62 protein-coding genes and 1 tRNA gene are annotated in these 57,220 nt (G+C 42.7%); 46 read left to right on the top strand and 17 right to left on the bottom strand.

The window, feature by feature from the left end; translation table 11 throughout:
* Positions 1 to 35 precede the first annotated feature (35 nt).
* Entirely contained in the window at positions 36 to 1,016 is a 981-nt protein-coding gene (locus AB9H30_RS15315; protein ID WP_371195574.1) for an integron integrase, read from the bottom strand.
* Between the two features lie 221 nt (positions 1,017 to 1,237).
* Here AB9H30_RS15315 and AB9H30_RS15320 point away from each other — a divergent pair, with 221 nt between their 5' ends.
* From AB9H30_RS15320 to AB9H30_RS15440, 25 genes are all read left to right on the top strand, one after another.
* Positions 1,238 to 1,645 (top strand): PH domain-containing protein, encoded by a 408-nt coding sequence (locus AB9H30_RS15320; RefSeq protein WP_371195575.1) that lies wholly within the window; start codon positions 1,238 to 1,240, stop codon positions 1,643 to 1,645.
* A gap of 81 nt (positions 1,646 to 1,726) precedes the next feature.
* Positions 1,727 to 2,620: an acyl-CoA desaturase gene (locus tag AB9H30_RS15325; protein ID WP_371195576.1), complete on the top strand. Its 894-nt coding sequence runs from the start codon at positions 1,727 to 1,729 to the stop codon at positions 2,618 to 2,620.
* Positions 2,621 to 3,064: 444 nt separating this feature from the next.
* On the top strand, positions 3,065 to 3,544 hold the full coding sequence (locus AB9H30_RS15330; RefSeq protein WP_371195577.1) for a hypothetical protein: 480 nt from the start codon (positions 3,065 to 3,067) through the stop codon (positions 3,542 to 3,544).
* 541 nt (positions 3,545 to 4,085) lie between these two features.
* Entirely contained in the window at positions 4,086 to 4,400 is a 315-nt protein-coding gene (locus AB9H30_RS15335; protein WP_371195578.1) for a DUF6693 family protein, read from the top strand.
* 115 nt (positions 4,401 to 4,515) lie between these two features.
* A complete protein-coding gene (locus AB9H30_RS15340; RefSeq protein WP_371195579.1) occupies positions 4,516 to 4,794 on the top strand; it encodes a type II toxin-antitoxin system RelE/ParE family toxin in 279 nt (92 codons plus the stop codon).
* Positions 4,794 to 5,090, top strand: a complete 297-nt coding sequence (locus tag AB9H30_RS15345) for a HigA family addiction module antitoxin (RefSeq protein WP_195734298.1) — start codon at positions 4,794 to 4,796, stop codon at positions 5,088 to 5,090. Before AB9H30_RS15340 ends, AB9H30_RS15345 begins: the two co-directional genes overlap by 1 nt.
* Before the next feature lie 76 nt (positions 5,091 to 5,166).
* Entirely contained in the window at positions 5,167 to 5,505 is a 339-nt protein-coding gene (locus AB9H30_RS15350; protein ID WP_371195580.1) for a hypothetical protein, read from the top strand.
* Positions 5,506 to 5,602: 97 nt separating this feature from the next.
* Positions 5,603 to 6,043 carry a hypothetical protein gene (locus AB9H30_RS15355; RefSeq protein ID WP_371195581.1) on the top strand — a complete coding sequence of 147 codons (441 nt, stop codon included), beginning with the start codon at positions 5,603 to 5,605 and terminating at the stop codon, positions 6,041 to 6,043.
* Positions 6,044 to 6,134: 91 nt separating this feature from the next.
* Positions 6,135 to 6,467, top strand: coding sequence for a hypothetical protein (locus AB9H30_RS15360; protein ID WP_371195582.1), 333 nt, complete (start codon positions 6,135 to 6,137; stop codon positions 6,465 to 6,467).
* Positions 6,468 to 6,778: 311 nt separating this feature from the next.
* Complete coding sequence (locus AB9H30_RS15365; RefSeq protein ID WP_371195583.1) at positions 6,779 to 7,282, top strand: hypothetical protein; 504 nt, start codon at positions 6,779 to 6,781, stop codon at positions 7,280 to 7,282.
* Between the two features lie 654 nt (positions 7,283 to 7,936).
* Positions 7,937 to 8,518, top strand: a complete 582-nt coding sequence (locus AB9H30_RS15370) for a hypothetical protein (RefSeq protein WP_371195584.1) — start codon at positions 7,937 to 7,939, stop codon at positions 8,516 to 8,518.
* 233 nt (positions 8,519 to 8,751) lie between these two features.
* Positions 8,752 to 9,183, top strand: coding sequence for a hypothetical protein (locus tag AB9H30_RS15375; RefSeq protein WP_371195585.1), 432 nt, complete (start codon positions 8,752 to 8,754; stop codon positions 9,181 to 9,183).
* A gap of 319 nt (positions 9,184 to 9,502) precedes the next feature.
* Positions 9,503 to 9,766 (top strand): hypothetical protein, encoded by a 264-nt coding sequence (locus tag AB9H30_RS15380; protein ID WP_371195586.1) that lies wholly within the window; start codon positions 9,503 to 9,505, stop codon positions 9,764 to 9,766.
* 175 nt (positions 9,767 to 9,941) lie between these two features.
* A complete protein-coding gene (locus AB9H30_RS15385; RefSeq protein WP_371195587.1) occupies positions 9,942 to 10,133 on the top strand; it encodes a hypothetical protein in 192 nt (63 codons plus the stop codon).
* 84 nt (positions 10,134 to 10,217) lie between these two features.
* Complete coding sequence (locus AB9H30_RS15390) at positions 10,218 to 10,445, top strand: BrnT family toxin (RefSeq protein ID WP_371195663.1); 228 nt, start codon at positions 10,218 to 10,220, stop codon at positions 10,443 to 10,445.
* Positions 10,446 to 10,494: 49 nt separating this feature from the next.
* Positions 10,495 to 10,728, top strand: coding sequence for a CopG family antitoxin (locus AB9H30_RS15395; protein ID WP_371195588.1), 234 nt, complete (start codon positions 10,495 to 10,497; stop codon positions 10,726 to 10,728).
* Between the two features lie 65 nt (positions 10,729 to 10,793).
* Positions 10,794 to 11,471, top strand: coding sequence for a hypothetical protein (locus tag AB9H30_RS15400; protein WP_371195589.1), 678 nt, complete (start codon positions 10,794 to 10,796; stop codon positions 11,469 to 11,471).
* A 23-nt stretch (positions 11,472 to 11,494) separates the two neighbouring features.
* On the top strand, positions 11,495 to 11,839 hold the full coding sequence (locus AB9H30_RS15405) for a hypothetical protein (protein WP_371195590.1): 345 nt from the start codon (positions 11,495 to 11,497) through the stop codon (positions 11,837 to 11,839).
* 86 nt (positions 11,840 to 11,925) lie between these two features.
* Positions 11,926 to 12,249 carry a hypothetical protein gene (locus AB9H30_RS15410; protein WP_371195591.1) on the top strand — a complete coding sequence of 108 codons (324 nt, stop codon included), beginning with the start codon at positions 11,926 to 11,928 and terminating at the stop codon, positions 12,247 to 12,249.
* A gap of 59 nt (positions 12,250 to 12,308) precedes the next feature.
* Positions 12,309 to 12,785 (top strand): shikimate kinase, encoded by a 477-nt coding sequence (locus tag AB9H30_RS15415; protein ID WP_371195592.1) that lies wholly within the window; start codon positions 12,309 to 12,311, stop codon positions 12,783 to 12,785.
* Between the two features lie 43 nt (positions 12,786 to 12,828).
* Complete coding sequence (locus tag AB9H30_RS15420; RefSeq protein ID WP_371195593.1) at positions 12,829 to 13,335, top strand: GNAT family N-acetyltransferase; 507 nt, start codon at positions 12,829 to 12,831, stop codon at positions 13,333 to 13,335.
* Positions 13,332 to 14,246, top strand: coding sequence for a DMT family transporter (locus tag AB9H30_RS15425; RefSeq protein ID WP_371195594.1), 915 nt, complete (start codon positions 13,332 to 13,334; stop codon positions 14,244 to 14,246). The genes AB9H30_RS15420 and AB9H30_RS15425 overlap by 4 nt, the downstream gene beginning before the upstream one ends.
* Positions 14,247 to 14,264: 18 nt before the next feature.
* Positions 14,265 to 14,573 carry a hypothetical protein gene (locus AB9H30_RS15430; protein WP_371195595.1) on the top strand — a complete coding sequence of 103 codons (309 nt, stop codon included), beginning with the start codon at positions 14,265 to 14,267 and terminating at the stop codon, positions 14,571 to 14,573.
* A gap of 490 nt (positions 14,574 to 15,063) precedes the next feature.
* Positions 15,064 to 16,143, top strand: coding sequence for a CNNM domain-containing protein (locus AB9H30_RS15435; protein ID WP_371195596.1), 1,080 nt, complete (start codon positions 15,064 to 15,066; stop codon positions 16,141 to 16,143).
* A 104-nt stretch (positions 16,144 to 16,247) separates the two neighbouring features.
* Entirely contained in the window at positions 16,248 to 16,724 is a 477-nt protein-coding gene (locus AB9H30_RS15440; protein ID WP_371195597.1) for a DoxX family protein, read from the top strand.
* A gap of 68 nt (positions 16,725 to 16,792) precedes the next feature.
* Here the strand turns inward: AB9H30_RS15440 and AB9H30_RS15445 are convergent, their stop codons facing one another.
* Positions 16,793 to 17,239 carry a hypothetical protein gene (locus AB9H30_RS15445; RefSeq protein WP_371195598.1) on the bottom strand — a complete coding sequence of 149 codons (447 nt, stop codon included), beginning with the start codon at positions 17,237 to 17,239 and terminating at the stop codon, positions 16,793 to 16,795.
* A gap of 287 nt (positions 17,240 to 17,526) precedes the next feature.
* Here AB9H30_RS15445 and AB9H30_RS15450 point away from each other — a divergent pair, with 287 nt between their 5' ends.
* The 4 genes from AB9H30_RS15450 (at position 17,527) to AB9H30_RS15465 (ending at position 20,597) form a co-directional block, all read left to right on the top strand.
* Positions 17,527 to 17,982, top strand: coding sequence for a hypothetical protein (locus AB9H30_RS15450; protein ID WP_371195599.1), 456 nt, complete (start codon positions 17,527 to 17,529; stop codon positions 17,980 to 17,982).
* Between the two features lie 108 nt (positions 17,983 to 18,090).
* Complete coding sequence (locus tag AB9H30_RS15455) at positions 18,091 to 19,026, top strand: ABC transporter ATP-binding protein (RefSeq protein ID WP_371195600.1); 936 nt, start codon at positions 18,091 to 18,093, stop codon at positions 19,024 to 19,026.
* The gene (locus AB9H30_RS15460) at positions 19,023 to 19,793 is read left to right on the top strand and encodes an ABC transporter permease (RefSeq protein ID WP_371195601.1); all 771 of its coding nucleotides are present in this window, start codon (positions 19,023 to 19,025) and stop codon (positions 19,791 to 19,793) included. Before AB9H30_RS15455 ends, AB9H30_RS15460 begins: the two co-directional genes overlap by 4 nt.
* Positions 19,794 to 20,597: an SAM-dependent methyltransferase gene (locus AB9H30_RS15465; protein WP_371195602.1), complete on the top strand. Its 804-nt coding sequence runs from the start codon at positions 19,794 to 19,796 to the stop codon at positions 20,595 to 20,597.
* On the opposite strand, the gene AB9H30_RS15470 is transcribed toward AB9H30_RS15465, so the two are convergent.
* On the bottom strand, positions 20,549 to 21,268 hold the full coding sequence (locus AB9H30_RS15470) for an EAL domain-containing protein (protein WP_371195603.1): 720 nt from the start codon (positions 21,266 to 21,268) through the stop codon (positions 20,549 to 20,551). The two genes, AB9H30_RS15465 and AB9H30_RS15470, sit on opposite strands and share 49 nt — an antisense overlap.
* A gap of 181 nt (positions 21,269 to 21,449) precedes the next feature.
* On the opposite strand from AB9H30_RS15470, the gene panP reads away from it, so the two are divergent.
* The 3 genes from panP to AB9H30_RS15485 all read left to right on the top strand — a co-directional run bounded on the left by panP (position 21,450) and on the right by AB9H30_RS15485 (position 25,469).
* Positions 21,450 to 23,081, top strand: a complete 1,632-nt coding sequence (gene panP / locus AB9H30_RS15475) for a pyridoxal-dependent aspartate 1-decarboxylase PanP (protein WP_371195604.1) — start codon at positions 21,450 to 21,452, stop codon at positions 23,079 to 23,081.
* Positions 23,082 to 23,243: 162 nt separating this feature from the next.
* Positions 23,244 to 23,957: a winged helix-turn-helix domain-containing protein gene (locus AB9H30_RS15480; protein ID WP_371195605.1), complete on the top strand. Its 714-nt coding sequence runs from the start codon at positions 23,244 to 23,246 to the stop codon at positions 23,955 to 23,957.
* A gap of 3 nt (positions 23,958 to 23,960) precedes the next feature.
* Complete coding sequence (locus tag AB9H30_RS15485; protein ID WP_371195606.1) at positions 23,961 to 25,469, top strand: sensor histidine kinase; 1,509 nt, start codon at positions 23,961 to 23,963, stop codon at positions 25,467 to 25,469.
* Positions 25,470 to 25,487: 18 nt separating this feature from the next.
* Here the strand turns inward: AB9H30_RS15485 and glnG are convergent, their stop codons facing one another.
* From glnG to glnA, 4 genes are all read right to left on the bottom strand, one after another.
* On the bottom strand, positions 25,488 to 26,897 hold the full coding sequence (gene glnG / locus AB9H30_RS15490) for a nitrogen regulation protein NR(I) (RefSeq protein ID WP_371195607.1): 1,410 nt from the start codon (positions 26,895 to 26,897) through the stop codon (positions 25,488 to 25,490).
* On the bottom strand, positions 26,890 to 27,981 hold the full coding sequence (gene glnL, locus AB9H30_RS15495) for a nitrogen regulation protein NR(II) (RefSeq protein ID WP_371195608.1): 1,092 nt from the start codon (positions 27,979 to 27,981) through the stop codon (positions 26,890 to 26,892). Before glnL ends, glnG begins: the two co-directional genes overlap by 8 nt.
* Before the next feature lie 118 nt (positions 27,982 to 28,099).
* Positions 28,100 to 28,612, bottom strand: a complete 513-nt coding sequence (locus AB9H30_RS15500) for a DUF4124 domain-containing protein (RefSeq protein ID WP_371195609.1) — start codon at positions 28,610 to 28,612, stop codon at positions 28,100 to 28,102.
* Between the two features lie 124 nt (positions 28,613 to 28,736).
* Positions 28,737 to 30,146, bottom strand: a complete 1,410-nt coding sequence (gene glnA / locus AB9H30_RS15505) for a glutamate--ammonia ligase (RefSeq protein WP_371195610.1) — start codon at positions 30,144 to 30,146, stop codon at positions 28,737 to 28,739.
* A gap of 511 nt (positions 30,147 to 30,657) precedes the next feature.
* On the opposite strand from glnA, the gene typA reads away from it, so the two are divergent.
* Positions 30,658 to 32,493: a translational GTPase TypA gene (typA, locus tag AB9H30_RS15510; protein WP_371195664.1), complete on the top strand. Its 1,836-nt coding sequence runs from the start codon at positions 30,658 to 30,660 to the stop codon at positions 32,491 to 32,493.
* 117 nt (positions 32,494 to 32,610) lie between these two features.
* Here typA and AB9H30_RS15515 read toward each other — a convergent pair whose 3' ends face one another.
* Positions 32,611 to 33,444, bottom strand: a complete 834-nt coding sequence (locus tag AB9H30_RS15515; protein ID WP_371195611.1) for an SDR family NAD(P)-dependent oxidoreductase — start codon at positions 33,442 to 33,444, stop codon at positions 32,611 to 32,613.
* Positions 33,445 to 33,669: 225 nt separating this feature from the next.
* On the opposite strand from AB9H30_RS15515, the gene AB9H30_RS15520 reads away from it, so the two are divergent.
* From AB9H30_RS15520 to AB9H30_RS15535, 4 genes are all read left to right on the top strand, one after another.
* On the top strand, positions 33,670 to 34,794 hold the full coding sequence (locus tag AB9H30_RS15520; RefSeq protein WP_371195612.1) for a MalY/PatB family protein: 1,125 nt from the start codon (positions 33,670 to 33,672) through the stop codon (positions 34,792 to 34,794).
* A 30-nt stretch (positions 34,795 to 34,824) separates the two neighbouring features.
* Positions 34,825 to 35,562, top strand: coding sequence for an SOS response-associated peptidase family protein (locus tag AB9H30_RS15525; RefSeq protein WP_371195613.1), 738 nt, complete (start codon positions 34,825 to 34,827; stop codon positions 35,560 to 35,562).
* Positions 35,563 to 35,710: 148 nt separating this feature from the next.
* The gene (locus tag AB9H30_RS15530; RefSeq protein ID WP_371195614.1) at positions 35,711 to 36,520 is read left to right on the top strand and encodes a divergent polysaccharide deacetylase family protein; all 810 of its coding nucleotides are present in this window, start codon (positions 35,711 to 35,713) and stop codon (positions 36,518 to 36,520) included.
* Positions 36,521 to 36,742: 222 nt separating this feature from the next.
* Positions 36,743 to 37,132 carry a MerC domain-containing protein gene (locus tag AB9H30_RS15535; RefSeq protein ID WP_371195666.1) on the top strand — a complete coding sequence of 130 codons (390 nt, stop codon included), beginning with the start codon at positions 36,743 to 36,745 and terminating at the stop codon, positions 37,130 to 37,132.
* A gap of 27 nt (positions 37,133 to 37,159) precedes the next feature.
* On the opposite strand, the gene AB9H30_RS15540 is transcribed toward AB9H30_RS15535, so the two are convergent.
* The 4 genes from AB9H30_RS15540 to rsgA all read right to left on the bottom strand — a co-directional run bounded on the left by AB9H30_RS15540 (position 37,160) and on the right by rsgA (position 40,768).
* Positions 37,160 to 37,897: a glycerophosphodiester phosphodiesterase gene (locus AB9H30_RS15540; RefSeq protein WP_371195615.1), complete on the bottom strand. Its 738-nt coding sequence runs from the start codon at positions 37,895 to 37,897 to the stop codon at positions 37,160 to 37,162.
* A complete protein-coding gene (locus AB9H30_RS15545) occupies positions 37,885 to 38,781 on the bottom strand; it encodes a DMT family transporter (RefSeq protein WP_371195616.1) in 897 nt (298 codons plus the stop codon). Before AB9H30_RS15545 ends, AB9H30_RS15540 begins: the two co-directional genes overlap by 13 nt.
* 34 nt (positions 38,782 to 38,815) lie before the next feature.
* On the bottom strand, positions 38,816 to 39,664 hold the full coding sequence (gene asd / locus AB9H30_RS15550; protein ID WP_371195617.1) for an archaetidylserine decarboxylase: 849 nt from the start codon (positions 39,662 to 39,664) through the stop codon (positions 38,816 to 38,818).
* Positions 39,665 to 39,742: 78 nt separating this feature from the next.
* Positions 39,743 to 40,768, bottom strand: a complete 1,026-nt coding sequence (gene rsgA / locus AB9H30_RS15555) for a small ribosomal subunit biogenesis GTPase RsgA (RefSeq protein WP_371195618.1) — start codon at positions 40,766 to 40,768, stop codon at positions 39,743 to 39,745.
* A gap of 344 nt (positions 40,769 to 41,112) precedes the next feature.
* Here rsgA and orn point away from each other — a divergent pair, with 344 nt between their 5' ends.
* Positions 41,113 to 41,658 carry an oligoribonuclease gene (gene orn, locus AB9H30_RS15560; protein ID WP_371195619.1) on the top strand — a complete coding sequence of 182 codons (546 nt, stop codon included), beginning with the start codon at positions 41,113 to 41,115 and terminating at the stop codon, positions 41,656 to 41,658.
* A 37-nt stretch (positions 41,659 to 41,695) separates the two neighbouring features.
* Here orn and AB9H30_RS15565 read toward each other — a convergent pair whose 3' ends face one another.
* The gene (locus tag AB9H30_RS15565) at positions 41,696 to 42,976 is read right to left on the bottom strand and encodes a diguanylate cyclase (RefSeq protein ID WP_371195620.1); all 1,281 of its coding nucleotides are present in this window, start codon (positions 42,974 to 42,976) and stop codon (positions 41,696 to 41,698) included.
* 161 nt (positions 42,977 to 43,137) lie between these two features.
* Between AB9H30_RS15565 and AB9H30_RS15570 the strand changes: the two genes are divergently transcribed.
* Both AB9H30_RS15570 and maoP read left to right on the top strand, forming a co-directional pair.
* A tRNA-Gly gene (locus AB9H30_RS15570) sits at positions 43,138 to 43,213 on the top strand.
* A 288-nt stretch (positions 43,214 to 43,501) separates the two neighbouring features.
* Positions 43,502 to 43,879 carry a DUF413 domain-containing protein gene (maoP, locus tag AB9H30_RS15575; RefSeq protein WP_371195621.1) on the top strand — a complete coding sequence of 126 codons (378 nt, stop codon included), beginning with the start codon at positions 43,502 to 43,504 and terminating at the stop codon, positions 43,877 to 43,879.
* 88 nt (positions 43,880 to 43,967) lie between these two features.
* Here the strand turns inward: maoP and AB9H30_RS15580 are convergent, their stop codons facing one another.
* The 3 genes from AB9H30_RS15580 to AB9H30_RS15590 are packed head-to-tail and all read right to left on the bottom strand — an operon-like array spanning position 43,968 to position 48,318.
* A complete protein-coding gene (locus AB9H30_RS15580; RefSeq protein WP_371195622.1) occupies positions 43,968 to 45,128 on the bottom strand; it encodes a lipocalin-like domain-containing protein in 1,161 nt (386 codons plus the stop codon).
* On the bottom strand, positions 45,116 to 47,650 hold the full coding sequence (locus tag AB9H30_RS15585) for an FtsX-like permease family protein (protein WP_371195623.1): 2,535 nt from the start codon (positions 47,648 to 47,650) through the stop codon (positions 45,116 to 45,118). Before AB9H30_RS15585 ends, AB9H30_RS15580 begins: the two co-directional genes overlap by 13 nt.
* Positions 47,647 to 48,318: an ABC transporter ATP-binding protein gene (locus AB9H30_RS15590; RefSeq protein WP_371195624.1), complete on the bottom strand. Its 672-nt coding sequence runs from the start codon at positions 48,316 to 48,318 to the stop codon at positions 47,647 to 47,649. Before AB9H30_RS15590 ends, AB9H30_RS15585 begins: the two co-directional genes overlap by 4 nt.
* A gap of 316 nt (positions 48,319 to 48,634) precedes the next feature.
* On the opposite strand from AB9H30_RS15590, the gene AB9H30_RS15595 reads away from it, so the two are divergent.
* The 3 genes from AB9H30_RS15595 (at position 48,635) to AB9H30_RS15605 (ending at position 51,333) form a co-directional block, all read left to right on the top strand.
* Positions 48,635 to 50,353, top strand: coding sequence for an acetolactate synthase 3 large subunit (locus tag AB9H30_RS15595; protein ID WP_371195625.1), 1,719 nt, complete (start codon positions 48,635 to 48,637; stop codon positions 50,351 to 50,353).
* Positions 50,353 to 50,850, top strand: coding sequence for an acetolactate synthase small subunit (gene ilvN / locus AB9H30_RS15600; RefSeq protein ID WP_371195626.1), 498 nt, complete (start codon positions 50,353 to 50,355; stop codon positions 50,848 to 50,850). Before AB9H30_RS15595 ends, ilvN begins: the two co-directional genes overlap by 1 nt.
* 273 nt (positions 50,851 to 51,123) lie before the next feature.
* Positions 51,124 to 51,333: a cold-shock protein gene (locus AB9H30_RS15605; protein ID WP_371195627.1), complete on the top strand. Its 210-nt coding sequence runs from the start codon at positions 51,124 to 51,126 to the stop codon at positions 51,331 to 51,333.
* Between the two features lie 138 nt (positions 51,334 to 51,471).
* Here the strand turns inward: AB9H30_RS15605 and AB9H30_RS15610 are convergent, their stop codons facing one another.
* Positions 51,472 to 52,791: an amidohydrolase family protein gene (locus AB9H30_RS15610; RefSeq protein WP_371195628.1), complete on the bottom strand. Its 1,320-nt coding sequence runs from the start codon at positions 52,789 to 52,791 to the stop codon at positions 51,472 to 51,474.
* Between the two features lie 147 nt (positions 52,792 to 52,938).
* Between AB9H30_RS15610 and AB9H30_RS15615 the strand changes: the two genes are divergently transcribed.
* The 3 genes from AB9H30_RS15615 to AB9H30_RS15625 all read left to right on the top strand — a co-directional run bounded on the left by AB9H30_RS15615 (position 52,939) and on the right by AB9H30_RS15625 (position 57,203).
* Complete coding sequence (locus AB9H30_RS15615; RefSeq protein ID WP_371195629.1) at positions 52,939 to 54,762, top strand: amidohydrolase; 1,824 nt, start codon at positions 52,939 to 52,941, stop codon at positions 54,760 to 54,762.
* Between the two features lie 36 nt (positions 54,763 to 54,798).
* Positions 54,799 to 55,398 carry a hypothetical protein gene (locus AB9H30_RS15620; RefSeq protein ID WP_371195630.1) on the top strand — a complete coding sequence of 200 codons (600 nt, stop codon included), beginning with the start codon at positions 54,799 to 54,801 and terminating at the stop codon, positions 55,396 to 55,398.
* A gap of 206 nt (positions 55,399 to 55,604) precedes the next feature.
* Positions 55,605 to 57,203: an amidohydrolase family protein gene (locus AB9H30_RS15625; RefSeq protein WP_371195631.1), complete on the top strand. Its 1,599-nt coding sequence runs from the start codon at positions 55,605 to 55,607 to the stop codon at positions 57,201 to 57,203.
* Positions 57,204 to 57,220 lie beyond the last annotated feature (17 nt).

Below are 57,220 nucleotides of genomic sequence, written 5' to 3' on the forward strand. Positions count from 1 at the left end.
GGTCGCTGTTTAGCGGCCTTTTTTATTGGGAAAATTTAGCCATTAGTTTTAAGCTCAATGTTGTCGAATGGACTCACTACGGCATTTCCGCCGCGTTGCAATACATGCACGTAAATTTGTGTCGTTCGCAAATCGGAATGACCTAATTGGTCTTGAACCGTGCGTATGTCGGAGCCATTTAATAATAGATGCGTAGCAAATGAGTGTCGAAGCGTATGACATGTTACATTCTTTTCAATATGCGCCTTTTGCGCCGCCTTTTGAACTGTTTTTTGTATACCTCTTTCGTCTAAATGATGTCTTCGAAGCTTTTTACTTTCGGGGTCTACAGACAAACGGCTGGCAGGAAATAAATAATGCCAGTTAAGATCATAAGCGGCATTTGGATACTTCTGCCGCAAAGCGTGAGGAAGATATACACCTGCATATTTAGCGTTCAGTTTATCCTTATCTAATATTGATTTGACCAGCTTGCTCTGCGTAATGAGTGGTTGAATAAGTTTGTCTGACATTGTAACAACACGATGTTTCCCGCCTTTACCATTGAATACACGTATGTTCTTAAAGTCATAGTCGATGTCTTTGATGCGAAGCCTCATACATTCCATCAAACGCAGCCCACTGCCATAGAGCAATGATATTTGTAAGAAATGTAAGGGCGGCACGCATTCAAAAAATCGAGTTGTTTCTGCCGGCGTTAGCACTACAGGGAGCTTGGCTTGCTTTGTGCTGTGTATAAAATTTAAGTCAAGAGATAAGGGAGAGCCTAAGTAGTCTTTGTATAAGAAAACCAGTGCATTTAAGGCAACGGTTTGTGTACTTACAGACACTTTTTTCACCGTTACTAAATATGTTAAAAATGACTCAACTTCAACATCACCTAAGATGTTTGGATGCTGAAAGTTATGAAAACGAATATACTGAGCTATATATTTCAAATAGGTATCAACCGTTTTTTTTGCATAACGCTTTAAAAACATACGTTCCGAGACAGCCGAAAGAAACTGAGATTGCATGACTTGTTATCCTTAACAATGAGGTTCCATACTGTAAGAGTCGGCTAAGTGCAAAACATCGCATATGATCGTCTTTCAAAACGCGGTGAAACTAGATTGTTGACCTTACAGGACCAGCCTAATATATTAGTAACACTACAAAAAAGAAACACGACTCAAGTACAGTTTTATTGGGAAGTTGTGTTCGGATAATAAGTTGTTATATTTCATGGAAGGTTTGAATGAAGGTTTTTAAATCAAAACAAGATACCTGGTTGGTTGCCATACTTTATGTCAGTAGCTTAATTTGTTTTTTAGCAAGTGTTTATGTTTTAGCTGAAGACTTTTCTGCTGTTAATATCATAGTTGCGGTTTTTACATCTGTCATCGGTGGAGTCTTTCCGATCTGGCTAATTATGTCACTTCAATATCAAGTCGATGAGAAAAAGTTGAATATTACTTGTGGACCATTCAGGTGGGAAATTGAGCTTTCTACAATTAAATCAGTTGAGCCCTCGACTGATATGATTTCAAGTCCGGCTCTCTCGTTAGATAGACTGCTGATCGTTCACGGAAATGGCAAGGTTGTATTAGTTTCACCAAAAGACAAGGAAGGCTTTATCAGCGCCTTAGGTATAAATGAAATATAACAAAACGATGAAGACGGATATCTGGGAAAAGCGCCCAGCTACCGCTTATCGTAAGTGTTAGTTGACGGGATATATTGAGCTATGATGGAGCCTGTAAAAAGAATCATAGAGGATTCAGACTCCCCACTTGATGGAGAGGTCAAATATGATTTCCCTAAATTGATTTGGAATTTAGGCTTCATAATTGTTGCTTTTATATTTGCTCCATCAACATTTTCGTTATCTGCATTTTTAGTATTTATTCTTCTTACATACTTTTCTTTGCTTATTGGCCATAGTGTTGGCATGCATAGAATGATGATCCACCGGACTTTTCGAAGCCACCTTATGACTAAGCGAGTATTAATCTATATAGGTGTTTTAGTTGGTATGTCAGGGCCGTTCGGTATTATTAAAATTCATGATTTAAGAGATTGGGCGCAAAGAAAGAGGAAATGCCATGATTTCTTCTCGCATAAGGCTAGTTACTTTCAAGATATTTGGTGGCAATTAACATCTAAATTTGAGTTTAATAGCGCTCCAAAAATTGAAATTGAATCTGAAATTAAAGACGATGTATTTCTTCGTTTTTGTGAACGAACATGGAGATGGCATCAACTAGGGCTAGGGATTGTGCTATTTTATTTAGGTGATTGGCCATTTGTAGTTTGGGGTGTTTTTGTAAGAGTAGCAGTGAGCGTTGTTGGTCATTGGACAATCACTTATTTTTGCCATAATCCAGGGCCTGGAACCTGGAAAGTAAAGAACGCCGCAGTGCAAGCATCTAACATCAGAGGTTTGGGGTTAATTACTTATGGTGAATGTTGGCACAATAACCATCATGCTTTTCCTGAGTCAGCTAAAATTGGACTAGAAAAAGGCCAATCAGATCCATCATGGTGGTTTATAATTTTAATGAAGAAATTAGGTCTTGTTTACGACGTGCGGCTTCCAAGATCTAAAACTCTCAGGGATGATTTAGACTATGTCAACTAACAAAACTATGAACCGGATGTTGGCAAGAGCGGCCACCACCGGTTATAGAAAGTGTTAACTTCACGTGTTAGTTGAAATTCAAGGATGTTTTAGTTGTGAGCTATAAGCACAAAGGAACAAATGGGCCCAACGTACCTAAAACGAATATTAAAAGTGGCATAGAGTTATTTTTCCTGCAAGTATTCGCAAGCTTTATATGTCTCAGTTTTGCAACTTATTGCTGGGGAGTAGACGCAATAGTTGGATTTGTTTCTTCTTTGCTATTTGGATTAGCGTTCGCGTTTGTAGTTCTATGGGACATTAAGAACTATGTCTATGACTTAATTACGAAAAATCATATAACAAAGGATTGAGTCAGTGCCAGAAGTTAACAAAAAAATTAAAGCGGACATCGCCAAAAGCGGGCAACGCCGCTTAATTTGGTGTTATAAGGCAGATTAGCATATGAGGTCGATAGCAAAAGACGTCGCCAAACTCAATTTTATAGTTGCTTTGCTATCTGTTTTGCTTTTCATCTATCTCATGCCAACTGATTTGTTGGGAGCAACGGTGATTTTCGGGGCATTTTTGCCATATGTAATATTAAGCTATTTTTTGGGTTTAAGGTTTGGGTTCTGGTACTTGGCTGACGGCGAGAGACCGGGTTTGTTTGAGTTTTTGAGTGTTCCTATTGTCTTAGTATTATTTAATACAATAGCTTCATCTTTTGTATATGGAACGTTCGGATTTTTAAATGCGCTCTTTTTCGAAGATAGATTTTTTACGCTCTCACCATCAATCTCTGGTTATTTTGAATTTCTGGTTTCAGGTATATATTCGGGGTTCATATTTGTAGCGGTAACATCATTAGTTCAAGTCAGTTTACTTTTACTTGGTAGTGCATTCTTCATTGCCAAAGTTAGGAGGGGAGCTTATGCCTTATAACAAAACGTTAAAGCGGATAAAAATAAAAAGCAATTTTTACCGCTTAACGAAGTGTTATACACACTCAGTGAGAATGAATTTTTGATAAATGCGATTCGAAGTCAAAAGAACCTTAAACCATACTTTTATAGAAAAGCTGCGAAAGTTGGTACGTATGGTTCGATTGTTGGCTTCTTCTTAGCATATATCATGTTCTTTAGAGTTTTATCGTTCTTTGATATCGATATTAACCAACCGATCAGAGGAGATGACTTATCGAGCAATCTACAATTCTTGGTATTCGGTGCTATATTAGTTGTCGTGTCTCTTTACATGTCATGTGCATTTTTTGCTGCAATTTATTTTATGCGTTCGCGCAACAAAGGACATATTAGTCGAGACGAGTATCTCGCTATAATATTTAAAAGTACGTATCCAAGTCACTGGCAAAAGGGCAGAAAAACGCGTGTATAACAAAACGTTGAAGCGGACAAAAATAAAGAGCAATTTTCGCCGCTTAACGTGGTGTTAGCTATCTAAAGGGATTAAATAAGGAGATATTTTGAACATAAAGGCAAACGTAGGGACTTTTGACATATTAGGCCATCTGATTTTGTGGTTTATAATAATTATTATTACGCTTGGGATCGGAGCTTTCTTTTTTGCTTACTCGTTCTCTAAATTTATAATCAACAGAACAGAGTTGATTGACCAGCATGGTGTTTCTCATAAACTAAAATGCGATGTCGATTTATTTGGGAGCATCGGACATATTATTTTGTGGATAATAATAACAATTCTAACGCTAGGTTTAGGCTACATTTTCTACTTTTATAAAGTATGGAATTATTGTTTAAATAACAGTTCTGTAGGGTAAACCGATAGCTAACAAAACCATTAACCGGATTTTGGCAAGAACGGCCAAAACCGGTTATGTAAAGTGTTATACCTCGATCAATTGACACTTGTAACCACTTGGGTTACATTTGCGCATGATAAAAAGTTTCCTACATAAAGGTCTTCAAAAGTTCTATCAAAAAGGTAGCACTGCTGGTATTCAGAAGAAGCATGAAAAAAAGCTTAGATTAATTCTGTCAAATTTAGACCAAACTGAAAGTCCTGATGATATGGATTTGCCGGGCCTTTTTATGCATAAATTGAAAGGTGATAAGAAGGATATATGGTCAGTCAGAGTAAGTGGAAACTGGCGTATAACTTATCGTTTTATTGGTAAGGATGTCGAACTCGTCAACTATGAGGATTATCATTAATGACTATTTATAATCCGGCGCATCCAGGTGAAATATTAAAAGAACTTGTGATAGAGCCTCTTGAACTAACAATTACCGACGTTGCAGCGCACTTAGACGTCAGCCGAAAAACACTGTCAAAAGTCTTGAATAGCCGTGCTTCTATTTCGCCAGAAATGGCAGTTCGTCTTGAATTGGTATTTGGTAAGCCTTCGGCCGATCACTGGTTGAAATTGCAAAATGCTCACGATTTATGGATAGCGCGCCAGAATCAATCAGCACTAAATGTAGAACCATACAAGGCTTTGGTGGCGTAATTGCGGTATAACAAAAGATTGAAGCGGATAAAAATAAAGAGCGATTTTTACCGCTTAATCAGGTGTTAGGCATTCAGTGAACAAGGAAGATATTTTAAGACTACTAAAGGGTGTTTTCATTGGCGGTCTTAGTGCGGTAGGTGCACTATTTGCTGGGATACATTCCTTTGTTCTGCTTGGTCAAGATAATGTGCAATATTTGAATTTAATCATTTCATTAGTGGCATTCCTTTTCTTCTGTCTTTTATCTTTGTGGGCAACAGGCTTTTGGGGGCGTTGGGGTATGGTTTTGTTCTTTGTTATTTCTCCAGTTGTTTTAATTATTGATTATGAAATTAACCCTTTCTTTCCAATTGGAGTTATTCTATTTGCATCGGTTTGTTACGCTTTAAGGTCTAATCAAAAAAATGCCTAACAAGCCATTCAACCGGACCCATACTCGCTGGCTGGCGCTCATTCTTCGCGATTTTAGCCAGCAAGTCTGGGCCGTTTAATAGGGGCGTTAGGTACTAATGGAATATATTAAACGTCTAGGTATATTCGGGTTGTTCGTATTGTCGTTTTCTAGCAATGCCATTGATTCTGAATATGGGGCTTTTCGAATTGGAGTGGACACATTCAACTCGTCAACTGGCGTATTTGAAAGGCTGAGTTGTGATGAAAAAACTAATGCAGTGAGTAAGACTGTCGTGTCTATAACTCCAGGTCAAACTGAGCTAATGTTAAATGCAGCGCGAAAAGATATAGCTCGTGGCAATATTGATAGTCCAAATGATTTGGAGAAGATATGTGTAAGTAGTTTTCCGTTCGAAATTTCACTACATTTAAATGACGAAATAAAATCGACTACATGTTTCAATCCTCTTGAAGAAAGACAATCAGAATTTGCTGAGATTGTTTATAATTTTGAAGCAGTTAAAAATTTGAAAGAGTCGAAATGTTCCCTTTATTAAAAACCGTACCTAACAAATGCATTAAGACGGATTTGTCACAAGAGCGGTGCCAAACCGCTTATGCAAAGTGTTATGTTGCTCTCGAGGAATCATGGATAATTTCGAAACTGTAATTATATGGATCGTATTCATCTGGATAGTTGTAAGCTCATTTCTGTTTTCAGCACTCGAAGACAGAATTGTAAAAGGGCTCAAATTACAACTTGGAAATAATGCTCATGCAATTGGTAAAAACACTTTCTCCAATCCATTGCAGAACTTTAAAAACGTAATTTTCTTTTTTAAATACAAGGCCGATGATAATGATTCAGATGAGGTTAAAGCGCTTCTTCGGAAAGGGAGAATTCTCAATATCTTGTATTATGTTCAGATCGCTATTATTGGGATATTTATGATTAACTTCTTTGAAAGTCTAGGGCTTTAGGTGAGGCATTGTTATTCTTCGAACTAATACCGCAACATAACGAAGTGTTGAGGCTGCAGATTTACTCGATTTTTCAAATTTCGGGTCGAAATAAGGGATCGCAAATGCATTGATTGAGTAGAGTTCGTCCTTGACAGAGCTNGAGGCTGTAGAATTACTCGATTTCTCAAATTTCGGGTCGAAATAAGGGATAGCAAATGCATTGCTTGAGTAGAGTTCGTCCTTGACAGAGCTATACAGGAGGTCGAAAAAATGATGGTTTTGACAAAAATAGAAATTCTACAGCCTCGTTATGTGCCATGAGGTTTTAGATGGAAGTTAATTTCCCCAAACATAGGAAGGTAGGCAATACATTTGTTCTGTTTTTCGCCGTTGGCTTTTTAGTTTTAGCTATTTCATTGGCATTGGGCCAAAAAATTTGGTTATCAGCTCTACTTAGTATTTTCTCTATGGTTGTGTTCTTTTATTTGAAAGTAATAAGGCACAGAGGAAAACACGCGAAATTTTTAGATAGTTTTGGTACCAGCATATCCAACTCTACCTTTTATCAAAAAGAATATGCTATTGGCGCAGTTCCTTTCTCAAATAGGTTTATGTCATGCTGCTCAAGAATAGAGGGCAATCAGCTTTTCTTTGGCCGACCTAAGCATTATCGAGCATTAGATTTAGAGAAGATTCATCGCATAGAAATATTAAAGTGTTTAGGCCATGATATTGCTAAACTTGAGGTTCAAAGTTACAAGCACGAGCATACTCTATACATCCCATGGTCGCCTTTATTAGCTGATAAAGTGGATTTTGAAATTGGCACATAACAAGTCAATCAAAACAATCACTGCGTTCGTTGGGACGAATACACGCGGACCGGCTTCGCCATTATGCTCCGCGTGCCTGCGCCCGTTATTGAAAAGTTGAGGCAGCAGAATAACTAACATTTGATTTAGCACCTGAGAAAGTGTGCAGAGATCACACTTAAAACGAGCGAATAAGTTGATTTGAGATAGGAATTTCCATTGCACAGAAAGAGCAATCAACAGAGGAACACGTTTTGGAATAGCCAATTAGTTGTTCTACAGCCTCGTTATGTCACAGGGGTATAATTTATGAACTATTCGATTTTATTTGCATCATTACTAATTGGATGCCTCATTTGTCTTCCGCTATTCAGATATCTGTTTAATGCTGTTTTTCAAAATGCGCCTGAGTTTGACAAAGGTTACAGCAAAGTGAAAAATCGCGATGCAACCGAAGATTTTTTTACTGCTCATGGAAGCCGAGATACAACCGTGAATTCATTTGCGTTTTATAATTTAATCGTACTTCTTTTGCCATTAATTCCCGCGTGTTTCGCCGCTGTCCCTATTTATTTTTTGATCGAATGGATGTTTTAGTATGCAAAATAACAAACGATTTAACTCGCTACGCTGGGACAGTGCTGCGCTCCGCCCATTAATCGGGTGTTAGCCTAAATGGATATGAGGTCTCTTCTGAAAACTTATGTTTTATTAATTCTAATTATCGCAGCGAACCATGCCTTGGCCGATAGTTGGAGCGCACCCACCGAGATGGGTTTCGCTAGCCCTAACTCGAAATACGTCTTGAAAGTGCAGCCTGCTAAATTAAACCTTGAAACACCGCCAGTTGCTTCTATATATGAGTACACTGACGACAAATACACTAGACATGTTAGTTTTGATTTAACCAATGAGTGGTCACCAGTGTTTGCAGTAATATTGGACTCAGGAGTGGTTGTTACTTTTGATAATTGGGCTAGTTTGGGATACGGAGATAATGTAGTTGTTTTTTATTCTTCAGGAGGCGAGCTTCTAAAGTCGTACAGCCTAGAGCAATTATACGCGCCTGCATTATTTGAAAAAGTAAATGAGAATCAAACTGTTTCATCTACTTGGTGGCGGTGTTCAAGCTCTCGGCCATGGGCACATGACAATACCGTTATCGTAAGAGACACTATCGGTGGAACATTTCATTTTAGATCTGACGGCACATTTGATTATTTCGAAACGGGTGGTTGTATTGGCATTGCAGGCTAACAAAAACATTAACCGGACACTGGCCAGAGCAGCCAGCGCCGGTTATGTTAAGTGTTGAGGATGTAGAAAAAACTAAGTAACAAAATGGGTTTAGAAAGTTCTACAATTAACGCACAAAAAATGCGCATGTACGTGAATTTCAGATAGGAAAAAGCATTGAACTTTAAAAATAATCAACACAGAACGCAGTCCTATTTTTACGTTTTGTTTTTTCTACAGCCTCGTTATGTGTTATGAAAATTCAAATTAAAGTTGTATTTTTGACAATTTACTTCGTGTCATTTTCTGCGTTTTCGCATGTTGATACCATCTTAAAGCTAGAAGGTGGATCGTTAATTGGTTTGCCTGAAGAATTTTCACCTGCTTCAATGGATATTGCGCAAGGCATTTTGGAAATCGCAGGAAAACGATTGAAATTTCCAGATTGTATTAGCAACTTCTTCGACTTTCGTAGTGAAGATTTGTTGATTACCGCTTCTTGGTATCACGAGACTTTAGATGGGTCTTTACCAGCCTATATCACTCTCGGTACAACAGAACAGTATCCTGATAATAGTCTGGTAATTGATATTGAGAATTTAGTACCAATTCCTTCGGAGTGGGGTTTTGGAAAATCAGAAGACGAAAAAATATGTGTAGAGAAGTTTGTAAATGACGGCACATAACAAGAAATTTAAGTCAGTCACTGTCGTTCCTTCGGACAATTTGTATTGGCTAAAACCTGCATTTCACTGCGTTCAATTTTTGCAGATTTTAGCCAATACAAATCGCCGTTTAATTAAGTGTTGAGGCTGTAGAATAACTAGTTTTTGATTTAGCACCTGAAAAGTTGTATAAATATTTTACTGAAATCGCGCAGCTACGTTGATTTCAGACACGGATTACCATTGTATAGAAAGAATAATCAACGTAGGAACGCTGCTTGAAATAGCGATTTAGTTATTCTACAGCCTCGTTAGCTATTCAAAATAGTAAAGCAGTGATATGGCAAAACTAAAGAAAAAGATGACGACTGCACAGAAAGTTGCAAAGCGAAAAGCCAAGCGCGAGCGGCAAAAGAAATATATGACGGCTTTTGTGAATGGAAAACAAGTAAGAATAAAAAGACCTACTTTAATCGAGGGTTTGCCAATTGATGAATTTATTGAGCAAAATGGTGACCCAATACTGTTTCACGAAAATGAAATGTGGGAGTCCATTGATGAGCGTCCTAAAATTTCAGAGGATATGGCTCAGCACGATAGCTAAAAGGATTAAGACGGATTTCCACGAAGAACGTTGTCAAACCGTTTATCCAAAGTCTAAATCTACTCATTCTGATCTCCTTCTTAGTTTGTTCAACACAACTATTGTAGCTCTGGCTTAGCTAATCCGCGAATAATTGCAGATCAGCATCTTTGAAAGTGGCTCGTGGGGAGTCATTATGTCTGTGTATCAAGGGATATTAATGAATATCGAATTCGAAGCAACAATCGTGGATTATGGCGAGGCTATTGGTGGTGATATTATTCAGGTATTATTTGCTGAAGGTGAAGATGAAGATTTATTTAATCCCACGAACCGCTATCTCTGCTTTGCCTCCAATTATGAACTTGATGCCGGTACTCCTTGTTAATTTGCACCGCTATGGAGCCATNGTTATTGAAAAGTTATCTCTCTATTTGACGGAGAGGCTTTTTGTACATACAATGTATTCACGATTAAATTCGAGTGGAATGAAGTTAAAGCTGCTTCAAATCAAGTAAAACATGGAATCTCATTCAAAGAAGCAAAGTCTGCATTTTTTGATGAGAGAGCTTTGCAGTTTTTTGATAACACAAACTCAATACTTGACGAAGACCGCTTTCTTTTATTAGGAATGAGTAACGCTTCAAAACTACTTCTTATTTGCCATTGTGAACGAAAGGCGGGGAAGTCATTCGTATAATTTCAGCAAGGAAGGCTACAAAATCTGAATCAAAACTTTATGGTGATTTATGAAAGCCGAATATGACCTAAGTAAACTTCAATCCCGCAAAAATCCTTATGCGAACAAGCTGAAAAAGTCAGTCACGATTAGATTAGGAGAAGACATAATTGGATATTTCAAGGGCATGTCTGAGGAGACTGGTGTTCCATATCAAAGTCTAATCAACTTATATCTTAAAGATTGTGTTCAGCAGCATCGCAAGGTTGACATAAGTTGGCAATCAGAGATAACAAAAACATAAACCGGACACTGGCAAGAGCCGCCAGCGCCGGTAATGTAAGTTGTTAGCGACATACGGAGCTTATTATGAGAATAATATTAATCGTTTGGATGATAATAGTACTTTCATCTTGTCAAAGCACCTCTAACACACGTGATATCGTGGGTAAAAAAATTGGAGTGGATTACAAACTCTATGAATCATTAAGTCTGTGTCATTCGCATCTTGGTTTTACTGTTTTTCAGAATACAAAAGAAATCTATGATATCGAAACAGACATAAATGAATTAGTGACAGCTGGATACATGAAGGGAATAAAACAAGCTAACAATTTACCCATAGAGGTGGATTCTGGCATTCGATGGAGCAACTTTCTAAGCTATTCGTCTTGGGATTCTAGTGCAACACTCAATAATAGTGGCTTAGAGAAACTCGATAATGTATCAAAAAAATATGATTTAGATTACCTTCTGATCGCTAGGGACTATGAGGTGTTTTTTAAAGGAGAAGCATGCAATGGCGCTTGGTTCAATACCCAAAATGGATCGGTTCGCAGTTTTGTGCCTATTTACGTCGCGTTAATTTTTGACGCAAAATCAGGTGAATACGTTGGGACTACCTTTATTACAAATGACAATCATAAGAGCGCTTACGATGCTGTGCAGGATGTTTCAAAGTTAAATGAAGCTGAAGTAAGAATGCTCACTGACTACTCAAGAGATGCAGCGACTATGGCAATTACTTCTTTTTTCGAAGTGAAATGAGCTGATAAGGCACTGAGAATTGAATGGGTGATTCGACTAATTTAGCAAAAGCAAGTATTCGTTTTCTTAGCTTGAATAAGCTACAAGCATTGACTCTTGAGAGGGAAGTTATAGGGGCGTCTCAAAGCAAGCATTTTAAAAACGACTGTTATGTCGGATGTGTCACTCTAATGGACGATAACTTAGAAGATATTGTGCATTTTTTTATACGTCAACAGTTAAAAATCGACGACTGTGATTTGTTTATTTCTGTATTTTCGGATTTGGATTCAAATATCGTTGATGTTCCAAATCTGGTCAATCGAATGCTTAAGTACATTGACTGTAGATTAACCTTTTCTTATACGGTCGCAGAAGATGATATATAGCAAATCACTGATTGCCGGCGTTTTTGCGGATATCGCAGCGATTTGCGGCTTATCCAAATGCTTGATAACAAAGAGAGCCCACTAATATGGAAGTTTCAGAAACCTTCGGTGATGAAGCACGAATTCAGCTTAATTTCTTCTCATTTATGACAATTGCAATTTGGGTTTGTTTTGGCGCAGCAATTACTTTTGCTATTACTTTTCACTTTGTAGTTTCATTCGCTGCCTATGAGGGTAACGGAAACCCCAATGCGATGTTTTGGTTTGCTAGTTTAATGTATGGGTTTATGGGTTTCATATTTTCACTGATAGGTGCTGCCGTGGTGTATCATCCTTATAAATACTGGTGTGAAAAAATGCGAGGGCAACGTGTTAGAGGTAAAATTGCGCTCATCAACAGAGGCGAGTAACTTACTCATTCGTGATTTGTTAACATGGCATTGGTGTTGTTGCAAGGCCCAGGGGTAGTATGAGAAAAGTCATCATTTTTGGAAATTCAGGCTCTGGCAAATCTACTCTGGCCAAAAAACTAAAAGCTGAAGGTCTGGCGCACTTAGATTTAGATACGATTGCCTGGCAGCCAAGCATGCCGCCTGAAAGAAAAGCGCTAGATGAATCACAAAAGGCACTTGCCGAATTTGATGCTAGCAACGACTCATGGGTGATTGAAGGCTGCTATACCGACCTCCTTGAGATGGCAGCGAATCTTGCTTCAGAAGCAATATTCATGAACCTCGAAGTAGATTTATGCATCCAAAATGCAAAGAGCAGACCCTGGGAGAGACATAAATATCCCTCAAAACAAGCGCAAGACCAAAACTTGAGTATGTTAATTGAATGGATTGCTCAATATCCTAAAAGAACAGATACTTTTTCAAAGTCGGCTCACGAAGCCTTATTCTCAAATTTTAATGGAGTAAAGGTTATGCTTACCGAGAACTTGTAGTAAGCATGCTTTATTTTATTTTTATGTTGTTGAGCGCCGTATTATGAATATTGTATGCGAAACCGAGCGGCTAGTTGTGCGAGAGTTTAAAGTAGCGGATGCGGCGTTTATTATTTGCTTGCTAAACGATTCGTCTTTTATTCAAAACATAGGCGATAAAAATGTGCGCTCGCATATTGACGCCATTGCATATCTAAAAGAGGGTCCAATGGCCAGTTATCAGGGCTTTGGTTTTGGTTTGAATTTAGTTAGTTTAAAACACGGTATGGTTCCTATCGGTATGTGCGGTTTGCTGAAACGAAACGAGCTTGAGCACCCTGATTTAGGCTATGCATTCTTGCCCGAGTTTTGTGCAAAAGGCTATGCTTTTGAAGCAAGCAAATCTGTCCTCAATACGACAATTGAGCAAAACTCTCTAAGCGCGGTTTTGGCCATAACCTTGCCAAATAATAATCGTTCTAACCACCTTTTAGATAAATTAGGCTTTGAATTTAAAAGAACTATCGAACTTTATGGGGCTAGCAATAACCTTTATGAATATTTACTGTGACAAATAAAATCGGGCTCAGTCGATTGACTGATACCGGGGTGTATTTTTATTTAATACTGGCTCTGGTCGCCTTTGCTGCTAATTCGGTGCTATGCCGTTTAGCCTTGGCATCTGGAGAAATTGATCCAAGTGGGTTTACCATTGTGCGATTGGTTTCGGGGGCAGTAACGCTGGTACTCATTTTATTGATTAGAGAAAAGCACGAGGGGCGCTCTGCAATAAAGTTGCTGGCAAAAGGCTCCTGGTTAGGCGCATTTGCGTTATTTATTTACGCCCTCGGTTTTTCGTACGCGTATGTGCAGCTCGATACTGGCAGTGGTGCACTTGTTCTATTTGGCAGCGTGCAGCTTTCGATGATTGCCTTTGGTTTATACAAAGGGGAGCGTTTTAATGAGTACCAATGGAGTGGATTGCTCCTAGCCCTAGTTGGCTTGGTGTATTTACTTTGGCCCAGCATTTCAACACCGTCTATGCTGGGCGCTGCGCTTATGATGCTGGCTGGCCTGGCTTGGGGTGTGTACTCAATTTTAGGCAAAAGCAGCACCGATGCGCTCGCCGATACTGCTTGTAATTTTTTACGCAGCACGGTGTTTGTGGCTTTATTGCTAGCGCTGAGCTTCTCGCAGATTGCATTTAGCCTACACGGTCTCGCGTTGGCAGTTGCATCAGGGGCCTTTGCTTCGGGGGTTGGGTATGCGGTTTGGTATTCGGTTTTACCTAAGTTAACGTCGATGCATGCGGCGGTAGCTCAGCTAAGTGTGCCAATCATTGCCGGTTTAGGAGGAGTTGTGCTGGTAAATGAAGCGCTCACCCTGCATTTATCGTTGGCTTCGGTAATGGTGCTAGGCGGCGTGCTTATCGTGATTAAGCTCAAATCACCAGTATCTCAATCTATAAGCTCTGAAAACTGACAGGTTGGCGAGTAATTTATGACGACAAACAAACTCCTTCTAAGGTTTATAAGCGGACTGTTTATCTTGACGAGTATCGTTGCTTGCGGCATCACGGTGAATGAAGCACGTAAAGAAATTATTGCTCTATGTGGAAATTTTCATGCAGGCGTTTTAAAGAAAGACGTCATTCGACAGCTAAATACGGGCACATTTTTAGAGTTCGAGGAGCTCAACATAAATAATCTAACGCAGATATACGTGAGCAGCAAATTCACCCTCAATTTAGTAACTTGCGACATAGAGTTTGATGACAATCACGTGGTTATCAACGTTATTCGTGGCTAGATAGATGCAACAAATAAGTAATTTCACTATTTTTATAAAAGCGCTTGAAATTTTAATGAACTTAACGCACACTCCGGTCGTCAAAAAATTGACGCACAAACCTCGCACAATTATAACAATCCAAGAAGCGTCATCTTGGACCATAAATATAGGTAGTAAAGTGCAACTTTCTCGTCTTTTGTTTAGAGTCTTTTTTATTGCTCTGGCTTGCGTGTACGCGCTAGTAATGTTCGAATTTATTGATCCCAACTATTTTAAAATAGAGCTCAATGTGAGTGCCGATGTGTTGATTATGACCTTGGCTGCAAGCGTTTTTGTGTATTTATTTATGAGAAAGCCGCGGCCGTAAAATATTGAAAGGCTAGTCTAGCGTAGTCTAATAGCCCTTCGATTTGAGCTGTCGTAAAAAATTATTGATTGAGTGAATTCACCCTTGGTGTGCCTGTGATATAATGACAGCCTATTAGTGTTTCTAAGGTAAACAAACCACATGGGTTTGCTGTTAATATACGTATCGATCGCGTTAATCTTTTCGTTCTTATGCTCTATTGCCGAAGCCGTTATTTTAAGTGTATCGCAAGCTTATATTTCACTCCTTGAAAAAGAAGGCCGTCCGTCGGGTAAGCTTTTATCTCAGCTAACCACCGATATTCATAAGCCTTTAGCCGCTATCCTTACTTTAAATACTATTGCACACACTATGGGTGCAGCGGGTGCAGGTGCGCAAGCCGCCAGTGTTTTTGGTGATGCTTATTTAGGCTTGATTTCGGCGGTGCTGACATTACTTATTCTGGTGTTCTCTGAAATTATTCCAAAGACCTTAGGCGCAACCTTTTGGCGCTCTCTTGCACCGGTTACTGCCTATTTCTTAAAGTACCTGATATACGCTCTCTATCCGTTTGTGAAAATGTCGCAAATGCTAACCAGTGGTTTCACCGAAGAAAGTCCGTTAAAGGGCTTGAGTAGAAGTGAATTATTAGCCATGGCTGAGTTATCGGGCAAAGAAGGTCAGTTAGCGCAACAGGAGGCTACCTTTTTACAAAACCTGCTGAGCCTCCATGACCTAAAAATTAAAGATGCGATGACGCACAGAACGGTCGTGTTTTCTCTATCAGACCAGACCACCGTAAACGATTTCGTTGAGAAACACCCCAATAATCCGTTTTCGCGGATCCCTATCTTTGAAAATTCAGACAGTGAACACATTACTGGTTATGTGCTAAAAGCAGATATCTTGATCGCTGCCGCAAAAGGTGAGGGCGATTTGAAACTGGCTGAATTCAATAAAGCCATGGTTACTCTACTAGGCGACATGCCCTTAGCATCAACATTTGATCATTTCCTAAATTCGCGAGTGCATGTGCTTCTAGTGGTAGATGAATATGGCGGGCTTGAGGGGATCCTGACCCTTGAAGACTTGTTAGAAAGCTTATTGGGAGTTGAAATTGTTGATGAACAAGACACGACCGTCAGTATGAAAAAGCTCGCTAAGGTCATGTGGCGCAGACGTGAAAAACGATTGCTGACACAGCATAACGTTCCGCAAAAAGGCAAAGATTCTAAAAAATAGAAAGGAAAGCGCGATTTAATGCCATTTTTATTTCAATTTCTGGGTGTATAGTAATCTCATCGCTTAGCAATAAGCTTATTCACCCACACATTGAGGATATTAAAATGAACACATTACTTTCACAGGCTTTTGTCAAAAACTCATCTTTTGCCCCATTGGCCTTGCGTGTCGCCGCAGGTGTTATATTTGCTGCTTACGGCGCTCAAAAACTATTTGGCTGGTTCGGTGGCTATGGTCTAGAAGGGACTGGTCAGTGGATGGCGTCCATTGGTTTAGCACCTGGTTATTTAATGGCACTAATGGCTGGCAGTGCAGAATTCTTTGGTGGCCTGCTATTAATTGTGGGTTTATTGACCCGCCCCGCTGCAATCGCCTTGGCCTTTGCAATGCTTGTAGCTATTGTAACGGTGCATCTACCTAATGGCTTGTTTATGGCCAATAATGGTTACGCATTTGGCTTGTCTTTGATGGCTATTTCAGTCTCAATTGCAGTGTCTGGTGCCGGTCGTTTATCTATCGATAACATTATTCACAAAGTTGATGTGCGCTCGAATAACGCAGGTGCCGCTGCCACTAGGTAATTAATAATCACTAAAAGAGCCTCTACTTTTATCTCAAAGTAGAGGCTCTTTGCTATGATCGCCAAGAGCTATAGAAGGTCTTTTAGAATATATTCCCAAGTGTTCATATGATGTTGAAATTTTTCTTTGAGCGCTTTAGTAACCTGTTCTTTCTCTCGCAAATCGACGGGGATTTCAGATAATATCCGCCAGTGATTAAGTGCACTGCTTGCCGCCGCGCAGAGCTGGGCTAAGTTAGCATTTGCGATGCTTTTTGATTTGACCAATTGGTCGGTCTGCTCGCATAGTGCTTCCAAATGAGATTCGCTAATTTGTGACAAATTCTTAGTAACTTCATAGTCTCTAAGTAATTGTAAAAGATCGGTATTGTCAGCTTCGATGTCGCATCCTGATTCTTCAACCAGTTGCTGTATAGCACGAGCATACCCCATGGTTTCAAAGGTGCTTAGGTGTAGTTGTTGAAACATCGCTTCGCGCGCCTGTAGCCGCGGGTCCACAAATCTATCTTCTTGCATGGCACTCCAGTTTGTCGATAATGGTGTCTGTATGACCGTGGGTAATGTTATCAATATTTTTTTAAAACCTCACCAACTAGCGACCAAAAATTTTTCAGCTAGTGTTACTCAAACTGCACGATATCGAGCTGAATTTGTATTAGGTAAGCTTAGTGATCGTGTCGCGTCGCTGGTAAGTTGCTTAAACCACGCTACACTATGTAGATGCTTAAAACAAAACAGTAGTTAGAATTATTCCAGTCAAACCTCTTCCTGCCATAGTTGATGTCGAAGCCAGTGGCTTTGGTGTGGATAGCTACCCCATCGAAATTGGTGTTGTTCTGCCGGATGGGCGACGTTTTTGTAAACTAATTAAACCCTTTTCCCAGTGGCAGTTTTGGGATACCGATGCTCAGAAAATCCACGGTATTAGTTATCAAGAGTTAACAGAGAACGGTGAGGAACCCATCGCGGTTTGTTTGGCGCTGAACGAGTTTGCTAGAGACATGACCTTATATTCAGACGCTTGGGTGGTTGACCATCCGTGGTTAGTAAAGCTTTATGCACAGTCGGCTGTGCCGATGGCCTTTAGTATTTCGGCGATTGAAATGGTGTTAACTGAATCTCAAATGTCGATATGGGATGCAGAGAAACTGGCGATAGTTGAAACCTCCGGTCTTGTTCGTCATCGCGCGAGTGCCGATGCATATATTATTCAGCAAACATTTTTGCGAACCCAGTCACGTATGCATCATAGCCAATAGTTATATGCGCATGTTTTAAGACAATGTTATACTTACACACTTAGCGAGCCAAGCTAACGTTTATCTTCAAAATCAATAATCCGTTGTACATTCAAATAAGAGAAATACATGAAAGCACTCGACATTAAAGGGCTTGAAAAAACCTATGCCGGTGGAGTCTCTGCGTTAAAAGGAATTGACCTTAGCGTGGAGCAAGGAGACTTCTTTGCATTACTAGGGCCGAATGGCGCGGGTAAATCTACCACCATTGGTATTATTTGCTCCTTAGTCAACAAGTCTGCAGGCAGTGTAAGTGTGTTTGGTTTTGATTCTGTTGCCGACGAAGTAGAGGCAAAGTCGTGTATTGGTTTGGTACCTCAAGAGTTTAATTTTAATCAATTTGAAACCTTAATGCAGATTGTTGTCAATCAAGCCGGGTACTATGGCGTGCCTCGAGATATTGCGAAAACTCGGGCCGAAAAGTATCTAAAACAACTTGAGCTTTGGGATAAACGAAATGCGAGTGCTCGGGAGCTATCAGGGGGCATGAAGCGCCGTTTGATGATTGCACGAGCGCTTATGCATGAGCCTAAAATGTTGATTTTGGATGAGCCCACCGCAGGAGTTGATATTGAAGTGCGCCGCTCAATGTGGCTCTTTCTGAAAGAGATAAATCAACAGGGTATTACTATTATTTTGACCACTCACTACTTAGAAGAAGCCGAAATGCTGTGTCGCAATATTGCCATTATCGATAAAGGCATTATTGTTGAAAATACTAGTATGAAAGCTTTACTAGCTACATTGAATGTCGAAACTTTCATATTTGATTTGGCTGGTGGAGCATCATCGGTAAACATTCCTGAGTTTGTTTCTCGCGCCACCGACGAACAAACCCTTGAGGTTGACGTGCCAAAGGCATCTGGTTTAAACCCAGTGTTTGAAGAACTCTCAAAGCAAAATGTAAACGTGATGAGTATGCGTAATAAGTCGAATCGGCTTGAAGAGTTGTTTGTGCGCTTAATGGAGTCGGGCAAATCTAAGGCGAAAGAGGCAGCCCTATGAGTTCACGAAATTTCGTTGCCTTAAAAACAATTTGGATAAAAGAGTGCACGCGGTTTTTACGGATTTGGGTTCAAACCCTAGTGCCACCGGCGATTACGATGTCGCTTTATTTTGTCATTTTTGGCAACTTGATTGGTAAACGCATTGGTGACATGGGTGGCTTTAGCTACATGGAATTTATTGTGCCTGGTTTGATCATGATGTCTATCATTACCAACTCCTATTCGAATGTATCGTCTTCGTTTTTTAGCGCTAAATTTCAGCGTAATGTTGAAGAGCTCTTAGTCGCGCCAGTGCCAACATGGGTGATTATTATGGGCTTTGTGGGCGGCGGTGTTGCCCGGGCTATGCTTATTGGTATTATCGTCACGATTGTTTCGACTTTTTTTGTCGATGTTAAAATACACAATTTTCTCGTCATTGTAATCACCTTGATACTGACCTCGACTCTTTTTTCGACCGCTGGCTTGATCAACGGTATTTATGCAAAATCCTTTGATGACATAAGTGTCATTCCTACTTTTGTGTTAACTCCGTTGACCTATTTAGGCGGCGTATTTTATTCTCTCACGCTATTGCCGGAGTTTTGGCAAACTGTCAGTCAGGCTAATCCTATTGTCTATATGGTGAATGGTTTCAGGTATGGGTTTTTAGGTGTGTCAGACGTAAACTACATGGTCTCTTTGGCACTGTTGATCGCATTTAATGTGGTGTTATTTTCTGTTGCCTATCGATTGCTGAAGAAAGGCGTTGGGATACGCTCTTAGATGTCGCAGCAAGCGAGAGCCGTCGAAAGTACGCAAACAGGTCCTCATGAGGACCTGTTGAAAGTAGTTAACAAGCATCGAGTCAGTGTTTTTAAGCGTCCAATTGCGATGCATACACAAGCAGCATTCGATGAGGCTATTGTTTGGCTAAGTGACTGGAAAGGGGATGTAATTCTTGATGCGTGCTGTGGTGTTGGCGAAAGTACACTGAATATCGCCCAAGAATATCCTCAGGCCCGTGTTATTGGTGTTGATAAGTCGATAGCAAGATTACAAAAGCATGCACATTATTCTCATAAATTAAGAGCTGATAAGTTAAGCTCTGAAGAGCCGTCCCTTCAAAATATCGATGCAAAAAGCAATTGCTCTGGCGACAGTGGCGTTGCTAACTCTGCACTCATCTGCAACTATTTAGTTCTGCAAGCAGATTTAAACGACTTTTGGCGCTTACTTGATAACTACTTAAATCATTCAGCAAGAACCATTCAGTGGCGTTTGTGCAAACAATATATCTTGTACCCTAATCCGTACCCAAAAAAGGCACAACTGGGTAAGCGATGGCATGGCAGCGCGGTATTTTCAAATATTATAGCGTGCTGCGCAAATATAGAGCTACGTTCAAATTGGAAACTATATTTAGAAGAATTTGTCTTGGCAGCTAAAGTCTTTGATATTGATATGAAAATTGAAGGCCTTTCGCCCAGTCGTGAACAACCGCCAATAACCCCTTTCGAACGTAAATATGCACAGTCCAATCAATTGCTATGGACGGCTACAACTTTAGGCACTGGATGCGATAGATAGAAACCTTGCCCATATAGTATTTCCATCTCTTTGACTGCCGCTAGGCTCTCTGCATCTTCAATGTGTTCGGCAATTAGCTTGCAGTTATGGGTTTGGCAATAGAGTTTGAACTTGGTAATCAATTCTCTGCCGTTTTTCGTTTTGGCGTGTTGCTTAATCAAACTGGATTTTATTTTAATCGCGTCTACGCCGCTTGCAATCACCGAGTAGAGTGAATCACCCCATTCATCAATTTCGTCGACTGTAATGTGTAAATTAGGGATGCGCTTGCTGAGTGTGCTCAGCACTAATAAATTGTCTTTAATGCAGTCAAAGTGTAGATCAATTCCGCAGAGGCCTTTGGAACTGTCTTTACACAAAGCCTCAATATTGGCCAGCAAGGGCTTGTCGTCTAAATCCTCAGCAAACAGATTTATCGACCAGCTCATTTGTCGCGGACAACAATAGGCTCTAGACAACTCTAGGATGCGTGAGGTCATGTCGGCGGTGTCGTGATTACTCTCAATGATATATAAAAACTCATTTGGTAAAACAATTTGCTGGTTGCTATCTAGCAGCCTGGCTAAACACTCATAGCGATCAACTCGTTTATTCGCCAGCGCAAAAATAGGCTGATAAAAAGGCACGATATTTTCTAGCGGTACACCGCGGTTTGCTGCTTGGGCTTGCAAAACTGATCCTGATTAAGTAGTCATATATATTAGGTTATCAGTCGAATTCTTTATCCCTTTAATAAAAACATCATATTGAGGGTGTTTTTTGCGATTATGGTCGCAAAAACAATTTCAGGATTTGGTAAATTCAATAAAACTAGGTTAAAGTGCCGAACTCGGCATTAGGCGGATTAATTCATTGGCAAAAGCAGAAGTCAGTTTAGAGCATCTATTTAGGGTCTTTACCAAACCTGAGCATGATGACTCTACACTAGCAAAAATAGAGCGTCATCTCTCAGATAACGTGTCCGACTTTTTGTCTCAACATGTTGTTACTAAAAAGACATCCTTAGAAGAAATCGAAAAAGATTTTTCGAGTGCTATCGTGCCAGATTCACCTGAATTTGTATCGAGTCATGCAGAGTCTTTACTCGATAAGCTTGTAGCCCACTCCGTAAACACCTACTCGCCTACTTTTATAGGGCATATGACATCTGCCTTGCCTTACTTTCATTTGCCTTTGTCTAAGTTGATGGTTGGCCTTAATCAGAATTTAGTTAAGATTGAGACGTCAAAAGCGTTTACTCCCCTGGAGCGTCAGACCTTAGGGATGCTGCATAATCTCATATATAAACAAAATGATGAATTTTACGCAGAGTATTTACATAGCGCAGAACATTCTTTAGGAGCGTTTTGCTCTGGCGGCACAATTGCTAATATCACTGCACTGTGGGTAGCTCGTAATTTAGCACTTGGTCCACAGCGAGGGTTTTCAGGTGTAAATAAGGCCGGCTTAGCTGCCGCCTACAGACACTATGATATTCAGAATATGGGTTTAATGTCGTCACGCAGGGGACATTATTCATTAGGTAAAACCGTAGATGTGCTGGGGATTGGCCGCGATAACATGCTTTGCATTGATAGCCCTCGCCAAATTTTGGAGCCTGAAAAAGCGCTTGCGTATGGCAAAGCGTATCAGCAAGATGGCAATAAACTACTTGCCATAGTCGGCATCGCAGGGACAACCGAAACCGGTCATGTAGATCCCCTCTGTGAACTAGCAGACGTGGCCAAAGAGTTAGGCTGTTGGTTTCATGTTGATGCGGCCTGGGGTGGTGCCACCTTATTTTCTGACCGCTATCGTCACAAACTTAAGGGTATCGAAAAAGCCGACTCGGTGACCATAGATGCGCATAAACAGATGTACGTGCCGATGGGAGCTGGAATGGCTATTTTCAAAGATCCAAAGGCAAGCAATGCTGTGCGCCACCATGCACAATATATATTGCGTGAAGGCTCAAAAGACCTTGGCGCAACTACCTTAGAGGGTTCTCGAAACGGTATGGCGATGATGGTGTATTCATCATTTCATATCTTTGGCCGTCGCGGCTATGAATTACTTGTCGACCGCGCTATTGAGCATGCCCAAACATTTGCCCAAATGATTACACAGCATCCTGATTTTGAGCTGATGACCTCGCCTGTTTTGTCACTATTGACATACCGCTTAAGACCCTCTGCACTGAAGGCTCTCAGTGAGTGCTCTAGTGCATATCAGCAGCACATTAATGGACAATTAGATGAATTAACCGTCTCAATTCAAAAACAGCAGCGTGAGGCCGGTAAGTCTTTTGTATCGCGCACGAGGATTGAAATTGAGGCCTATAATAATCAGCCAATTACGGTATTTAGAGTGGTGCTTGCTAACCCCTTGACGACCGAACAAAATCTCGAAGCCATATTGGCGGAGCAGGTAGAGTTAGCGGCCAATAATCCGATTTGGCTGACGCTTTCTCAAACACCAGAAACACTACACGTTAAAACTGCCTAGTCATACCTAAGGTTCAAATTCCCAATTAATATATTTATCGTGATACTTTCGCGATAAATATATTCCATCATGTTATTTCTGTTGAATAAAAAATTGCTGGCATCCGGTCTTTTATTAAAAGGTCATGACAATGACGGCCATTGATTAAGAATAAGGAAAAACATGACGAACTCAGTATTGGTAGTAGAGGACGATATGGACATTGCAACGCTTATCCAGGTTAACCTAGCTGAACTGGGCCTAGAGATGGACCATCATGCTGACGGGAAGAGTGGATTAGATGCCGCGCTCAATCACTCATACTCGCTGGTGTTACTAGACGTGATGTTGCCATCGCTTGGCGGCTTGGATATTTGTCGACAGCTTAGAGAGCAAAAGCCAGAGCAAGCAATTTTGATGTTAACGGCTAAAAACTCAGAAACAGATCGAGTCCTTGGGTTAGAGCTTGGTGCCGATGACTATATGACTAAACCTTTTAGTATCCGAGAGCTACAGGCTAGAGTAAGAGCACAAATTAGAAAAGTGAATCTGTTAAAAGAAGCGCATCAACAGCAACAAAGCCCTTCAGACACTATCGAATGTGGGGCGATTAAAATAGTAAAACAAACTCGCAAAGTCTTGCATGATAATCAGCCTATTGACCTCACGGCTACCGAGTTTGACCTTCTATTTCATTTAATGCGACACCCCAATCAGGTTTTTTCTCGTGCTCAACTGCTTGAATCAGTGTGGGGCTATCAACACTGCGGATACGAACATACCGTCAATTCTCATATAAACCGGCTGCGATCAAAAATAGAAAAAGACGCTACTCAACCTGAATATGTGCAAACGGTTTGGGGTGTCGGATATAAGTTTAATAAGCAGCAAGGCTAATATATGCGTATTCCTACTTTATGCTTTTACCAGCGTTTAGCGGTGTCATTGGTGGCTGGTTTCTTTTTGGTAATCGCCTTGCTTGCGGCCGCATCGAGTTATTTACAAACGGCTATTCAACGTGAAGGTGAACAGCGGCTGCATTTAGAGTTAGCTGCGCATTTGGCCAATGACAATCCACTTTTGAAAACTGGCGTTTATGATTATGACGCTTTAAAAGGTTTGTTCCATACACTAATGATATTAGGGCCTAGTTTTGAGTTCTATTTTTTAGGGCCGCAAGGCGACATTCTTAGCTACTCTGCTGAACCTGGAACGCTCATAAAAAAGCAAATTGACCTTAGCCCGATCAAGAATCTTATTGACGATTCAAGCCAGCTTCCCCTTTATGGAGAAGATCCTAAGTCAGAGAAAAATACTAAGATTTTTTCGGCAGCACCGGTGTTTGATGGCGAAAAGCTGCAGGGATATTTGTATATCATTATTGGCGGCGAGGAATATGACTCTATTATTGAGGGAATTCAGCGCAGTAAAGGCGTTCAACAATTTGCTATGATCATTTTGGCGGGCTTAGTATTTTTATTATTCGCATTGCTATTGTTGTTTCGTTTGTTAACCGCACCCTTGAAGCGTCTGAGTGATGATATGGATATCTTCAGGGCAAGTGGTTTTAATTTAGCAGCATCCGGTGTGATTTTGCAGCCGTGGAAGAACGACTCTCGAAATGAAGTTCAACGCTTAGGATTTTCATTTAACGAAATGTTAAAGCATATTGATAAGCAATGGCAATTGATTAAACAAACGGACGGTCAGCGGCGCTCCTTGCTAACCGATTTAAGTCACGATCTTAGAACACCATTGGCAAATTTACAGGGCTTCATTGAGACCCTAGCGATAAGAGGTCAAGACCTTTCAGCTCAGGAGCAAAAGCGCTTTATTGATATTTCGCTTAAAAATTTGCATAACCTTAAGCGTCTAATTGACCAGATATTTGAACTGGCTTATTTGGAAAGTGGCCACGTAAAAATGAAGTTAGAGTCTTTTTTATTGAACGAGCTCTTGCATGACATTGCGGCAAAGTTTGCGATAAAGAGTAAAGATAAGAATATCCAGATACACGTTAAGGTTCGAGCTGCTCAAACCTATGTAACAGCAGATATCGAAAAACTAGAGCGAATACTCACCAACCTTATTGAAAATGCAATTCGACATACACCAGAAGGTGGCCGAATAGAAATGCTGATTACTGATGCAGGGAATAGAGTGGGTCTAAGTGTCATTGACTCTGGAGTAGGTATTGCCAAAGAAGAACTGCAACGTATTTTTGATGCTCGCTATCAGGCCAGCAACACCGAACGCGATTCAAATACTCACGTAGGCTTAGGCCTAGCAATTAGTCAAAAGCTGGTGGAGCTATTTGATGGGCAGCTTGAGGTGACCAGTGACCTAGGAATGGGCACTACATTTTATTTTACACTCGCAAAAGTCGACCACGCGAATCCTGACCACTAGATGCTGACGTATCAGCACCTAGTCGTCGATGTCCAGTTCTTTCAATTTACGGGTAAGGGTATTTCTGCCCCAGCCCAAACGTTTTGCTGCCTCTTGTTTGTGCCCTTGAGTATGTTTGAGGGCACAATTTAGCAAGATACGCTCAAAGTCTATTTGCGCCTCATCTAAAATATCACTCTTGCCGGCAATTAACTGCTTGTCGGCCCAGTTTGAGAGTAGCACTGTCCAGTCATCCACTTTGCTAGCACGCTCAACATCGGCATTGGTGGTGGTCAATTCCGGAGGTAAGTCGTGAGGTAAAATTTCTTGTCCACTTGCCATGACGGTGAGCCAGCGGCAGGTATTTTCAAGCTGCCTTACATTGCCAGGCCAAGCTAATTCGGTCAGTCTGACAACTGTGCTTTTTGACAAAACCTTCATTTCAACCCCAAGCTCTTTAGAGGCTTTGGCAAGAAAGTGATTAGCCAGTAAAGGGATGTCTTCGCGGCGTTCATTGAGTGAGGGAATATGAATTCGAATAACGTTGAGGCGATGATATAAGTCTTCTCTAAATTTTCCTTCCGCTACTCTTTTTTCTAAATTTTGGTGAGTCGCCGCAATAATTCGTACATCTACTGATACTGGGTTGTGGCCACCGACTCGATAGAATTGACCGTCGGCCAATACTCTCAGTAAACGTGTTTGTACATCAATTGGCATGTCGCCAATTTCATCTAAAAATAGGGTGCCTCCATTGGCCTGTTCAAAACGACCTTGCCGTGCATTTTGAGCGCCGGTAAATGCCCCTTTTTCATGACCAAATAATTCAGACTCAACCAAATCGGCTGGGATGGCAGCCATATTTAGGGCTACAAACGTTTCTTTAGATCTTGGGCTATGTTTGTGCAAGGCTTGCGCTACGAGCTCTTTACCAGTGCCCGATTGACCATTTATCAGCACGCTAATAGATGAGCGCGATAGTCTACCAATCGCTCTAAATACCTCTTGCATAGCTGGGGCTTCGCCGATGATTTCTTTGCTTGGATTCAAAATTTCGGAGCTGCGAGTGCGAGTGGTTTCACTGGCGTGTTCAAGGGCGCGCTTGATCAGTTCTATTGCTTCATCAATATCAAATGGCTTAGGTAGATATTCAAATGCACCGCCTTGATAGGCATTTACTGCACTGTCTAAATCAGAGTGCGCGGTCATGATGATCACGGGCAGTTCCGGATAGTGGTGATGTACTTCCTCTAAAAGGGTCATTCCATCCATTTGTGGCATGCGCACATCAGATATGATCACCTGCGGTGCTCGCCCAGATTCAATTTGCAGTAAGAGATCCTCTGGATTGTCAAAACTCATGCAGCCTATAGATGCAGTTTTTAATGCTTTTTCTAAGACCCATCTAATCGAGCTATCGTCATCGACAATCCAAACAGGTTCAATCATGAGTTTCATCCTTTGTTAAAATCGGAAGATGCAGGGTGAATTCGGTGTATCCAGGAAAGCTTTCTACATCAATTTTGCCCTCATGGTGGTCAGCTAGGGTTTGTGCTATCGAAAGCCCAAGTCCTGAGCCTTTGCGTTTGCTGGTAACCATCGGGTAAAACAAGGTGTCTTTTAATTCTGGAGGTACGCCGGGGCCATTGTCTACAATGCTGATCAGAGCACATAAGTTGTGACGTTTGCCCTTAATCACGCATTGGCGCTCTATGCGGGTTCTAAATCCAATTACGGGATGCTCAGCCTTAGACGACTTGAGCGCTTGGCTTGCGTTGCGCGCTATATTCAATAAGGTCTGCTGAAGCATATCTGGGTCAGCGTAAATATCAGGAATCGACGGGTCATAGTCACGCTCGATATGAATTGAATACGAAAGGTCAGCGACGACCACTGAGCGCACCTTTTCTATAATTTCATGCAGATTGCATATGCGTTTTTGTGGCCGTGAATTTGGTCCTAATAGCCGGTCAACAAGCGCTCTAAGACGGTCCGCTTGGTCGATAATCATATCGGTGAATTCGTTGTGAGCAGGATTGGTAAGTTCTTTACTCAGAAGCTGCGCTGCACCTCGAATGCCGCCAAGCGGGTTTTTGATCTCATGGGCAAGCCCGCGAATGAGCTCTCTAGCCGCCATCTGTTGGGCATATTGCTGGGTTTCTTGTGAAATTTTACGCTGTTTGTCAATGGGCAATATTTCAATTAATAAATGTTCGTTGCTCTGAGGGTCTAGTAAGCTTGCCTGTAGGTCGACCATCATGCTGCGGCCGTCTTTAAAACATAGCTGTAGCTCTGACTCGCTAAATTCTTCGCTATGAGTAAAAGCAACGGTATAGCGCTCACGATTAAAACTTTCAGCTACAAAAAAATCGTCTAATGGTCGCTCTTTGATTTGAGTAATGCCGCTTTCTAATAGGTTTAAACCCGCTTCATTGATGTAGCACACATACAGATCTGCATCTACCACAATAACGGCAGTCTTCATTGCATGAATAAGCTTGTGTAAATCTATTGTAATGTTTTTAGGTGACATTGCCTACGCCTGACGCACTAGTTTAGTGCAAAGCATCATTATGTGGCATTGTGACTGAATCGACTAACTTGCGCAATAGCGCTGTGCTGAAACTCTAACTACCTGATATATATAATATTTAGTTGTTAGAGTTTCGAATCAATACAGATGCCTGATGCAAATACACTGTCCTTTCATCAGTAGATGCAATAACCTTGCCCCTATTGGTGCTAAATGACATGCTGTAGGTATGGGCGCCACGATCGATGCCTTCCAGCATAAATACCCCAGAAGTAGAGGTGTGTTGTTGCCCAGCAAAATTTAATAGATATTTCCCTGTGGTTTTTGGTTGGATTTGAGCGCTGATCCTGACTCTTCCGTCGTTATCGCGAATAGTTGCTTCAGGTGCTGGACTCAGTATGGAAAGCGTATAGTTAACGCTAGGGCGAACTTGTGGCGCTGGCGTTTGTGCAACAATGGGTGCTGATTGCATGGTGGTCATGTTAGAACTTAACTCAATTTCTTGGGCGCCTGGCGAGGGGGTATCTGAAAAGCTGATACTGCCGTCTTCATTCACAATCTGATAGATCTTACCTTGAGCAATTACACTTAAGGCGACAAATAACAACATTAACAATAAAAGACTGCGCATGATACTTCTCCAAATTTTCCACCGCTAATGTGGTTATCGGCAGTTTACTGGATTTTTGCTTAAAAAAAAGCCTGCGTAGGCAGGCTTTCGATAGTTTGCTTCACTTTTACCTATAACGGCAAGCTTAGCAGCTGTAATACATGTCGAACTCAAGTGGATGAGTAGTCATGTTAATTCTTTCAGCTTCTTCCGATTTAAGCGCGATGTAGGCATCAATCATCTCGTCGGTCATTACGCCACCAACGGTAAGGAAAGCGCGGTCTTCATTCAGCGCAGAAAGAGCTTGCTCTAAGGAGCTTGCAACTTTAGGAATACCAGCCGCTTCTTCTGGGGGTAAATCGTATAAGTCTTTATCCATAGATTCACCGGGATGGATCTTGTTCTTTATACCGTCGATGCCAGCCATTAACATTGCTGTGAATGCAAGATAAGGGTTAGCAGTAGGGTCAGGGAATCTAACTTCGATGCGGCGTGCTCTATCGCTAGTAACGTATGGAATGCGAATTGATGCGCTGCGGTTACGGGCAGAGTATGCCAACATTACCGGAGCCTCATATCCTGGCACTAAACGTTTGTAGCTGTTTGTTGATGCGTTTGCGAATGCATTGATTGCATGAGCATGTTTGATGATGCCGCCAATATAAAACAATGCCTCTTCAGACATGCCTGCATACTTGTCGCCCGCAAAAATATTTTTGCCGTCTTTACTAATAGACTGGTGACAATGCATACCAGAACCGTTGTCGCCCACAAGTGGCTTGGGCATGAAGGTTGCAGTTTTTCCATAGGCATGCGCGACGTTATGCACAACATACTTATAGATTTGAATTTCATCGGCTTTTTTGACCATCGTATTGAACAAACAAGCGATTTCGTTTTGACCAGCGGTTGCTACTTCGTGGTGATGCGCTTCAACGGTCAAACCCATCTCTTCCATAACCATACACATAGCTGCGCGAATATCGTGTGCTGAATCGACTGGAGGAACTGGGAAATATCCACCTTTAACGCCAGGGCGATGACCCATGTTACCGCCGTCGTATTCTGCACCTGAGTTCCATTTTGCTTCTTCAGCATCGATCGCATAGAACGAACCAGCCATGTCAGTATGGAACCTAACGTCGTCAAACATAAAAAACTCTGGCTCTGGGCCAAACAACACCGTATCACCGATGCCGGTAGATTTAAGATATTCTTCAGCGCGAGCGGCAACTGAGCGCGGGTCACGAGAGTAGCCTTGCATGGTTGTTGGCTCTAAAATATCGCAACGAATGTTGATTTGCGTTTCTTCCGCAAACGGGTCTAATACCGCGGTTGAGGGGTCAGGCATCAGTACCATGTCAGACTCGTTAATACCTTTCCATCCGGCAATCGATGAACCATCGAACATTTTGCCGTCTTCAAAAAACCCATCGTTGACTTGGTGCGCAGGAATAGAAACGTGTTGTTCCTTTCCTTTTGTATCGGTAAAGCGCAAGTCGATGAATTTCGCTTCGCTTTCTTTAATTAGTTCTAATGCCGACTCAATTGACATATTGTCCTCCAAAAAGTATGTTGTGCAGATCCTATTGAATTAGGTGTTCCGTCAGTGAATACGCAGATCCTTGGTGTAGCGCTTCCATCTTCAAAGCATGTTGGGCGAAACGGATCTTAAGGCGCACCTTGCCCAACTATAAGCCATATTCATGCCATCTACTATTAAATTGTAAGTGTATGAAATATTTATTAAATAAAAAGGAAACTTACTCGGCACCTTCACATTAAGCACTGTTATGGTGCAAGCGGTCTGCATCTTTAGATCATTATGGTGCATTATTTTATATGAGATACTTTTTTCTGAAAATCTTTGGACATCTTGATTAGGTTACCATGTTGTTAATGCATGGCGATATTTTGCAAAAATCTTAAAAAAAAGGAGTTTTTTGGCAAATAAAATAGCGCCGCTCGGTATTAAGCTGTACAATCCGCCGCCAATTGTTTCGCATCTGAGTCTGCTGAATGTCAGCGAGGTTAACAGATGCGTTTTTTGTTTTGAGAGTAAATTCATGTCTGCCCCTATCGCACAATTAAGAAATATCGCCATAATCGCCCACGTTGACCACGGAAAAACAACCTTGGTTGATAAGCTGCTTCAGCAGTCTGGTACCCTTACCAATCGTGGTGACGCGCAAGAACGCGTGATGGATTCTAACGATATTGAAAAAGAACGCGGTATTACCATTTTGGCAAAAAATACGGCGATTAACTGGAACGGCTACCGCATTAACATCGTAGATACTCCAGGGCATGCCGATTTTGGCGGCGAAGTAGAGCGCGTTATGTCAATGGCCGACTCGGTATTGCTATTGGTTGATGCCCAAGAAGGCCCCATGCCGCAAACCCGTTTTGTGACGCAAAAGGCATTTGCTCAAGGTCTAAAACCAATTGTCGTAATAAATAAAATTGACAAGCCTGGCGCGCGTCCGGATTGGGTTATGGATCAAGTATTTGATTTGTTTGATAACTTAGGCGCGACCGACGATCAGTTAGATTTCCAAGTCGTTTATGCATCGGCATTGAACGGCTGGGCATCGCTGGATGTTGACGTCCCAAGCAGCGACATGACGCCATTGTTTGAAACTATTGTAAAACAAGTAGCTCCACCTGATGCAGACTCAGAGGGCGGCTTTCAAATGCAAATTTCACAGCTCGACTACAACAGCTATGTGGGTGTTATTGGCGTAGGTCGTATTAAACGCGGTAAAGTAAGAGTCAACCAGCAAGTAACCGTTGCGATGGCTAAAGGCGGCACTCGTAACGGTAAGGTCAGTAAAGTATTGGGTTATCTTGGCCTAGATCGCGACGACGTGGATGAAGGTTCAGCGGGCGATATAGTAGCCATCACCGGTTTAGGTGAATTGAAAATTTCAGACACGGTATGCGATCCAAATTTAGTCGAAGCTCTGCCTCCATTATCGGTAGATGAGCCAACCGTAACTATGACATTCCAAGTCAATACCTCACCGTTTTCAGGTAAAGAAGGTAAGTTCGTAACCTCTCGCAACATTTTAGAAAGACTGCAAAATGAACTTATTCATAACGTTGCGTTGCGTGTTGAAGAAACTGACAACCCTGACAAGTTCCGCGTATCGGGTCGTGGTGAATTACATTTGGGCATATTGATTGAAAATATGCGTCGTGAAGGTTACGAATTAGCAGTATCACGTCCAGAAGTTATTTTAAAAGAAGAAGACGGCAAGTTAATGGAACCGTTTGAAACGCTCACTATCGATTGCGAAGACCAACATCAAGGCTCGCTAATGGAGCAGTTAGGTTTGCGTAAAGCGGAACTGACTAATATGTCTCCTGATGGACTTGGTCGTATTCGTATGGACTTTACCATCCCAAGCCGGGGTTTAATTGGTTTCCAAACTGATTTTATGACAATGACTTCGGGCTCAGGCTTGCTATATCATACATTTGATCATTATGGTCCGCATAAGGGTGGCAATATTGGTCAACGTAAGAACGGCGTATTGATTGCAAATGCACCGGGCAAAGCATTGACTAACGCATTGTTTAACTTACAAGAGCGCGGTCGTTTGTTTATAGGTCACGGTGTTGAGGTTTACGAAGGAATGATCATCGGCATTCATAGTCGTGAAAATGACCTTACTGTAAATGCACTAAAAGGTAAGCAGTTAACTAACGTACGTGCCTCTGGAACTGATGAAGCACAAACTCTAGTGCCACCTGTGAGAATGTCTCTTGAGCAAGCGCTTGAATTTATTGATAACGATGAACTCGTTGAAGTCACGCCAGTGAGCGTAAGATTGCGTAAAAAGTTGTTATCTGAAAACGAACGTAAGCGTGATTCTCGCACTAAGTCGAAAGAAAGCTAGTGCCTCTAGCTTAATTAGCTGATATCTGCAAAACGCCGGCTTGTAAAAGCAGGCGTTTTTTTATGTTCGCAGTTCACAAAATTAAAAGGCAGTTGAAAGTCTCAGACCCTTTCCAACCTAGCTGCTTTTGGATACTAAATATTCACTTATTTTATGAATCAGCGACGACGGTAAGAACCGTTGTGAGTAGTACACCATTTTTGCTTGTTTACCCGGAATGATAAGTGATTTTCGCTTCTCGAGGCCTTGAATGATTTGTCTGCAAGCATCACTCGGGTCTAAGGTGCCAGCCATATTCTTCAATGCTCTTGTGGCGGGGTGAATAGTCTTAGCTTCAGTCTGCACCATCGGCGTATCTATTGTTGGCGGACAGATTAAGCTAACGTCGATGCCTAAGGGTTTTAATTCAAACTGCAGGGCCTTACCTAATCCAATAACTGCGTATTTAGATGCACCATAGGCAGAGTACCCATAAACGCCGCTAAAACCGGCCATGGAAGCGACTAAGGCCAATTGTGCACCATTGTCTAGGTGCGGAATGACCGCCGCAACAAGGTTACGAGTGCCGATCACGTTGACATCAATAACGTGCTGGAATTCGTCGTTTGATATATGCATGAAGGGTTTTGATACCAAAATACCGGCGCAGTGAATACAAACATCAATTTGGCCGAATTTGCGCACTGCAAAATCGAGTTGCTGCTTGAGTGTGGAAGGTTCACAAATGTCGGCATGCAAAAAGCTCACTTTTTGCTGCATGCTTGCCTCATTCTGCAAGGCTTGCTGAAATTCCACGTCAGCTCTAATATCGATTAATAAGAGGCTAAAGCCTTTTGCCAGATATTGCTTAGCTAACTCTTTGCCGAGCCCGCTAGCATAGCCTGTAATTAAAACTGATGAAGAAATAGTGCACCTGCTTACTATTGAACCCAGAGTTGGGTAAGAAACCATCCAACGTTCATTTTAAACCAATTTAGGCTAAGTGTAGACATGTTTTACCGGACTATTTTTGGCATGACGTTCAGAAAATCATGTGGAACAGCTTAAACTCTCAGTTCAAAGTGTTACCATATTTGTCACCCGCGCGGCATTTACACTCGAGTAAGGCGTTTTAGGAGCCAATTGCCTTTAGTGTTTAGCCTAAGTATCTTATTTTATTGATTATCATGGATTGCTATGAATTTTGACCAAAAACCAGACCGCTCTTCCAGCTTTGCTTACAAGTGGGAAAAATATAAAGATACTGACGTGTTGCCTTGCTGGATTGCCGACACTGAATTTAGATGTGCCGAACCTATACTTGACGCGCTCAAACAGCGCGCAGAACATGGTCTATTAGGGTATACATTGCCCAAGCATCATCAACCGGCTCTGGATGCCATTGTGCATTGGTGCAAGCGCCAGTATCAGTGGGATATTCACCCGAGCTGGATTGTATGGACACCGGGCGTCGTGCCGGCCTTTAATATGGCGACTTTGGCGTTTTCGAATATAGGTGACGGCGTCATTGTACAGACCCCAAACTATCCGCCGCTTCTGGCCGCACCGGGTATTAATCATCGCAAGCAGTTAGCTGTTCCGACAATGCTAAAAGAAGGCCGCTGGACGCTCGACCTTGAAGCGTTTGAGCAACAGGCAGCTAAGCCAAGCACTACCTTGTTTATAATGTGTAACCCGATGAACCCGGCCGGCAGCGTGATGACCTTTGAAGAGCTTGATACTATCGCCGAGATTTGTCAGCGCCATAATGTCATGGTTTGCAGTGATGAGATCCACTGCGATTTGATTTTAGATGATTTACGTCATATTCCCGCGGGTAAACACCCTAGCTTAAAAGATAATTCAGTGACCTTGATGGCCGCCAGTAAAACTTTCAACGTTGCAGGTTTAGGTACTTCGTTTGCAATTATTCCTAGTGCTAAAGTGCGTTCAAGTTTTGTTGCAGCAGGGGCTGGCATAGTACCTTGGGTAAACGTAATGGGCCTTGAAGCAACCGCTACCGCTTTCACTAAATGCGACGAATGGTATCAAGCGCAATTGCGCTATTTACGCGACAACCGAGATTATTTAGTGCGAGCAATTAATCGTATTGAGGGCTTAACATGTGAAGCCCCACAGGCTACGTTTTTACTATGGGTTGATGCTAGCGCTCTACAGCTAGAAGATACACAGCGTTGGTGCGAAGAGCGTGGGGTAGGGCCATCGCAAGGTAAAGATTTTGGTGCGCCAGAATGTTTTAGAATAAACTTTGGATGTGCTCGCGAATATTTGGAGCAAATCGTCGCGAGGTTATCAGCATAAATATATTTGGTTTTAGAGTCTGGCAGGTTTATGTGCGGATATGTAGGGTATAACAACAGCACTATTCAAGATAAACCGGATCTGTTCGGTGGCTTCGCACGTTTATTTCAGCAGCCCGGTAACTTTGACGCTTATCCAGCCTTTGGTGGCGATATCAATCGTAGGGTACCGCTTTTGATCCAAGAGCGCGGTGAAGATAAGTGGGTGAATGCCATTTGGTGGTTTGATGGTATGGTTGAAGACAAGCTTACCTACTTAGGGAGCCGCACTAGTTTCAATGCCAGGAATTTAAACAGCCCATACTGGAAAGCTGCCTTGGAACATTCGAGAGGCTGCATCATTGCGAGTGAAATTGGTGAGTCGAAGTTGCTAGGGAAAACCAAGCATCAGTATCTGTTAAGCAGCGATGAGCCCTTTTTACTTGGCGCACTTTATCGCAAATTGGAAAATGGTGACTATTGCTGCGCGGTCATTACCCGAGATGCCCATCCTAAAATGGCGCCTTATCATGATAAGGCTTTTCCATTGTTTTTACCCATACAAGAGACGTTCTTAAGAGATTGGCTATCGCCTCAGGTGCAGGCATCAGCGAGCATAGATGCCTTGCTTGCGCAGCCAAAATTATTTCCGACCTTGCGTGTGCAGCGCGTCAAAACTTACAAAGATAAACAGCCAATTGGACAGGTAAATGACGTTTTGCTGTCAGATCTTGTGCAACAAGAGGTCGAAAGCCCCCTTAGCCATGTCGGGCAGCAAAAACTTTTTTAAGTATTTAAACAATATAAACAAGCACTTATGCTTTTTCGGGGCGCTTCTTTTTTGCATTTAAAGATTGTTTTGTCAGTAGCGACAGAATAGGTGTAGTATTTGCTACATGTTGGTAGTCTTTATCTGTGATGAATAAAAAAAGCAACCAGTGCTAAAACATATCCTTAACGTATTTATTTTAGGCATCGCGCTGCAATCTTCAGTGTTGGCTCAGTCACCTTCACAAATTGCGATCATATTAGACGATGTAGGCGCGAAGGCATCGGACATTAAAGCCTTTGATTTGCCAAAATCGGTTACCTTCTCAATTTTGCCCCATACTAATTTCTCTACACCGTTTTCGTTTAAAGCTGCACAGCAAAATCGAGAGGTCATGCTGCATATGCCGATGGAGTCGCTAAATGGCGAAGCATTGGGTGTTGGACCATTGCTCTCTTCAATGTATCCACAGCAATTGCAGAGTGCGTTGTTTGCCGCTTTAGGAACGGTTCCGCATGCAGTCGGCGTGAACAATCATATGGGCAGCAAACTCACGCAAATGACTCTGCCGATGCAAACCGTTATGAAAACACTGGCAAATAACAACATGTTCTTTGTCGATAGCCGTACAACTAGATTTTCTAAAGCGAATCTTATTGCTGATGAATTTGGGGTAACGGCTGCGACCAGACACATATTTTTAGATCATGAACAAAACGAAGACTTTATAAAGCAGCAGTTTGCTAAGCTGATAAAACGTGCCCGCAAGAATGGAAAGGCCATTGGCATTGGCCATCCTTATCCACTGACACTAGCGTATTTGCGCGATGCCATACAAAATTTGCCACCGGACATAGAAGTTATCACCGTAAGTGAGTACTTACGAGAAACCGATAAATTTCGAATTAACCCACACCTTGTTCACGCTAACTCCCTTGCGGCATCTGAGTATGTCATTGAAGCTAGCGCACCTCGCTAGCGGACTATTTAAGAATTATGGATAATAGTGTTTTCATTACCGATGTGTTTAATGTTATACTATTACATTAAATCGATTGGCTAATGCAATATATCCAATGTGTTCAGTGCTAACACTGGTGTAAATCGATACAGACCTTACGCAAACAATTAATTTATTCAGGTGCATCAATTGCAAACAAAGACTTCTGATATCATCGTTGACTCTAATGAGCAAGAGACCATGATAGAAACGCCACCGCTAAACAATCGGGTACTCGATAAATTAGGTGTATGGGTGTCAGCAATGTGTGCTTTGCATTGTATTATGTTGCCAATACTGATCCCCGCCATTCCTCTATTAGCCTCATCATTTGTCGCTCAAGGTTGGTTTGAAGGCAGTATATTGACCATTTCTATTATCGTTGGTTTTGCTGCACTTTTAATTGGTTTTAAGCAATATCACAGACAAATTTATCCTATCTATTCTTTGAGTTTAGGTGCGCTGATTTATTGGAATAAAGATATTTTCGGCGAAGCCTATGAACCGTTCACGATTGCTATTGGTGCAGGGTTTATTATTGCTGCCCACCTCATCAACTTAAAGCTTTGCCGGCAGTGCAAATCCTGCTGAGTCCTAGCATGCCTCGGCATCGACAAGTTAAAGCTGACAATTCAGATTTTTTTCAATAACCTGTTCGGCCCAACTTACGTCGTCACAAAATATTCCATCAACTCTCATATCTATGAGCCTTAATAGCAGGTCTTCGTGGTTAACGGTATAGCACCACACATCAAGATAGTTCTGTTTGGCATGAGCTACGAACTCAGCGTCCACTAAATCAGCATCTATTGCCGCAATATCAGCCTGCATATCTACGGCATATTGTGCTTTGGATATCGGTAAATGACCTATTAAAGCCGCAAATTTTAGTGTGTTGGACAGAGGTGTGTCTCGGAATTTAGCTTTTATATTCTGCAGCATAGGATGGTCAAAGGATGAAAGCACGATGTCTAATTCGTCATGATCACCTTCATATTGCCTGACTAACTCGCAAAGTTGATCAACAAAAAGCCCCGCGTTATCGATCCTTTTTAACTCCAAATTTAACATTAGCCGCCCAGCGGTAAGTTTAAACACGTCCTGCAGCTTGGGGATCTTATGTTCGCTACCTTTTATTCTTAGGCCTTCAATGGTTTGCATGCTTGTGGTGGCAAGTGCACCGTCATTACCTGTGAGTTTATGCAGGTAAAAGTCATGGAAAATAATAAAGGTGTTTTCTACTTGATGCACATCACACTCAAGCGCTCTTGCGCCGGCTTGAATGGCTTTTTCAAATGCAATAACGGTATTTTCAGGAAAGTGGGCACTGAGGCCCCGATGGGCTATTGCGAGCATTCTTTGGCCTTATGATTGAGTCGATGTGTATTCACAGTCTCGTATACTGCAGCGGATATCACAAGTACGCCCCCCACTAATGTTTGCCATGTTGGTGATTCATTCAACATGATGATTGCAAATACCACTCCGTAAAAGGGCTGCATGCAGGCTACCAGTGAGAATGTCTTCGCGCGCAGGTGTTTTAGTGAGGCGGCAACTAAAGCGTGGGGGAGTGCGGTGAACACCGTTCCGAGCAACAATAAAAGCAATCCTGTGTGCAGATCAAAAGCGGCTGCTGTGGTGAAAAAATCATCGGATATAAACCAGATTAAACAAGGGCAAATAATGGCAATTTGATAAGCCATGGCCTTTGCTCCGCTATATTGGCAAAAGTATTGGCGGTGTAGCAGATTTCTAATGGCATACAAAAAAGCAGAGAACACGCCAATGACAACACCTAGAGTAATGTCGTTCTCTAAAGACACATCGGGCACAATCATAAATATGCCCACTAGCACCACTAAGGCACTGGCCACGTCTTGCCAGACTAATCGTATTTTTTCAAAAAAGGGTTCGAGTAATACCGTAATAACCGGAAAAGTAAACAGTGCTATGATGCCTACCGAAACAGAAGAATACTGCATCGCAGCAAAATAGGTTACCCAATGCACCGCCATGATTACGCCCAGGCCCATAGCAATCAGATAATCTTTTTGACTATTGAGTCTTAATGATTCGCCGCTCAGTTTAACGACTAAAAACAGTACGATGCAGGCCGGTAAGGACCTGCCAAAAGTAATGTCTAGAGCAGACAAGTTGATGAGCTTAGCAAATAGCGCAGTACCGCCAAGTAACATGACGGTAAGGTGCAGGTTAATAAGGCTTTTCTTAACCGGATCCATTAGGCGACTTTACTGTATAAACGGTTGCTCACGCTTACGCTTGATTCGCTAATACTTTCCCGAGACGGGTGATCATTCCTGCGTACATATCTTCAAATTCAATTTTACCGGGCTCAAAACAGAGCACGATGGTAGAGCCGAGCTTAAATCTGCCCATTTCTTGGCCCTTGGCGAGCTTAACTTCGGCGTCGTCTTGCTGCCAATGTTGAACATACTTACCAGCCGGTGGCGTAATATTGCCCGCCCACACAGTTTCGATACTGGCAACGACGGTTGCGCCTACCAACACCAATGCCATTTTACCGTAAGGCGTATCAAACAGAGTCACCACGCGTTCGTTGCGAGCGAACAAACCAGGAACATTTTGTGCCGTTAGTGGATTCACAGAAAACAGTTCACCTGGCACATGTAAGGTATCGGTTAGCGTGCCATCAACTGGCATATGAATGCGGTGATAGTCTTTTGGTGCGAGGTAAATCGTAGCAAATTTACCGCCTTTAAACGGCACCGCCAGCTCTGGTTTTCCGCCGAGCAAGGTAGTTAAGCTAAAATCATGACCTTTTGCTTGAAATATGCGATCGCCGGTGATGTCGCCAAACTGACTGACGCTGCCGTCTACAGGATGACAAAGCTGAGTATCGTTAGCTTCGATTGGACGTATACCGTCTTTTAGCGGGCGCGTGAAAAATTCATTGAATGTTTTGTAGGCACTTGGGTTTTCATAAAGCGCTTCTTTCATATTAATATCAAATGCTTTGATAAAGGTTTTGATTAAAAACTGTGTAATGGCACCTAGATCTCGGGATGCAAGCGCTCCGAGGAAGCGAGAAAGAAGATGTTTAGGTAATATGTATTGGCTTTTTACTTTGATCCAATCTAGCACGTGTGAGCTCCCAGTCAATTATCGCGCTATTGTACAATAGACAGCAAAAATAAGAACGTATTAAACGCTTATGAGTCATCATCCTTTGGCATAAGTGGGTTTTTGCTGACCTAGTGTGTCAATGATTTTTAGGTAGCTCAGATAGCGAGCGTTATCGACATCTCCCTTCGTAATGGCGTCGGTGATTAAGCATCCGGGATCACCGCGATGTTTGCAGTCAGAGAATTTGCAGCCGCCAAGGTAGTCTCTAAACTCAATAAAGCCATTGGTGATAGCCTCTGCGCTTAAATGCCATAAGCCAAATTCTCTGACGCCCGGGGAATCGATTAATTCTCCGCCCTGCGCAAAATGTAGGAGTTTTGAGGCCGTTGTTGTGTGTTTTCCTAAGCCCGAGTTATCAGATATTTCTCCGACGGGTTCGGCGGCATCAGGCAGTAAACGATTAATAATACTCGATTTTCCAACACCGCTTTGACCTACAAAGACGCTAACTTTGTCGATAAGGTATTCACTTAGAGCAGCGAGACCTTGGTCAGTTTCGCAGCTTACTAGAATAACTTTGTAGCCTATTTTCTCATATATTGAGAGGCTTTTTTTGACTTCAACTAGTTCTTGGGCGCTCAGTAACTCGACCTTATTGATAACCAGTACGGGAGTGATCTGTGCATGCTCACAGGCCACTAGATAGCGGTCTATAATATGGTTGGAAAGGGTTGGCACAATTGCACTTACCACAATAATTTGATCGATATTGGCTGCGATTGGCTTTACACCGTCATAAAAATCGGGACGTGTTAAGGTCGACTTTCTATCAAGTACAACCTCTATAATACCGCGATCACGGCTGTCAGTTGATTCGCTGGGTCGAAATAACACATGATCACCACATACCACTGAACTGACGGTACGTCTTATGTAGCATCTGTGATTAAGGTGTTGATCGTCTTCAACAATGGCGTGCTTGCCAAATCGGCTAATCACTCTTCCTGATACCTGCTCACCGAAGTGCTCAAAAGACGCCTGCTTATCACCGTCGATTTGTTTATGGCGATTACGCATTACCTGACGGGTTTGGTTTTTTGAAAGTTTTGGTTTTTTAGCCACGAGTCGCGCACACTGCCTATTGGTGAAAAGAGCTTTATAGCCTTTGGTCAAAAGGCTTAGATACTCAATCATACCTTTTTGCGCAAGGCCTTGCATCGCCTTTTACTTTGCCGATGAATCGACTGCCTCATAAGGTTTACTTGTTTGCACGTTTATAGATAGATTTTCCATTGTGATGCTTTATTGTAGGTCAAGGGCCATTTGTTGATCATTCTTTTTATTAACACAGTGGAAACAACATGATACCTTTTGTATAGAGCGTTTAATTTAATCATAATTGGCTGAGAAATATAACTTTTCGGCAAATGCTCTGTATCGACTGATAAATACACTCTGAGGTAAACATGGCGTTGGACGAACAAAATCTTGTATGGATTGATATGGAAATGACGGGTTTAGATCCTGAAACCTGTGTGGTGCTAGAAATCGCGACGATCGTGACAGATAAACAGCTCAACGTTTTAGCGCAGGGGCCAGTAATTGCGGTTCATCAAACGGACGAAGTACTGGCAGCTATGGACGAGTGGTGCACCAAAACCCACGGAGAGTCTGGCTTGACTAAACGCTGTCAAGACAGTGATTACGATGTAGACATGGCAAGCCAAGAAACCATTGCTTTTTTGCGTAAATATGTGTCGCCGGGGAAATCGCCACTATGCGGCAACACCATCGGCCAAGACCGACGATTTTTAGTTAAATATATGCCTGAACTTGAAGCGTATTTTCATTATAGGAACATTGATGTTAGCACTATAAAGGAGTTGTGCGCGCGCTGGCAGCCAGAGGTGTTAGAGGGCTTTAAAAAGAAGGGGGTGCATCTAGCCTTAGATGATATTAAAGAGTCGATTGAAGAGCTTCGGTACTATCGCGAAAAGGTATTTTGTATTTAATAACGAGCGCTGCACTTCGCTAACAACTAGTGGAGCGCTACCTTGATATCTTGCTTGAGTCAGCACTTTGCTCAACCGAGCTATTTATTACCACACAATTACGCCCTTGAGCTTTCGCCTTATACAAAGATTGATCGGCCTCACTCAATAAATCCTCTATGGTTTTTGAAACGCGGTGAGTCAGACCAATACTGACCGTGCACTGCACCACTTTGCTGCGGTTTTTAAATTTACGTTGACTAACCAGCTCTCTAAACGCGTCGACTTTTTCGAACGCTTCTTGTGCGGTCAACCCCTGCATAAAGACGCAAAACTCTTCACCTCCAAAGCGCGAGATGCTGTGGCCTGTAAAATGTTTTTTCATCATTTTAGCAGTTTCTTTTAAGACTAAGTCACCGTAGTCGTGACCAAAGCTGTCATTAATATTTTTGAAAAAGTCTAGGTCGAGCAAAGCGAGCGACATTGAACTGGGCTCTCGCTTTACAATTTGACTTACCTGATTGAAAAAGTATCTACGATTCGGAATACCGGTAAGATAGTCGGTATTGGCAGTTTTTTTAATTACCTCTATTTGTTCAACGTACTCCACATTTTGCAGCACGCGACAGAAAAATTCCTCATGACAATAAGGTTTCCGTAAATAGTCATTGGCGCCGCTTTTTATAAAGTTTGCCAGCAGTGCGGCGTCGCCTTTTTCACTGGTACCAATAACACTTAACTGCTCCTTGTCATAATGCTTGCGAACCTGAGCAACAAAATCAACACCCGTAGTGTTGGGTAATAATTGGTCGGTGATCATCAGTTTTATATGGGAATATTGCTGCAATATGTCGAGCGCTTGGTCAGTGTTGGCTGCCTGATAGGTCATAAAATTATGACGGTTTAATAGCGAATATATTGCGTTTCGGCTTTTGTTATTGCCGCCAACGGTGAGTACTCCTACTTGTTTGTTTTTCTCAAGTCTGGATAGTAAACGTGACAAATATTCATAAAATTGCGCATTGCTCTTGGGGATGTAGTCAACCACCGCTTTACTCAAAATTCGGTCGCGGACATCTTGTTCAGTATCGCTGGTAATTGCTATGACAGGCACAAATGACGATATGGCAAAGTCGATAGCCTCTCCATGCTGGGCATCGGGCAGGTAGTAGTCAACCACCGCACACAAGAAAGACTCAGGCGTTGAATGATCAAAAATGACTTTGGCTTCGGTCAATGACGTAGCCGTGACTACATCAAGATTTGCCTTGCCGATAACGCGCTTTAGAATACGTAGGCTTGATCCATCGTGCTCTATTAGCAAAATTTTATACTTCACTGCCTTTCTCTCAAACCCCGAAAAGTGTCTCACCACATCTAAGATATCGACTTGGGAGATTTAAAATTAAGGGAATTATTAGTAATAACTGATATTTAGCTAAAAAATTGAAAAAGAAGCTTGCAACCTTGCTCTATTTTTCTATAATGCGCGTCCAATTTGCGGGAATAGCTCAGTTGGTAGAGCACGACCTTGCCAAGGTCGGGGTCGCGAGTTCGAGTCTCGTTTCCCGCTCCATTCTTTAGATGTCGTTATCCATATCTGACACCTCTAAATACTAAGTTTCAAACACCTCAATTTAATCTTAATTGTCCACGTATAAGTGTCCTTAATTTGTGTAATTCGTTTTTATGCTGATCACATTGTTTACGCATTAAAAACACCCGACTGCATGGCTAAAGCAGCTGAATAAAAAATTGCTTAACTATTTTATTGACAGAGCCGATATTCGGGGGTACAACGGCAACTTTAGCAAGGCCTGTTGTGCAAATATGTTGTTTTTAAATGATAGTGGAGCAATGTGACGTGTCTAGTGTAACCAAAGAAATGTTATTAAAGCGCTTATTTAGCGACCCTAAAAATTACCCGTATGGATTTTCTCGGTCTGGTGATTTTTCTATCTCTGAAAGCAAGGCGCTTAGTGAGTATGGCTGTTTGATTGCGGCCTTGGTTGATCAACACATTCAACCGAGTGATAAGGAAGACGAGCAGTTTTTAGCGTCTGCCCTTGGTCAAGTCGAACCGCAGAATCCAGCAGAGCGCGCTTGGTTAAGATATCAAAAGCGTATTAATCGTCCTAAAGCGGCCAGTATATACGGTACTCGCAAGGCTGCCGACAATAACTCTGATGACGATATGCTGGCAGATGTAGAAGACGGCTTGGACATAGAGCTGGACGATTAAAGCCTTGATAGCAATGGCTAGTTGCTAGCTCCTGTAATTTAGTCAAGCTATCATTGCTTCCAACATAAACGCTTGTCGTTTAGACACGCTAGTATCCGGTTAGCTCTAAAAAACCTACCCCGCGGTGAGATCCAATGATTTCTACCGGCCCTTCATAGTAGCCAAACACCGATGGATTAAACGCATCAGTTTTAGTCGCAGTGACTTCAATGTCTACTTGTTTATGCGGGATAGAAACCTGCCAGTGCAAAGGCAAGCTTCTGTCATCTGTTTGGGTATATTTCGAAATGTTAAGAGAAATTTGCTCTGGCGAAAGTGTTTCTGATTGACCGTTCGCGAGGATATAGGTGCCGGTTTGATAATTTTCTTGATCATTAAGACGCATGCTAAATGCCATGAGTTTGTCGCCGTTATCAAAATGCAACGACATCCAATCCCAGCCTGCTGTGCTGCTATCTAAGAGGGTAGAGGTCCATTCATGGTCGTACCAAGCTTTACCACTTAATTCAATGGTGCCATTGGCACTTTCTACCGAACCGCTGATGTCGATAAACGGCAAAGAGTAATAGTGAGAAGCATGTTTGCCTTCGCGAGATTTTACGCTGTAGCCTCGGTTTCCTTGCAGCACAAATGGGCCCGATGGACGCATTGTGAAAGTCATGCTGACTGCGTTATCAGCGTCATCTTTATTTACACCAGACGACGTTGACACAGAGGTCTTTAGCGTTGCCGGAAATAGCGAACCATCTTTGCGATGTGCCTGCCACCGCCAATCGTCCATTGTTAAGCTTAATGGGTACGATGAGTCAGATAAATTTGCGGAAGTATCGCCCTCGAGCGGAATAAAACCTACCATGGAATTGCCTACCCCTCCTGCTGCAAAACGCTCTTCAAACCAATGTTGGCTGGGCGAATGCAATGAAGTATGCGCCATAAACGTCTGCCCATTGTGCCAAGCATTGTCTTGATTTGGATTGCTGAATCTAAATAGGGTCCACTGAAATGCGTAGGGGTTTTGCTCTGCGTCGACTAAATTAGCGGTTAAATACCACCATTCAATATCAAACTCTGGGTGTGACTGATGATCTAGCGGTAGGGTAAGCACATATTTAGGATCCGCTTTTTTGCCGTTTGCCAATAAGAAACTCGGATTAATCATGCCTTGCGCACTACTGCCGTTTTTATTCTGCGTGCAGGCGCTTAGCAGCAGGATTATTAAGCTAATGAATATGAATATCAATCTAGCCATTTTAACTCCTGCGCTAAGCTTTGTTTGGTGGTGTACACAATCGGTAAGCTGATAACCAGCACAACAATGAATAGGCTAAGTCCATATAATTTGATGATATTGAGCCAATCAATCACTAAAGGGTAAGACCAATTAAAGGCATGGTAATTTATTTGTTCAATCAGCACATAACTCAATAATACACCAAAGGGCGTTGCCGCGATTAAAGCCACTGTGCATAAAAATAAGTACTGCTGCAGCAAAATGCGGCGGCTTTGCCATGCTGAGATACCCATGGCTCTTAGCAACATCGTTTGTGGTCGACTCTGTTCTAGTAGTATGACAATTGTGCAAGCGAGGGAAAGTGCCGCCACCATAAGTGTGACCAAATTTAAGCTGTCGGTGATCACAAAAGTACGATCAAATATTTCCATTGAACCAGACAAAATGTCGCTGGTTTGGTAAAGCTGATCCTTACTGACAATGCCGATCGTTTCTAGCGCCGCGGTAAATTTCGCTATTTGTTCAGAATTTCCTAACACGGCAAAAATACTCGATTGGCTAATATCTTGATTGAATTCAGTTGCACTTAACAGAATTTGCCCATAAGGATTGCCATAATCATATATGACCCCGCCCACTTTAAAGCTCGAGGAAAGGCCGGTGGTCGGGTGTATAAACGTAACGCTGTCGTTAATGGCAAGGTCACTGCGAATGGCAAGCTGCTGATTGATCAGCACACTTTGCGCTGCTTCGAAGTCTTGCCAAACCGCTTCGGTGTTACTCGCAAATACCATGGCTTGCTTGAACTTAGCATCAATTGGATAGCTAAATAGTTGAGCAGGTCGACCATTGTGCTCGATGTTTTGTTCGTAGCGAGGATAGAGCTGAACGCCAGCTTGCGTGGCAATCGTAGTTAGTTGGCGGTTGCTTGCGGCATCGTTTGAATATAGATAATGATCTGCTACTAGCCGCTGGCTTAACCAGCCCTCAGTGCTTGCCCGAAAGCTATCGACCATTAGATTCATGCCTAAATTGCTGGTGGCCGCTATAAAAAAAGCACAGCAAGCAATCTTGGTTTTGCGAGATAAAAATAAAGCTTGGGCGACACTCAGTCGGGTCAGTGTTAAGTTCGCTGGGATAAGTTTAAACAGGGCCTTTAAACACTGCGGAAATACCACTATTAACGCGCAGCAGCCGCTAAGGATAACCATGGCTGCACCGATTAGCAGCAAACTTAAGTTAGATGAAACGCTAAAAATCAAGAGCGCCAATGCCGCGAGCACCGCACACATAATAGTCAGTACAACATTTAGCCGTGAGTCGTTATTGTCGCTTTGGGTTTTGCTTAAAGATTGCTTGAGTTGCTTAAGGGGGGCGAGCAAGGCTAGGGCAATGCCTGTCATGCTAATCAACAAGACTTTAATATATAGGCTTAACCATGTGGTATCTGCAAAGCCGACTTGAACGCGATAAAGGCCTTCAACTATTGTGCGAATGCTTGAGCTTGCAAGCACCGCTAGTTGCGCCCCTACTACAATACTCACTGCACTAATGATGAGCGCAAATACACTAAACTCGATGGCGTGAGCCAATATAATTTGCTGACGGCCTATGCCCAATTGACGAAATACTTTGAGCATCGCAAAACGCTTGAATATCAGCAAGTTGAATGCGTTCATGACAATAAATAGACACACAGCAAACATCAGCAAAGCCATGGCAAATAAGTTTAAATAGAAGCTCTGTGTCATTTGGGGATTGTTTTGCTGAGCAGTGATGCTCTCTAGCTGTAAATGTGTGGGGAGCGTTTGCTTCAGCGACTCAATTTGTGTTTCGCGGGTGCCCTCTAGCAACAGTATTCTGCTAATTTTCGCCTCGCTATCTATATCGAGCAGGATGCCAATATCAACGATGAGCCCATCAGACATGCCGTCTAGCGACATAGGCGAAAGCGGCGGCACAGAGATAGTAGATGCCTCATCTATCGTAAGAGAAGAATGCTTGTCTAGCCCTAACTCTTGCATGTAGCTTGGATGAATGAGTGCCAGCGGCGATGCAAAGCTGATGTTTCCAGATAGATCTATTCTGGGCTGAGTTTCAGTGGTGTTTAGAGCTTGAAGCCCCTCGGCCGAATTCGACATTTTTGATTGATTCAGCAAGGCTAAAAAATCAATGCCGATAAGCGTCGCTCTGCGCTGGGTGATGCGCTTTTTCTCTAGGTAAAGGTGCCTAGATGACTCGGCGATGGCAACGGCTTTCTGCAAGCCCTGAGCTTTTATATCAGCGTAGTCTTTGGTGCTAATTGCTTGAGTGTCATCTCGGGCTACTATTTGATGGTGAGCAGGCAAAATACGAACGGCGGTTTGTCCCGAGTAGCTTTGTTTTGCGCCCTGGTTAATCAGCAGTACGGCGCTTAAGCCTGCGCATGCTACTAACAATGAAAAACACACCATCGCAAGGCTAAACCAAGTTTGCCTATAGCTTTTGAGTAATAAACGGTAGGTGTCAAACACTGACACTTTAGTAGGCTGCAGACTCAAACGCTGAGCCTTTTATTGTGCATTTTCATTTGTACCGTGGCCTGTTGAGCCACTTGTGCACTGTGGGTCACAATAATGAGTGTAGTTTTCAGCTCTGTGCAGGTATCAAATAATAATTGGCTGACAATGTGAGAGTTGTCTTCATCTAGGTTGCCGGTGGGTTCGTCGGCCAAAACCATGCTTGGTTGATGGGCCAATGCTCGAGCAATTGCGACGCGCTGTTGTTCACCCCCAGAAAGCTGGTTGGGTAGCTTTTTAAGGTGAGGCGCTATCTGCATAGTGTCGATTAATAATGCAATGTAGTCTTGATGCTCAGACTGATTCAGTCTGCTGGGCAGTAAAATATTATCGTAGACGCTTAAACAATCAATTAAGTTGAATTTTTGAAATACAAAGCCAATATGTTTGCGTCGATATTCGTCGGCTTGAATTTCGCTTAAGTCGTGAATATTGATCGTTGTTTGCTGATTAGGGGTGTATACGATTTGACCACTGTCAGGATTATCTAGGGCGCCAAGCAAGTGTAAAAGGGTCGACTTACCGCATCCAGAAGGTCCCTGAATCGACAAACTATTGCCACTTTGCAGCTCAAGTGAAACGTCTTTTAATACCTGTAATGAGGTATCGCCGCTAAGATATGTTTTATTCACGGCAGAAATGTTCAGCATTCAGTGCCCCACAGCTAGTGTTTTTTCTATATATATAATGAATACGTGCCTTTGGCAGCAAAGTTTAGCCTTGATTATCAATAGGCTGCGCGGTAACCTCACGCCTGTATGCGAGAATAAGATTTAGTGAACATCCACACAATAATAACAAATCACCTAAAAGCCTTGCAGTTTTGTTCATTTTTAGTATGAACATCCTAAAAAGTAACTATATAGGGATAAGTATTTCACTTTTTCCCAAAAACATGTTTTTCCTTTGCGTTGATACAGGTATATTTACCGAGTGGAAAAATAAGCCAATAGAGGAGGCAAGCTAGTGAGGATGATGTCGGGCGCCGCAATGGTGGTAGAAGCGTTAAAAGATGTTGGGGTAACGCATTTATTTGGCTACCCAGGCGGGGCAGTTCTTGATATTTACGATGCGTTACATCAACAAGATGCAGTCAAACATATATTAGTACGTCATGAGCAAGGTGCTTCGCATATGGCCGACGGCTATGCGAGAGCGACCGGTAAAACCGGAACGGTGCTAGTGACCTCAGGTCCAGGTGCGACTAATACACTCACCGGCATTGCAACTGCATTTATGGATTCGATTCCGATGGTGATATTGTCGGGGCAAGTTCCCTCAATGCACATTGGCGAAGATGCTTTTCAAGAAACCGATATGGTGGGATGTTCACGTCCGATCGTAAAGCACAGCTTTTTAGTTAAAAAAGCCACAGACATTCCAAAAGCAATTGCTCAAGCTTATTACATTGCCAACTCTGGCCGACCAGGTCCGGTGGTAGTCGATTTACCCAAAGACATCGTAAACGTGCAGGACTCGCATCCTTATGTGTTCCCAGATGATGTGACTATGCGCTCATATAATCCGACGCTGAAAGGCCACAATAAGCAAATTAAAAAAGCGGTTGCTAGCTTATTAAAAGCCAAGCGCCCAGTAATTTATGTAGGTGGCGGCTCTATATCTTGCGATGCCTCTGATGTAGTAACCACCCTTGCTGAAAAGTTACAGGCGCCGGTGACGAGCACTTTGATGGGCCTAGGTGCGTTTTCAAGCGTGCATAAACAGTTTATTGGTATGCTGGGTATGCACGGTACCTTAGAAGCCAATAAGTCTATGCACAACGCAGACTGCATTATTTCATTAGGCGCTCGATTTGATGATCGCGTGACTAACAATGTTGAAAAATTCTGTCCATATGCTGATATTATTCACGTCGATATTGACCCTGCGTCGATTTCAAAAATCGTTAATGCACACGTTCCGGTGGTGGGTTCGGTCAAAACCGTGGTCAAACAATTGCTGACTATGCTTGAAGAGCATGACTTATCTGAGCAAGAAGCTAGGCTGAGCGATTGGTGGGAGCAAATCAATGAATGGCGTGCTCGCCAATGTTTAAAGTACGATCAAGGGCCTGAAACCATCAAGCCACAAAAAGTAATCGAGGCGGTTTATGAGCATACTAAAGGTGATGCCTACATAAGTTCTGACGTAGGCCAGCATCAGATGTTTGCTGCGCTTTACTACCCATTTGCAAAGCCGCGCCGGTGGATTAACTCTGGCGGTTTGGGCACTATGGGTTTTGGCTTACCAGCCGCAATGGGCGTGCAGTTTGCTCACCCAGATGCATGCTCGGTAGTGATTACCGGAGACGGTAGTATTCAGATGAACATCCAAGAGCTCTCTACTTGTTTGCAGTACAACTTGCCGATAAAGATTATTTCGTTGAACAACCGTGCCCTGGGTATGGTTCGTCAGTGGCAAGACATGAACTACAAGGGCAGGCATTCACATTCTTATATGGATTCTATGCCCGACTTTGTAAAACTCGCAGAAGCTTATGGTCATATTGGGATCAAAGTCGACAAACTTGAAGACCTAGATGATGCCATGGCGCGATGTTTTGCAGAAAAAGACCGCTTAGTATTTATGGATATTTGTATAGATCAAAATGAACATGTATATCCCATGCAAATAAAATATGGGGCAATGGACGACATGCGATTGAGCAAGACGGAGCGCACATAATGAGACGAATTATTTCAGTATTAATGGAAAATGCTCCAGGCTCGCTATCTCGTATTGTTGGTGTGTTTTCGCAGCGTGGTTATAACGTCGACTCACTCTGTGTGGCGCCAACGGCTGATCAAAGTTTGTCTCGCTTAACCATCATTACCGAGGCTGACAACAAAGTCATTGAGCAAATTACTAAGCAGGTAAACAAGCTTATTGATGTGCTTCGAGTGGCTGAGCTTACCGATTCAGCCCATGTTGAGCGCGAGTTAATGTTAATTAAAGTAGCGACACGGAATGAAACAGCCCGTTCTGAAGTGAAACGTAATGTCGATATTTTCAGAGCTCGGATTTTGGATGTAACGGCTCAGCACTATACTATTGAAATCACTGGTACCAGTGATAAACTCACCGCATTCAGTGACGTAATGGCTCAGTGCGCAGAGATCACAGAGTCGGCGCGGACCGGTGTCTGTGGATTGTCGCGCGGCGATAGAGCGCTCAGACCTTAAACAAGCGCTGTACATAAAATGATCAAAAGGGTTTTGAGGATTTATCTTCAAAACCCTTTCTTTTTGCGCATATGTGCTACAATTAAAGTGTTTCTGGTATGAAGCGCATTTGTATTTTTTGATCCTGTAGATGTTAATATCTCCTGCTTTTTAATAAAGTGCCGAGGTTTCACTGTTGTTCTTCTTCATTAAAAAAATCCTAAATAAGTTTCTATGTCAGAGATGTGATTGCGCAGCATTTTGCGCGTTTTGATATAATAGTTCGAGGTTTACATGTCTAAAGTTACAGGCACAGTTAAGTGGTTTAACCCAGAAAAGGGTTATGGATTTTTAACGCAAGATAACGGCGGTAAAGACGTTTTTGTTCATTTCCGTGCGATAGTTGCAGAAGGGTACAAAACGCTTCCAGAAGGCCAAAAGGTTTCCTTTGAAGTAGAAGACGGTCAAAAAGGGCTGCAAGCAGCTAACGTTGAGCTTATTTAAGTTTTAACGCATTCCGCTTCAATAAAAAAATGGCGCTTATTGATAAAATAAGCGCCATTTTTGTTTTAGTTCGTATTCGCATTTTATGCTAGCCGAAAGAAAGATCTTGAAAAATTTGCGGCAGAACGACTTATTCAACTAATTATTTTTGTAAACTTCGCCGGCTTTCATGACAAAATTCACATTTTGCAAAATAGCGATATCTTCAAGTGGGTTGCCTTTCACGGCAACAATATCACCCCATTTACCGGCTTCTATTGTGCCTAACTCATCTGCTTTGCCAATGTTGTCAGCACCATTAATTGTAGCAGTCTTAATCGCCTCCATGGGCGTCATGCCACCCCACTCGACTAACAACACAAACTCAAGCGCATTCTTACCGTGCTCAATTACGCCTGCATCGGTAGAAAAAGCAATATTAACGCCAGCAGTGTGTGCGTCTCGTACATATCGTTTAGCTTGAGTGAGTGCACGCTTGGACTTTTCTCTTTGTGCAGGTGTTAGAAAACTATTTGGGTTGTCTATTAGGGGCTGCACAGTTGCGGCAGCAGATAAAGTTGGCGATAAATAAGCGCCGGTTTTTAAAAATAACTGAATACTCTCTTCATTCAAGAAAGTGCCGTGCTCTATTGCATCCACTCCCGCCCGCAATGAGGCATTGATGCCTTCGGCTCCATGCGCATGTGCCGCTACTTTGACGCCCATTAGGTGGGCAGTATCAACAATGGCTTTGAGCTCATCATCAAAAAACTGTTGCTCAAGGCCCGAGGCGCTGTCGGATAATACGCCAGCGGTAGCGGTCAATTTGATGTGGTCTGCTTTACGACGAATCTGCTCTCTAACGACTTTTCTGCATTCACTTACACCATCGCATACGCCTGAAGTTCGGATAACATCGGCAACAGATTGTTTGTAGCTATGTGTGATATCTCCATGCCCCCCGTTAATGGCTATAATGTGACCGGCAACATACGTGCGTGGACCAATAATATTGCCATTGTTAATCCCATCTCTAATCGCAAATATAGAGTCGCCTGAGAATGCGCCCATATCACGAACGGTGGTAAAGCCAGCTAATAATGTGTCTTTGGCATACTTTGCGCCGCGAATAGCAATGTCAGGATCTGACATTTGCACCCAATTTAAAGGTTCGTTAGGCTGCATGTAGATAGTAAAATGCACATGACCATCGATAAATCCGGGCATAACAAAATGCTCTTTTAAATCGTGCACCTCTAAGGTGTCTGATTCTGCTTTATTAACATTCCCAGGCAGAATATATCCGGCCTCGACGCTAAAGACCTTTCCGTTTCTTAATATTACGCTTTGTTCGCTTGCCACTGATTCACCGGGAACCGCTAATAAACGACCGGCATGAATAAGGTCCCATTGTTCTCCCAGCGTGGCAAAAGGATACAGCAAAAGCAATCCGAGGCAGGTTAATATTGGAGCACGCATGAATTATCATCCTTAAAAATTGGCTGAATTAAAAATAGACGAGCAGAGCATAGGCTAACACTTGCTGGCTGTGCAAACTTTTATTTTGCCAACGAAATTCTAGGTATAAAGCCTGTTATCAATGTTGGCTCAGAGGAAAGGAGGCTGTTGAATAAAGAAGGAACGTGGCGTATTGTATTAAATTCCCGAATCACTCGTTGGTTTTTGCATATGATACTCACTCACAAACTCACACTTCTCATTGTTATTTTGGTTGGGCTCAGTGCCTGTCAACCGGCACAAAATCCACCTACAGATATATCTGACAGTACTTCTGAAGCAAACAACAATAAGTTTGCCGACCGTGTGCTTACCAACGGCACGGTTATAACCGTGGAAGCCGATCTGCCCGAGGTCCAAGCGATTGCGCTAAAAGACGGGCGTATTCTCGCGCTTGGCAGTGGGGATAGTATCTTGGCCTATATTGGCCCTGATACCGACGTGATCGATTTAGATGGTCGCGTCGCGATGCCGGGTTTTATAGAAGGTCACGGGCATTTTATTAGTTTAGGTCAGGCATTGATGATGCTGGATTTGGTCCCGACCCGTAGTTTTGAGGATATTGTCGATATGGTTGCAGAGGCAGCGGCCACTGCACAACCGGGAGAATGGATTATCGGACGTGGTTGGCATCAGGAGCGTTGGGGGGATAGCGAAGAAACCTTGTATGATGGTTTACCGCATCACCGTCAACTCAGTGCAGTTAGTCCCAATAACCCTGTGTTTTTAGTGCATGCAAGTGGACATGGCGTGTATGCAAATGAGATGGCTTTGAAGCTTGGCGGTATCGATAAAAACACCGCCGATACTGAGGGCGGCACCATTGTTCGCGATGAAAACGGTGATGCTACAGGTTACCTCAGACAAGCTGCTTCTAATTCTGTGAGGCAAGTACTCATGGATACACAAAACAGCCTTAGTGAAGAAACCCTGCAAGCGCAGTTTGAGCGTCAAGTTGAACTCGCTGGAGAAGAGGCACTGCGCCATGGTGTAACCTCGTTTCACGATATGGGCACCAATTTTGCCAGTATAGACAGGCTTATTAAACTAGCCGATGAAGGGCGTTTGCCTATTCGACTACACATGGCCGTTCGTTTTGAGACCAACGAAGATATGCGAAACCGTTTAGATGATTATCGTATGATTGGTCGGGGGGACGGATTTTTAACTATTCGTGCGCTTAAGCGCAATATCGACGGTGCACTGGGTACTCACGGTGCGTGGATGCTCGACCCCTATACCGATAAGCCTGAAACCTCTGGCTTACCTCAAGCTTCGATGGAAAGCTTGCGCGAAACCGCTCAAGTGGCTTTTGACAAGGGCTTTCAGCTTAACACTCATGCTATTGGTGATAGAGGCAATCGCGAGGTCATGGATTTATACGAGAGTTTTGCCAACATCGACCCAGACCAAGATTTACGCTGGCGCATTGAACATGCCCAAACACTGCACCCAGATGAGGTTTCGCGCTTTGCCCAGTTAGGCGTGATTGCGTCTATGCAAGGCGTGCACGCTACGTCAGACGGTCCATGGGTGCCGGTGCGTTTGGGTGAAGAGCGCTCTAAACAAAGAGCCTATGTTTGGCGAGCCCTTTTAGATGAGGGTGCTATCATCTGCAACGGCACCGATGTGCCGGTTGAATCTATTTCAGCCCTCGACTCCTATGTGGCTTCGGTGACCCGTCGTATGGCAAACGGCGAGCAATTTTTTCCTGAGCAATCCATGGGCCGAATGGAGGCGCTATATTCTTATACTATGGGTTGTGCAAAAGCGGTCTTTGATGAGGATGAGCTAGGTAGTCTGCGTGTTGGCAAACGTGCAGATATCGTGGTCTTGAATGCTAATCCACTTACTGTGAGTGAAGCAGACTTGAGCGCTTTAGAAGTTCAGATGACCTTAGTTGACGGTGAAGTGCGGTACCAAGCCAATTAATAACAGTTTATATAACTATGGATAGTGGAGACTGAAATGAAAACCTTATACATCTTGCTTATAGCGATAGTGACACTAACTCTTTCGGCCTGTTTTGGAGAGAGTGAGACTGTGGAGACCACATCGGCGAAAAGCCCTGTATCAGAATCTGCTACCAGTAGCTTTGCTAAAGAACTGATTGATGAACAAGGTTGCGACCCACGTATTGCTAACGCAATGGCGCCCTTCGATTCGGACTATGGCGAATGCGATATGCCAAAATTTGTTGAAGTATGCGGCGCCGATAATTTTGATGCTGGTGTTGCATTAATTGCAGAGGTCAGAGAATTGCAGAGTGGTCTAAACCCTTGGGTGTGGTCCTGCGCGCGGCGCATGGAGCCAAAAGTTGCGCTGGTTGCAGCATGTCAATATCGCATGGGGCAAAGCCAGCAGGTATGTGAGTGCAGCGTAAACGCAAGCTATGAGTCTGATGATGACAAACAGATGTTAGAATGGTTGGCGTTTACCGAAGCTAACGATCCGCACAGTAAGTTGGGTAAATTTAAAGAATGGTCAAGCTTCTCAGAAAACGGTCGCTGGGAAGAGCTAACAGAAGTGAGAGCTCGGCACTACGATAGAATTGAAAAGTGCATGTGATACAACACACCCTATTAGTATGATTAATGCCGAAGCGAGAAAAGCCTTAGCGATAATCTCGTTCACTGCAGCAATATTCAGTTTCTGTTAATTTCTCATTAACTATATTGTTAGCGTCGCCTTGTCCGAGCATTTGAGCAATATTGATTGACTCAAGGCATTTGCTTGCTATGTTAAATTATTGCCACATTGAAAGTACCCTTAACATGAAAACATTTATCGCATTGTTGCTAGTTTTGACGTTTATCGGTGGCTGCTCACATCAGCCTGCTGTTCAGTATGTGGCTGTGCAGTATGATCTGCTTATTCGCAACGCAATGCTCGTCGATGGCACGGGCAACGAGCCCTATCGAGGCGATCTTGCTATAACAGGCGATACTATTGCTGCGATGGGTAATTTAGGCAATGCGACGGCTTTGCGAGTTATTCAAGCAGATGGAAAAGCGCTGAGCCCCGGTTTTATTGACTTGCACTCCCATGCTGAAAACGACGTATTAAAACGCCCCGATGCCAAGAACAATATTCTACAAGGTGTGACCACCATTCTTGCTGGTAATTGCGGCGGGAGCCCAGTGGATATCGGTGATTATTTTGAGCGCTTAGCGGCAAACCCAACATCGTTAAATGTTGCTTTGCTGTTAGGGCACAACAGCGTTAGGCAAGCCGTTATGCAGCGGGAAAATAGGCACGCCACAGCGGCAGAAATAGAGGCAATGGAGCGCTTGGTCGCGCAGGCAATGGGTGACGGTGCCTTTGGTTTGTCCTCTGGTTTAATATACATTCCGGGCTCTTTTGCACCGCCTGCAGAACTCGAAGCATTAGCCAATGTTGCACATAGCTACGAAGGCTTTTACGCCAGCCACATTCGGTCTGAAGGTTCCGATGTACTCAATGCATTGCAAGAGGCTATCGACGTGGGAGCACAAGTAGGCCTTCCGGTGCACATATCACATCATAAAACCGCCGGGCCTTCTGCATGGGGGCTGAGCAAAGATACTTTGGCACTGATTGATATGCATAGAGCTAAGGGCATCGACATAAGCCTCGACCAATATCCTTACACCGCGTCAAATACTAATTTAGGTGTACTGATGCCGCCTTGGTCTCTGGCGGGTGGACAGCAAGCATTTTTAGAGAGAATGCAGCAAAGCGCGAGTCGCAGCAAAATATTAGAAGACGTAAAGCGGATTATCGATGAGCAACGAGCCGGCTCTGAGTTTTGGCGAATTCAGATCAGTAGCTATCCTCATGACCCTTCTTTGGTAGGCAAAAACTTTGAAAAAGTCCTGAAACAGCGAAATATCGCGGTGAATTTACACAATGCCGCCGAGCTTGCCATTGAAATTCAGGTCAACGGCGGGGGGCGCGGTATTTATCACACCATGCAAGATGAAGATGTTGAGCGTATTATGCGTCATCCCCATACATCAATTGCGTCTGATGGTGCTGGCGTAGAGTGGCAAAAAGGCAGTCCACATCCACGTAATTACGGGACGTATCCTCGTACTTTGGCGTTGTACGTGCGCGATAAAGGTTTGCTTAGCTTGCCGGAGGCGGTGAAAAAAATGACCTCAATGCCAGCGAATCGAATGGGCCTAATCGATCGGGGTTTGTTAAAAGAAGGGTATAAGGCAGATGTTTTGATGTGGGATCCCAGCACTATTGCAGATAACTCGACCTTTGCCGATCCGCATCAATATTCTACAGGCATCGACTATGTCATTGTTAACGGCGTCGTCGTTGTAGAAGACGGAGAAATGACCGATGCTCGCCCAGGGCTCGCTTTGCATTCAAATAGCCAGTAAATTCATCAACACATAAA

This window comes from Glaciecola sp. SC05 (assembly GCF_041380235.1).
In the GTDB taxonomy this organism is placed as follows: domain Bacteria; phylum Pseudomonadota; class Gammaproteobacteria; order Enterobacterales; family Alteromonadaceae; genus Glaciecola.

Bases quoted from the DNA above. Each gene is read 5' to 3' on its own strand.
- AB9H30_RS15520 (WP_371195612.1), top strand. From the start codon at position 33,670: ATGAATTTTGACCAAAAACCAGACCGCTCTTCCAGCTTTGCTTACAAG.
- AB9H30_RS15400 (WP_371195589.1), top strand. From the start codon at position 10,794: ATGAGAATAATATTAATCGTTTGGATGATAATAGTACTTTCATCTTGT.
- AB9H30_RS15465 (WP_371195602.1), top strand. From the start codon at position 19,794: ATGTCGCAGCAAGCGAGAGCCGTCGAAAGTACGCAAACAGGTCCTCAT.
- AB9H30_RS15500 (WP_371195609.1), bottom strand. From the start codon at position 28,612: ATGCGCAGTCTTTTATTGTTAATGTTGTTATTTGTCGCCTTAAGTGTA.
- AB9H30_RS15435 (WP_371195596.1), top strand. From the start codon at position 15,064: ATGGGTTTGCTGTTAATATACGTATCGATCGCGTTAATCTTTTCGTTC.
- ilvN (WP_371195626.1), top strand. From the start codon at position 50,353: ATGAGACGAATTATTTCAGTATTAATGGAAAATGCTCCAGGCTCGCTA.
- AB9H30_RS15440 (WP_371195597.1), top strand. From the start codon at position 16,248: ATGAACACATTACTTTCACAGGCTTTTGTCAAAAACTCATCTTTTGCC.
- AB9H30_RS15460 (WP_371195601.1), top strand. From the start codon at position 19,023: ATGAGTTCACGAAATTTCGTTGCCTTAAAAACAATTTGGATAAAAGAG.
- AB9H30_RS15545 (WP_371195616.1), bottom strand. From the start codon at position 38,781: ATGGATCCGGTTAAGAAAAGCCTTATTAACCTGCACCTTACCGTCATG.
- AB9H30_RS15385 (WP_371195587.1), top strand. From the start codon at position 9,942: ATGTCTGTGTATCAAGGGATATTAATGAATATCGAATTCGAAGCAACA.
- AB9H30_RS15480 (WP_371195605.1), top strand. From the start codon at position 23,244: ATGACGAACTCAGTATTGGTAGTAGAGGACGATATGGACATTGCAACG.
- AB9H30_RS15485 (WP_371195606.1), top strand. From the start codon at position 23,961: ATGCGTATTCCTACTTTATGCTTTTACCAGCGTTTAGCGGTGTCATTG.
- AB9H30_RS15380 (WP_371195586.1), top strand. From the start codon at position 9,503: ATGGCAAAACTAAAGAAAAAGATGACGACTGCACAGAAAGTTGCAAAG.
- AB9H30_RS15415 (WP_371195592.1), top strand. From the start codon at position 12,309: ATGAGAAAAGTCATCATTTTTGGAAATTCAGGCTCTGGCAAATCTACT.
- AB9H30_RS15355 (WP_371195581.1), top strand. From the start codon at position 5,603: ATGGAATATATTAAACGTCTAGGTATATTCGGGTTGTTCGTATTGTCG.
- AB9H30_RS15455 (WP_371195600.1), top strand. From the start codon at position 18,091: ATGAAAGCACTCGACATTAAAGGGCTTGAAAAAACCTATGCCGGTGGA.
- AB9H30_RS15370 (WP_371195584.1), top strand. From the start codon at position 7,937: ATGGATATGAGGTCTCTTCTGAAAACTTATGTTTTATTAATTCTAATT.
- AB9H30_RS15360 (WP_371195582.1), top strand. From the start codon at position 6,135: ATGGATAATTTCGAAACTGTAATTATATGGATCGTATTCATCTGGATA.
- AB9H30_RS15535 (WP_371195666.1), top strand. From the start codon at position 36,743: ATGATAGAAACGCCACCGCTAAACAATCGGGTACTCGATAAATTAGGT.
- AB9H30_RS15605 (WP_371195627.1), top strand. From the start codon at position 51,124: ATGTCTAAAGTTACAGGCACAGTTAAGTGGTTTAACCCAGAAAAGGGT.
- typA (WP_371195664.1), top strand. From the start codon at position 30,658: ATGTCTGCCCCTATCGCACAATTAAGAAATATCGCCATAATCGCCCAC.
- glnL (WP_371195608.1), bottom strand. From the start codon at position 27,981: ATGTCACCTAAAAACATTACAATAGATTTACACAAGCTTATTCATGCA.
- AB9H30_RS15515 (WP_371195611.1), bottom strand. From the start codon at position 33,444: ATGGTTTCTTACCCAACTCTGGGTTCAATAGTAAGCAGGTGCACTATT.
- AB9H30_RS15430 (WP_371195595.1), top strand. From the start codon at position 14,265: ATGACGACAAACAAACTCCTTCTAAGGTTTATAAGCGGACTGTTTATC.
- AB9H30_RS15365 (WP_371195583.1), top strand. From the start codon at position 6,779: ATGGAAGTTAATTTCCCCAAACATAGGAAGGTAGGCAATACATTTGTT.
- AB9H30_RS15590 (WP_371195624.1), bottom strand. From the start codon at position 48,318: ATGCTGAACATTTCTGCCGTGAATAAAACATATCTTAGCGGCGATACC.
- AB9H30_RS15610 (WP_371195628.1), bottom strand. From the start codon at position 52,791: ATGCGTGCTCCAATATTAACCTGCCTCGGATTGCTTTTGCTGTATCCT.
- glnG (WP_371195607.1), bottom strand. From the start codon at position 26,897: ATGATTGAACCTGTTTGGATTGTCGATGACGATAGCTCGATTAGATGG.
- AB9H30_RS15420 (WP_371195593.1), top strand. From the start codon at position 12,829: ATGAATATTGTATGCGAAACCGAGCGGCTAGTTGTGCGAGAGTTTAAA.
- AB9H30_RS15345 (WP_195734298.1), top strand. From the start codon at position 4,794: ATGACTATTTATAATCCGGCGCATCCAGGTGAAATATTAAAAGAACTT.
- orn (WP_371195619.1), top strand. From the start codon at position 41,113: ATGGCGTTGGACGAACAAAATCTTGTATGGATTGATATGGAAATGACG.
- AB9H30_RS15445 (WP_371195598.1), bottom strand. From the start codon at position 17,239: ATGCAAGAAGATAGATTTGTGGACCCGCGGCTACAGGCGCGCGAAGCG.
- AB9H30_RS15410 (WP_371195591.1), top strand. From the start codon at position 11,926: ATGGAAGTTTCAGAAACCTTCGGTGATGAAGCACGAATTCAGCTTAAT.
- AB9H30_RS15375 (WP_371195585.1), top strand. From the start codon at position 8,752: ATGAAAATTCAAATTAAAGTTGTATTTTTGACAATTTACTTCGTGTCA.
- AB9H30_RS15625 (WP_371195631.1), top strand. From the start codon at position 55,605: ATGAAAACATTTATCGCATTGTTGCTAGTTTTGACGTTTATCGGTGGC.
- glnA (WP_371195610.1), bottom strand. From the start codon at position 30,146: ATGTCAATTGAGTCGGCATTAGAACTAATTAAAGAAAGCGAAGCGAAA.
- AB9H30_RS15525 (WP_371195613.1), top strand. From the start codon at position 34,825: ATGTGCGGATATGTAGGGTATAACAACAGCACTATTCAAGATAAACCG.
- AB9H30_RS15395 (WP_371195588.1), top strand. From the start codon at position 10,495: ATGAAAGCCGAATATGACCTAAGTAAACTTCAATCCCGCAAAAATCCT.
- AB9H30_RS15315 (WP_371195574.1), bottom strand. From the start codon at position 1,016: ATGCAATCTCAGTTTCTTTCGGCTGTCTCGGAACGTATGTTTTTAAAG.
- AB9H30_RS15340 (WP_371195579.1), top strand. From the start codon at position 4,516: ATGATAAAAAGTTTCCTACATAAAGGTCTTCAAAAGTTCTATCAAAAA.
- AB9H30_RS15405 (WP_371195590.1), top strand. From the start codon at position 11,495: ATGGGTGATTCGACTAATTTAGCAAAAGCAAGTATTCGTTTTCTTAGC.
- AB9H30_RS15540 (WP_371195615.1), bottom strand. From the start codon at position 37,897: ATGCTCGCAATAGCCCATCGGGGCCTCAGTGCCCACTTTCCTGAAAAT.
- AB9H30_RS15320 (WP_371195575.1), top strand. From the start codon at position 1,238: ATGAAGGTTTTTAAATCAAAACAAGATACCTGGTTGGTTGCCATACTT.
- AB9H30_RS15620 (WP_371195630.1), top strand. From the start codon at position 54,799: ATGAAAACCTTATACATCTTGCTTATAGCGATAGTGACACTAACTCTT.
- AB9H30_RS15330 (WP_371195577.1), top strand. From the start codon at position 3,065: ATGAGGTCGATAGCAAAAGACGTCGCCAAACTCAATTTTATAGTTGCT.
- AB9H30_RS15580 (WP_371195622.1), bottom strand. From the start codon at position 45,128: ATGGCTAGATTGATATTCATATTCATTAGCTTAATAATCCTGCTGCTA.
- AB9H30_RS15325 (WP_371195576.1), top strand. From the start codon at position 1,727: ATGATGGAGCCTGTAAAAAGAATCATAGAGGATTCAGACTCCCCACTT.